Source organism: Winslowiella iniecta (assembly GCF_001267535.1).
Classification (GTDB): Bacteria; Pseudomonadota; Gammaproteobacteria; order Enterobacterales; family Enterobacteriaceae; genus Erwinia; species Erwinia iniecta.
On record NZ_JRXE01000010.1, the window covers coordinates 19,302 to 76,680 of the forward strand.

Sequence of the window (57,379 nt, forward strand, 5' to 3'; positions counted from 1 at the left end):
GCCCATCGGTGGTAATGATGTTGACCGCCGCACCCAGGCGCGACATGGCATGGCGAAATTCCTGTTTTTCCACACTGATGGGCGTCAGTGGCAGAGTATGCAGCGACATAATTAACTCCTTATCCGAGCAGGCAGGCATGGTTAAAATCAAGGCGCGGCAGGCGGGCATAAACTTTACTGCTGTCGCCATAGCCGATATTAATCAGTAAGTTACTTTTCCAGCCGTTCTCAGCAAAGAAGGCGTGATCGACGCTGGCGCGGTCAAAACCTGACATCGGCCCGGTATCGAGTCCCAGTGCGCGGCAGGCGGCGATCAGATACGCGGCCTGTAGCGAGCTGTTACGAAAGGCGGTCTCTTCCGCCAGTTCCGCACTGGAGGTAAACCATGAGCGTGCATCGCCATGCGGGAACAGGGTTGGCAGCGCATCGTAAAACCTGGGGTCCCAGGCGACGATGGCGGTCACCGGCGCGCTGAGGGTTTTTTCCAGATTGCCGCTGGAGAGCGAAGGTTTCAGCTTCTCTTTGCCTGCGGCGCTGCGCACAAAAAAGAATCGCGCCGGGCTACAGTTGGCCGAAGTCGGCCCCATACGCAGCAATTGGTAGACCTCTTGTAACTGTGCATCAGTCACCGGCTTGTCCTGCCAGCCATTGTGGGTACGCGCCGCGGTAAACAGGGTGGCGAGTGCTTCGCGAGTTAAAGGTTCTGCCATGATGGCTCCATTACAGGTGATGTCACACTGGCTGGCGGGGTGTCGTTCAGCCAGTCCAGCAGTAAGGTATTAAAGGTGGTGCTGTCCGTGACGCTCATTGCGTGTCCACCCCAGCGCATTTTTTTCAGCGTGGCGGCGGGCAGAGCGTGAGACAGCGTTTCGGAGCAAGTCCACGGCACCAGCAGATCGTCCTGACTGCATACCAGCAGCACCGGCTGGGCGATCTGTTGAGTACGCTGGGTAAAATTCGTATTCATCAGCGCGTGTAACCGGCGCAGCAGGTTTTCGGTGCCCTGGAAATGCGCCACATGCAGTGAATCTTCCGCTTCAATCCGCGCCTGATTTTCTGACAGCCAGTCGGCAGGATAGAGAAACAGCGGCTGCGCACGGACAAACGCCTCGACGCCGACATTCAGCAGCAGATCCTGACGCACCTGAAAACAGCGCCGGGTATGGGCATCCAGACTCAGCCAACCATTGACCACCACCACTCGCGAGACGCGATCCGGGTAATCCAGCGCCATTTGTAGACCGATCATCCCGCCCAGCGCATGACCGATAACAGTAAATTGCAGAATTTGATGCTGTGCCAGCGCATCCGCCAGCTCGGCCGCCATCTCCTGCATGCTGTAGCCATCAGGCAGCGAATCGGCATTGCGGCCGGTGCCGCGCTGGTCATAAACCACCACACGATACTGTTCGCGCAATGCACTCAGCTGCGGCAACCAGAAGCTGCCAAGGCCGCCAAGGCCGGCTGACAGCACCAAAACAGGAGCCTGCGGATGTTGCAGACCTGAAAGTTCAAGATACACAGGCTGACTCCTTTACTGAGCGAGATGCGCGATGCTGGCGATTTCAATCAGCGCGTCCGGCTTGACCAGCCCGCACTGAATGCAGTAGCGCGCCGGTTTATCGCCGGGGAAGTATTCGGCGTACACCTGATTCACCGCCGCGTAATTGCTCCAGTCGGTGATGAAAATAGAATTAAACGTCACGTCATCCAGCGTGCCACCGGCGGTTTCAATCACGCTTTTAATGGTCTCCAGCACATGCCGGGTTTGTGCCGCCGCATCGCCGATATGAACCACATTGTTCTGCTTATCAAACGGCAAGGTGCCGGAGACATAGACAATACCGTCGGCCAGCGTACCGGGCGAGAAGGGTGCCAGCGGAATACCGCTGCCCGGCGGGGTGATGACTGTTTTTGGCATGACAACTGCTCCTGAACCGGGTTAGGCCGAACGCTTCAGCGGCGTGGCGGCGGATTGCAACGTATGGCAGAAGCTTTCCACATCGGAAACCCAGCCGAAAAAGGTTTCGATATTGAAAATCGCCGCCTGCTGGGCGAAGGCTGGCCCGGCCTGGTAAGTGGCGTCTTCCAGCACCACGCCGAAATATTCAAGGAAAAAGCCGTCGCGCAGGGTGGATTCGACACAGACATTGGTGGCGATACCGGTAAAAATCAGATGGCGGATGCCACGGCTGCGCAACATGCTGTCGAGGGGCGTATTGAAAAAGCCACTGTAGCGCGGTTTCGGCAGCACGATATCGCCTGGCTGCGGTTGCAGTTCATCGACCAGGTCGTAGTCCCAGCCGCCTTTTGCCAGCAGCTTGCCCTGTAACTCAGGGCGCTGACGCATGGTTTTCAGCGCATTCGATTTGTGAAAGTTAGGTGAGCCCGCGCCACCGGCCTCGACGTAGCGATCGTCCCAGCCGTTCTGAAACCAGATTATCTGGATCCCCGCCGCGCGGGCTGCGCTGACCGCAAGGTGAATATTTTCAATCACCGGTTTGGTGGCAGAAACATCAAACCCGGCGAGATCGAGGTAGCCACCTTCAGTGGCATAGGCATTCTGCATATCCACCACGATTAATGCTGTTTGCTGCGGCGGAAAACAGATGGCTTCCGGGCGCGCAGGCAGGGTTAGGGCGTGTTCAGTCGCTGCGCCAGCGCAAACGACGGTATCTCGGTTATTCATCAGGCCACCTCTTGTGCAGCGTCAATCAGATCGATACGGCTTTGCATCAGCGGCTGGATGCGCTCGCCAAAGGCTTCAATACCTTGCAGGAAATCATCAAAGGTCAGCAGCACGCCCTGCGTGCCGTCCACGGTGGCAACCTCATCCAGCATCCTCGCCACATTGCTGTAAGAGCCAACCAGCGTGCCCATATTGATATTGACGGCAGAGGTGGGATCGGCCATCTGGCGCACATTGGTGTCGCTGCCGGAGCGTTTATCCTGCTGACTTTGCGTGGTCAGCCAGGCCAGGGCTTCTTCATCGGCTCCGGCTTTGTAATGCTCCCATTTGGCGCGTGCGGCTTCGTCTGTTTCATCGGCGATAATCATAAACAACACATAGGAGCCGACATCCCGACCGGTGGTTGCCGCTGCCGCTTTCATGCGTGAGGCAGTTGGCGCAAAAGCGGTGGGGGTGTTGACGCCTTTGCCGAAACAGAAGTTGTAATCAGCGTGTTGCGCCGAAAAGGCCATACCGGCGTCACTCTGACCGGCGCAGATCACTTTGATCGGTTGCTGTGGCTGCGGGCTGAGGCGACAATCATTCATGGTAAAGAAGTCGCCTTTTAAATCGGATTTGCCGTTGCCCCACAGGTCGCGCAGCACCTGCACATACTCAGTCAGGTAGTCATAACGGCGTGAAAAATAGTCATCGCCAGGCCAGATCCCCATCTGCTCGTATTCCGGCTTTTGCCAGCCGGTCACCAGATTAACGCCGAAGCGGCCGTTAGAAATCGAATCGATCGTCGACGCCATGCGTGCCACAATAGCCGGCGGCAAGGTCAGCGTGGCGGCGGTAGCGTAGATTTGAATACGTGAGGTGACGGCAGCGAGACCGGCCATCAGGGTAAAAGATTCGAGGTTATGATCCCAAAACTCGGTTTTACCACCAAAGCCGCGCAGCTTGATCATCGAGAGCGCAAAATCAAAATGATAGTGCTCGGCTTTTTGTACAATGGCTTTGTTCAGCTCAAAGGTTGGCAGATATTGTGGCGCGTTGGTGGAGATCAGCCAGCCGTTGTTACCGATAGGGATAAAGACACCAATTTTCATGTGAAACCCTCTGTTTAGCGATGGATGTGGTTCACGCGCTGCGGTGCATCCTGCAATTCCCTTGAGGCGGCGCTCACAATGTAATTTGCAAAGGCTGTGCCAGAAAATTAAAGATGTTGATAAACATAAGGTTATGTAAAATACCTGTGCGCAATGTTGAGCGAATGGTCTGAAACAGACCATCTGGTAAAAATACGTGCACAAAAAGCAGGCAGCGATGTGCCATCAGGGTGCATCCCCCGAAGGAGGTATCTCCCGGAGCCTGGCTGGTGTGTGCCGCAATCACTGGAGAAGGAATAACCGTGAAGTCTGCAGAAAAAGCCCCGACACGCCGCGCGCGCGCGGTTGCCGCGAAACGTGAGGCGATCCTGACTGCCGCCCTGGAATTCTTTTCACAATTCGGTATTCATGGCACCAGTCTGGATAAAGTGGCGGAGCGGGCGGACGTGTCGAAAACCAACCTGCTCTACTATTTCCCGTCGAAAGAAGAGCTGTACATCGCGGTACTGAAAAATATTCTCGATGTCTGGCTGGCTCCGCTGCGTGCGCTGCGTGACGATTTACAGCCGCTGGAGGCGATAAGCGAATATATCCGCATGAAGCTGGAAGTTTCCCGCGATCATCCCCAGGCCTCACGGCTGTTTTGCCTGGAGATGTTGCAGGGCGCGCCGCTGCTGAAAGGTGAGCTGGATGGCATGCTGAAAGCGCTGGTGGAGGAGAAATCGGCGGTGATTGAAGGCTGGATCGATCAGGGCCGCTTAGCACCGGTCGAGCCACATCATCTGATTTTTATGCTGTGGGCCACTACCCAGCATTACGCCGACTTTGCCACTCAGGTGCATGCCATTACCGGGCAAACGCTCAGTGATGAGCGCTTCTTTCAGCAGACGGTGGAGAATGTGCAGCGCATGGTGATTGAAGGGATTCGCGTGCGCTAAAACGGTTTCTCTCCACGACCTGTAAAATCTTTACACTGATTAGGGCAGCATAAGCCAGGCTTAAACGAGTGTATTCATCAGGGAACAAGTATGGATTCGGTATCACAATTAGTTCTGGGTGCTTCAGTCAGCGTGGCAGCCATGGGGCGCAAAGCGCCTTTGTGGCAGGCCGCGCTGGTCGGTGCGGTTTGCGGCACGCTGCCGGATTTGGATGTGTTTGTCGATCACGGCGACGCTATCCGCAATATGACGTTACACCGCACTGAAAGCCATGCGCTGATATGGCTGACGCTGGCGTCGCCGTTGCTGGCGTGGCTGATTGCCGGGGTCGTGCGGCAGAAACATCAATGGGTGCGCTGGTGGGTGGCGGTCTGGCTGGCATTGATTACTCATCCACTGCTCGACCTGATGACGGTATACGGCACCCAATTGGGGCTGCCGCTGACCGACTTCCCTTTCGCGGTCAGCAGTATTTATATTATCGACCCGCTGTATACCTTACCGTTACTGATTTGCTTGCTGGTTGCGCTCTGCCTGCGCGATAAGCGTGGCCTGTGGTGGAATACTCTCGGCCTGACGCTCAGTACGCTGTATCTGGGCTGGAGTATGCTGGCGCAAAGCTATGCCACCGGGCAGATTAAAGCCGACATGGCCCGGCAGCATATACCGGCACAGCAGTTACTGGTGACGCCAACCGCCTTTAATACACTGGTGTGGCGGGCACTGGTGATGACGCCACAGGGCTATGCCGAAAGCTACTATTCGTTGCTGTCACCGCAGCGGCCGTTGACGTTCAGCCATTACGATCGCGGTGCGGGGTTGTATCAGCAGTATAAAGGTGACTGGTACGTGGAGCGCGTCGCCTGGTTCAGCCACGGCTTCTTTGCCATGCGCGAACAGCAGGGTCAGCTGATGATCACCGATCTACGCATGGGAGAAGAGCCGGATTACACCTTTACCTTTAATCTTGGGCCGCAGGGGGAAGGGCAACCGGCAGATTTTCGTCCGACGCGCCAGCCAATGCCGCGGCCATCCGTATCCGGTTCGTTTCGTGAGTTGTGGGAAAGATTGTAGCGGAGCGGTTATCGGCAGAGGCGGCGAGAATGCCGCCTCTGGATGCCGGGGAGCCGTTTTCGGCTCCCGTTGTGACTATTACGCCTGTTTTCTTTTCCGCATAAACCAGCCAATCGCCAGAATCAGGAACCAGATGGGGGTGACCATCAGCGCCTGACGGGTATCTTCCTGCAACGTCAGCAATACCACCACAAACGCGAAAAACGCCATACATACCCAGCACATAATTTTGCCCAACGGCATTTTATACACTGACTCGGCATGCTGGTGTGGGCGCTTTTTACGGTACGCCAGATACGAGCAGAGAATAATGGTCCAGACGAACATAAACAGAATCGCCGAAACCGTGGTGACCATAGTGAACACCGTCATCACATTCGGAATCAGGTAAATCAACGCCACGCCGCCCAGCAGGCACAGGCAGGAGAAGAACAGACCGTTAGTCGGTACCGCACGCCGTGACAGACGACCAAAAGCACGGTGCGCCACGCCCTGTTCTGCCAGGCCGTACAACATACGGCTGGTGGAGAAGATCCCGCTGTTTGCCGAGGACGCCGCAGAGGTCAGCACCACAAAGTTAACGATACTGGCCGCGGCTGGCAGGCCAATCAGCACAAACATTTCCACAAACGGGCTGCGATCCGCCACGACCTGGTTCCACGGCGTCACCGCCATAATCACCATCAGCGCCAGCACATAGAAGAAGATAATACGGATCGGGATGGCGTTAATCGCCCGCGGCAACACGGTTTTCGGATTATGCGTTTCAGCCGCAGCGGTACCGACCAGCTCGATGCCGACAAAGGCGAATACCGCAATCTGGAAGCCGGCAAAGAAGCCGCTTAGCCCTTTCGGGAACATCCCGCCATGATCCCAGATATTGGATAACGCCGCGTGGCTACCGCTGGCAGAAGGGTAGTGAATGGCAACCAGCACGATGCCGGTAACAATCAGCGCGACGATGGCGACAATTTTGATGATTGCAAACCAGAACTCCATCTCACCGAACATTTTCACCGTGGCGATATTCAGTGCGAGGAACACGGCGACGCAAAGCAGCGCACTCATCCAGACGGAGAAACCGGGGAACCACAGCTGGAAATAGGAACTGATGGCCACCACATCGGCAATTCCGGTGACAACCCAGCAGAACCAGTAGGTCCAGCCGGTAAAATAGCCTGCCCATGGGCCAAGCAGATCGGCAGCGAAATCGCTGAAAGATTTATATTCAAGATTGGAGAGCAACAGCTCACCCATAGCGCGCATCACGAAAAACAGCATAAAACCGATGATCATATAGACGAAAATGATCGAAGGACCGGCGAGGCTGATGGTTTTTCCTGAGCCCATAAACAAGCCGGTACCGATGGCACCACCGATGGCGATTAGCTGGATATGACGATTGTGAAGGTTACGCTGGAGTTTGTCCGGCGCATCAGTTGCCGGCACTGTCTCTTTTGATTGATCAACCATAACGGTTCTGTTCCTGTCTGTGATGGTGTGTCAGCTCTGTTGGCTGTTATTTAATCTGAGGTCTCCCCAGGTAAGTTGGCATAAGATAGTGTAATTGGACCGTTAGCGGGTAATTGTTTTTTAACATACGTGAGGGATATCGTGATAATCACTGGCGGAAGGGGATTACACCGTTAATAGCGTCGCAGAAATGTGCTTTTTAGCAGCAACAGTCAGGTAAAGTTCGGTATAAAGAGTCGCCATTTCTCTCCGACAGGCCTGACTGAGACTACTGTTACAGATATGCTTAACATAAAACTGACGACAGTTGTGCGTAAGGAAATAGTCATCCGTGAAATTTCTGTTAACGGTCATCGTTATTATTCTGGCGGCATGGCTGGCGATGCCATGGATTAAACAACATCTGCCTGCTGAATATAATCCCTTCACGCCGCTGTCAGTCACCGATCCCGCCAGTTTTATTACCCGCTATAAACTGCGTCAGCTGGACGGTGATCCACAGGCCTGTCTGGCGGTGATGGAGCGTGCGCGTGCAGCCGGGCTGGTAACCTTTAGCCGTCCAGGGAAAATGGCGGGGAATTGTCCGCTGGACAATCCGTTGCGGCTACAACGTTTTGGTGCGGTGACACTGAGCAGCAGTTTTCTCGCCAGTTGCCCGATGGCGGTAAGCAGCGTAATGTTTGTACAGCGCGTCAAAAACGGCAGCGGCGTGCCGGGCATGACGTCGCCACTGGCGCGTATCGATCATCTGGGAAGCTATGCCTGTCGTAATATTTATCATCGCGCCGAGGGGCGTTTAAGCGAACATGCGACCGCCGATGCCTGGGATATTGCCGGTTTTCAGCTGAAAAATGGGCAGAGAATAAGTGTGTTACGCCACTGGCAGCAGCCGGAAGAGAAGGCGGCCTGGCTGCATCAGGCTTTTCAGCAAAGCTGCGACTATTTTGGCAACTCGCTGGGGCCGGATTATAACGCCGCTCACGCCAACCATTTTCACCTGGGGATGCGCGGATTTGGCTTGTGCCGCTAATGTTGATATGCCCAAAAAGCAGGTGTTAATAATAAAAAAGAATAAGTTAAACAGGGCTTCGTCAGGCATACCCGCCTTATAAAATGGCTGATTTCGGTTAAGTGATGGCAAAAACGGGCGGGGTAATCAGCCCTTCAGACAGGCAGTGAATTGGTTATCGTTATGTTATTTAAGATTTTTTTAAATAAGTGCACGAATAAATTTAACTTAAGTGCTGTGCGGTGAAATCACGGGCCAGTCTTGAGATCAAAAATATTGAATAATGTTCGGAAAAATCCTATTCTAAAAAGATGCAGATTAAAGGAAACAATTGCCCGCCACTCGTTGTGGCGCAATAGCAACAACAGCTGCACTCTTTTTTTCTGATGTCCGACCAGACGCTCTAATTAGTGACACAACGTGCATTGATAATGGTTGTTTACCATTGCGGCATAGAGTTGCACGGCGCGTGCAATAAATGAAATTGCCGGAATACCTTTATTTTCTCTATTGCATTTGCAATCACAATTATAAACGCGGCGCGAATTAAGATCGCATCGGATGAGGCTTTAATGATATCTGAAAACTATTTCAGCTGGCGCAAAGAGCTGTTTGCTCTTTTCCAGTCTGCCACTGAAACAGGCCAGCTAATCAACTTTGCTCAGCAGCAGATCGAGTGCCTGGGCTATGACTACTTCACGCTGCTGATTCGACATCCGGTGCCCTTTACCCGGCCTAAAATCTATTTTTTCACCACCTATCCGGCGTTCTGGCTACAGCACTATCAAAAAGAAAATTATTTTGATATTGACCCAATTGTCGCCATGCGCCAGTCACCGGGACAAATTTTGCAATGGCGTGATGAGCTGTTTACCGGCAGTGAAAAACTGTGGAGTGATGCGCAGGATTCCGGCCTGGTATCCGGTTATTCCTGTTCGGTAATGGGGGCTAAACGGGTGACCGGCATCCTGTCGTTGTCATCGCGCAGTGGGATAAAAAACCTGGAAGCCAGCCTGGTGTTTGAAATGAAACTGCAATATCTGGCTGAAGTATATCTGGCGACGCTGCAACGACTTAACGATCCCTCCGTCTCGGTGATCGATATTGGTTTCAGCCAGCGCGAGCTGGAAATAGTGAAATGGACCGCGGAAGGAAAAACGGCGGCGGAGATATCGCTGATTTTATCTATCTCAGAACATACGGTTAATTTTCACCAGAAAAATATGCAAAAACGATTTAACACGGCGAACAAAACGCAAATTGCATGCTACGCCGCGGCAGTCGGCTTATTGTGAAATTAATGCAACTACCAGAATTGGTAGTTCCATCTCATTAATCGGTTGTCTACCCTGCGCCCAGGGTAACAAACCTGCTCAGACCGCGATGGCGCGGTGATTAACAGGGAATGCGACAGGTGACAATGATGAAGATTATTCAGACCCAACTTAGAGATATGCCATCCTCATTGTTGGCGGAATTGGGCAGTTACCGTTACAACGTATTTGCCCGGGGTGAAGGCTGGTCGATTCCTTCGCGGCTGACCACGCCGGGCCAGGAGTACGACCGTTTTGACCGTTCAGATGTAACCTGGCTGATTGCCTGGAGCGCAAAGCATGGAATTTGTGGCTGCGCGCGCCTGATGAAGTGGCCAGAAACTCAACATTCGCCGGGTGTTGCGATGCCGGTTGACCGCCATACTATTTGGGAAATGTCGCGATTTTCTGCCCGTCTGGACATTGACAGCGAGCTGCCGCTGAAGATTCTCTGGCATGCATTGCAGATTGCGGCAGAGGCTGGCATTCAGTATGTGGCAAGTGCTGCAACGCCGATGATGGAGAAAATGTTTGAACACCACCAGATCGTTTTTGAACCGTTAATGCCCGGACTGATCCATTCGGAAGACAATCTGTTCGCGGTAAAGCTGGCGGTGAAGCAACCGGTGCTGGCGGATAAGTATCAGGGATCGCGCCATTACAGCCCGGAAGAGGTGTTACCTTCGCTGGCGATCTCAGTTAGCTGGGATGGCCGCTAATCACGCCTGTTTGATCCACCTTATTATCAGCAGCCTGTCGTGCTTTGATAACTAAGCCCATTGTTTCGTACTGTTGGCCCTAAAATGTTACGTCGGGCTAATTCAGGCGGAAATCAATGGGCTTGCAGCTAAATACGTTTACTGACGGTAAGCGAACTTAATCTGTTTGATGGTATTGCTGAACACGTCCGCCTGCGGTTGATCTTCCAGCTGTGCGATAAACCGCTCCATATTGATAATCACTTTACCGGCGTCTGCCTGGCCCATGCCTTTCAGCATCAGCGTGACCATCGCTTTAAGACAGGCCACTTCATTGGCCAGCGCCTGCGTTTCTTCAGAGGTAGTAAAGTCAATCTGACTCATTGTTGTCTCCTAAAATAAGATCAATTCTGCACATACCGCTTGCGCTATGTGAATAAAAAGTGCCAGAAGTATATCACAACTCATCAGGTCGCTAATGGCTGCGCGATGAACCGTAGCGGCGAACGTGCCAGCCAGATCCCTAAAAGATCATCATGTAGCAGGAAATCCACTGCTGAAGAGTAAATTGTATAGCAGACAAAGTATTATTCCCGAGGTAATCAGTGGTAACTCTGTTTACTAATTTAAGATATTGATTTTCAATGTTTTGTCATTTTATTCAGGCCATTTACCAGTAAATAAAATTAGCCTTATGCATAATTGAACGCGCGTAGCCTTAAAAAAATATAACTATTTGATGTCAATTATTTCTCTATGTAACGGGCATCACGCCGCCGCCGCCGCCATATGATTTATGTTCATTCCTGAACGAAAAAAGAGTAACATTAGCGGCTAAATTTGCCTGTTTACTTTATTCCACCTTCGACTTTTCTGGAGAGATCTCTTTTGATCAGCGTTCTTCTTGTAGATGACCACGAACTGGTACGCGCAGGGATTCGTCGCATACTGGAAGATATCAAAGGCATTCTGGTTGCCGGGGAAGCAAACTGCGGCGAGGATGCGGTCAAGTGGTGTCGTGCAAACAACGTTGATGTCGTGTTAATGGATATGAACATGCCGGGTATCGGCGGGCTGGAAGCCACGCGTAAAATCGTGCGTTTTAATCCTGATATTAAAATTATCATGCTCACCATCCACACGGAAAATCCGTTGCCGGCTAAAGTGATGCAGGCGGGCGCCGCTGGCTATCTCAGCAAAGGCGCGGCGCCGCAGGAAGTGATCAGTGCGATTCGTTCGGTTAACTCGGGCCAGCGCTACATCGCTTCCGATATCGCGCAGCAAATGGCGCTCAGCCAGATTGAACCGCAAAAAGCAGAATCACCGTTCAGCTGTTTGTCGGAGCGCGAATTACAGATTATGCTGATGATTACCAAAGGGCAGAAGGTGACCGAAATTTCGGAGCAACTCAGCCTCAGCCCGAAGACGGTTAACAGCTATCGTTATCGCATGTTCAGTAAGCTGAATATCAGCGGCGACGTAGAGTTAACGCATTTAGCCATTCGTCACGGCATGTTTAATGCGGAGTCGTTGATTAGCAGTGAGTAGTGAAGCGTTTGATGCACCCTCTTTCCTGAAAACCGTAACCAGCCAGCCGGGCGTCTACCGGATGTACGATGCTGGTGGTACGGTTATCTATGTGGGTAAAGCGAAAGATCTGAAAAAGCGTTTATCCAGCTATTTCCGTAGTAATGTCGGCAGCCGCAAAACCGAAGTGCTGGTCAGTAATATCCAGCATATCGATGTCACCGTCACCCATACTGAAACCGAAGCGTTACTGCTGGAACATAACTACATCAAGCTGTATCAGCCGCGCTATAACGTGCTGCTGCGTGATGATAAATCCTATCCCTATATTTTCCTCAGCTCAGATACTCATCCGCGTCTGGCGTCACACCGTGGGGCGAAACACGCCAAAGGGGAGTATTTTGGTCCTTTCCCGAATGGCTATGCGGTCCGTGAGACGCTGGCGCTGCTGCAAAAAGTCTTTCCTGTACGGCAGTGTGAAAATAGCGTCTATCGCAACCGCTCGCGTCCCTGCCTGCAATACCAGATTGGCCGCTGTCTGGGGCCGTGCGTCGCCGGGCTGGTCAGCGAAGAAGAGTATGCGCAACAGATTGATTATGTGCGGCTGTTTCTCGCCGGTAAAGATGACCAGGTCCTCAATCAGCTGGTCAGCCGCATGGAACAGGCCAGCGTTGCGCTGAAGTTTGAAGAAGCGGCGCGTCTGCGCGATCAGATTCAGGCGGTGCGTCGTGTCACTGAGAAGCAGTTTGTTTCGAATCAGGGTGACGATCTGGATGTTATTGGTGTCTCTTTTGATTCCGGTATGGCCTGCCTGCATGTGCTGTTTATCCGCCAGGGCAAAGTACTGGGCAGCCGCAGCTATTTCCCGAAAGTGCCGGGCGGTACAGCGCTGGCGGAAGTGGTACAAACCTTTGTCGGACAGTTTTATCTGCAGGGCAGTGAAGCACGCAGCCTGCCATCGGAGATTTTACTCGACTTCGCGTTACCTGAACGCCAGCTGCTGGCGGACTCGTTAACCGAACTGGCGGGGCGTCGCGTCAATATTCAGAGTAAACCCCGTGGCGACCGCGCGCGTTACCTGAAACTGGCACGCACCAATGCCGCGACGGCGCTGGTAACGAAACTGGCGCAGCACTCTACTATCCATCAGCGTCTGTCGGCACTGGCTGAGCTGCTGAAACTGCCGGAAATCAAACGCATGGAGTGTTTTGATATCAGTCACACCATGGGTGAGCAGACTATCGCTTCCTGCGTCGTTTTTGACAGCAACGGTCCACTGCGTGCGGAATATCGACGCTATAACATCAGCGGCATCACTCCTGGCGATGACTATGCGGCGATGAACCAGGTACTGCGCCGTCGTTATGGTAAGGCGCTGGAAGAGAACAAAATCCCGGATGTGATATTAATCGACGGCGGCAAAGGCCAGTTATCGCAGGCGAAAAGCGTGTTTGCCGAGCTGGATGTGCCGTGGGATAAAAACCGTCCAATCCTGTTAGGCGTCGCGAAAGGGACCGATCGTAAGGCGGGGCTGGAAACGCTGTTTTTTGAACCAGAAGGCGAAGGTTTTTCTCTGCCACCGGACTCGCCGGCGTTACATGTGATTCAACATATTCGTGACGACTCTCACAATCATGCAATTACAGGCCATCGTAATAAACGGGCCAAAGTAAAGAACACCAGCGCGCTGGAATTAATTGAAGGAATCGGGCCGAAGCGGCGCCAGCAGCTACTTAAGTACATGGGAGGGCTGCAACCTCTGATGGCCGCAACCGTGGAAGAAATCGCCAAAGTACCGGGCATTTCACATGCTCTCGCAGAAAAAATATTCTATTCGCTGAAACACTAGCATTGAATACCGGGGTGCAATGTAGGAACATACGGTAAATCCTACTCCGGCCAGACAGTTACCGTAGCATATGCAATTTAATATTCCGACGTGGCTCACCCTGTTTCGTGTCATTCTTATCCCGTTCTTTGTGCTGGCATTTTATCTGCCATTTCAATGGGCTCCCCTGGCTTGTGCGCTGATTTTCATCGTCGCCGCGGTAACCGACTGGTTTGACGGTTTCCTCGCCCGACGCTGGAAGCAGACCACGCGATTTGGTGCCTTCCTCGATCCTGTTGCTGATAAAGTGATGGTGGCGATGGCATTGGTGCTGGTTGCCGAACATTTCCACTCCTGGTGGATCACATTACCGGCAGCAACCATGATTGCTCGCGAAATCATTATCTCGGCACTACGCGAGTGGATGGCGGAAATCGGTAAACGCAGTAGCGTGGCGGTATCCTGGATTGGCAAAGTCAAAACGACTGCCCAGATGCTGGCACTCTTCGCGCTGCTATGGCGTCCGGACAGCATGGTTGAAGGGGTAGGGGTCGCTGCGCTGTACATTGCGGCGGTGCTGACATTCTGGTCAATGTTCCAGTATTTAAGCGCAGCACGCGGCGATTTGTTTGAACGTTGATCGATACGATTTAAAAAGCAGCAAACAGACACGAAGTGAGGATAATTTTATTGACTCATTTCTACAGGTCAGTAGAATGCAACGCATCGAACGGCAGCTAAGGCGCCAGAAGATAAAGTAAATCAGCAAGTTCGGTTAGGCGCTGATGATTGCGGGAATAGCTCAGTTGGTAGAGCACGACCTTGCCAAGGTCGGGGTCGCGAGTTCGAGTCTCGTTTCCCGCTCCAAATTTACGTTATCAGACCTTATCTGGTAACAGCCTGCAAAGGCTAAGCAAGAATTAAGGCGCGTTGGCAGAGTGGCCATGCAGCGGATTGCAAATCCGCCTACCTCGGTTCGACTCCGGGACGCGCCTCCAATTTACACCTTGCCCGGGTGGTGAAATCGGTAGACACAAGGGATTTAAAATCCCTCGGCTTATGGCTGTGCGGGTTCAAGTCCCGCCCCGGGCACCATTGCTTCAGAAAAAAGTCACCTCCGGGTGACTTTTTTTTCGTCCGTATCCCGCAGTATAGCCCCGTAACCGCCTGTCTTTCCTGTAAATATTCCTTTGTAAGCCGCCAGTCAACAAAACTCAATGAGTGCGTATTGTGACGGATTATACCGTAGACAGCCGTGCCATTTGGGGGCCAAACTGGGGGCCTATGCCAGTTCGATTTTTTGTGAGGCCCCCAAATGCCTTTAACCGATCGCACTATCTTAATGCAAAGCCTGGTATCAAAGCCCGGAAGTTAAGTGACGCACATGGTTTTTACCTGCTGATAAATCCGCACGGGTCAAAATTGTGGTACTTAAAATATCGTTATAAAGGGAAAGAGAAAAAGCTTTCATTCGGTGCTTATCCTTTCATCACACTGGCTGATGCCAGGAGACTACGGGATGAGGCCCGGAGCGTGCTCACTGCCGGTACGGTCCGGGTGAGAAGCGTAAAGAAGAGAAACGTGGCGGTATGCCGGTAGATACTTACGCCTCAGTGGCACTCCAGTGGCTTGCCACTAACCGAACCTGGACGGAAGAGCATACTAAAAGAGTCGCGCTATTTTGAATTATACCTTTCCCGCCCATCGGTGAGCGCGATATCAGAAGCCTGACGGTGCCCGACCTCATTGGGCCAATTAAAGCGGTCGAAAATGCAGGTAAAATTGATGTCGCACGACGGCTTCAGCCGCGCACGGCGGCAATCCTGCGCTATGCCGTACAGAATGGCATAATTACCTGTAACCCTGCTTCGGATCTTAAAGGCGTAGTCGCTCCTGCTAAAACCAAACCATGACCTGCAGCGCGCTGGTAGAGTCTGGTCTGTGGTCCAGGGATGCCATTGAGCGTCAGATGAGCCATCAGGAGCGAAAAAAGTGCTTGCCGCGTATAATATCAATCTTCAGGTGACTGGCAGTATGTAGGATTTGAACTTGGGTTTTATACAGATGAAGCCCGCTGAATAATGGTTTAAGTTAGGGGCAAATACACAAACATTTCACCCGCTCATTGAGTGGGTGAAATGTTTGATGTTGTTAAGCTAAGTGAGGTTATTTTAAATCAGAAGTTCGCACATCATTAACCCCAGACGGTACACCGGTGCTTTCTACTCCCGCATTTTAAACAATCATTCAGCATAGCAATGTTCAGCAGATGGAAAAGTTTCCGCTTTAACTGCCGCAACATAGCTCTGTATTGCACTCTGAATACTGTCCTTACCCGACATAAAGTTACGGACGAATTTAGGTGCGCGGCCTGTGATGCTCAGCCCCAGCATGTCATGCAGAACCAGTACCTGTCCGTCAGTATCTACGCCAGCACCAATACCGATTACCGGGACGGAAACCGCCTCGCTCAACGCTTTGCCCACTGAGGAAGGAACGGCTTCAACCAGAATCATTGCCGCACCGGCGGCTTCCAGCTTTATTGCTGCATCGATAAGCCTTTTGGCCTGTTCTGGTCCACGACCCTGAACTTTAAACCCGCCAAACACATTGACCGATTGCGGCGTCAAACCAATATGCGCGCAGACAGGAATGCCATTGCGGGTTAACTGACGCACGGATTCACACAACCATTCTCCCCCCTCAAGTTTCACCATCTGAGCGCCCGCCTGCATCAGACGGCCTGAACTTTGCAAAGCCTGATCTGGTGTGGCGTAGGTCATAAAGGAAAGGTCGGCGATGATAAAGCTGCCGGTGTTACCGCGCTTTACGCTGGCAGTGTGATAAACCATGTCCTCAATGGTGACCGGAAGGGTACTGTCGTGGCCCTGCAGAATCATACCGAGCGTATCGCCGATAAGCAGCATATCGACGCCAGCCTGGCTGGACTCGTGGGCAAAAGTCGCATCGTAGCAGGTCAACATGGCAATTTTTTCGCCGTTTTTCTTCATCTTCTGCAGGTGGGTCAGCGTGATCTCTGGCATCTCAATGTCTCATCTAAAGGATTCTGTCAGTAATAGCGCTGCGATGATGATCATCAGAGCGCCGGAAATTTGGCTGACGCGGCGTGCAGCCGTTGGCCGGGTTTGTAAAACTGCTTTCGATCCGAATCCTACTATCAGATAAACCACTGCACAGCTTACAACATGCACCATACCCAATGCCGCCATTTGAAAGGCGAGCGGCCATGTACCATGCGGATCGGTGAATTGTGGCAACAACGCCAAAAACAGCAGAAATACCTTCGGATTAAGCCCACTAATGCAAAGCCCTTTTACAGCCCAACGCAATGCATTACCTTCGACCTGTCTTTCACCGGCAGTGGGAATGGCAGGGTGACGCAACATGCCTATTCCCAGCCAGATTAAATAGCAGGCGCCGGCTACGGTTAATCCTTTCATGAGCGTAGGCAGGTCCGCGACCACGGCTCCTACACCTGCGGCAACAATTAACGTTGCAATCAAGTGGCCAGAGAGCAATCCGAAGACTGCGGGAATGACCCGGCCCCCGCGAATTCCTGCGGAGATGGCATAGGCCCAGTCTGCCCCAGGGGTAATGACAAACAGCACTGAAACGGACCAAAAAGCAGCAAAAAAACTCAGCGCCATAGTGATACCCCACTCGATGTATAAGGCATGCTGAGCACAGCGTCTTCGGGATGACTTAAAGGAATTATATTACACACGATTTTCTACCTGATTAACGAAATAAACAGAATCTATCTCCAGATGCTGGGCGGAATCGCACAGCATTACCAGGTAGAAAGAATATCCTCAGCTGGTTAGAATGTGCTTTTAATATCTATGCGAAGTGTCGCTGATAAGGGAATAATCTTGCCAATGGACCGCATTGACCGCAATATTCTTGCTGAACTGCAAGCTGATGGCCGTTTATCCGTCACTGAGCTGGCGGAGCGGGTTGGATTAAGCCTGTCACCTTGCCACCGCAGGGTAAAAGCACTGGAGCTGAGTGGCGTCATTCAGGGGTATCGTGCTCAACTGAATCCGGCCTTCCTGGGGTATAACTTCTCGGCGATTGTATTCGTGACGTTGCGTGATGGCGACCGTAAGGCCGTCAATGCGTTTGAAGAGGCGGTGAAAGAACTTCCGCAAATTACGCTGGCACAACGCTTATTTGGCGATCCTGATTATCTTCTGCATATCACAACGCGTGATTTGCCCGCTTTTCAGCAGTTATATGATGAGAAGCTTTCCGCTATGCCCGGCGTACAAAGGCTAACGTCGACCCTGGTGATGAAAACCGTCATTCAGGATCGTCCGTTACCGCTGTAGCTGGTTGGTTATCCGTTGTTTTAAGCATGCCCAATGCTATTTTTTTGCAACGGGATGCAGCTTTAGCGGATCCATTCGCCTGCTCAAAATCACTTCGGACGAAGGCAGGTCGGTAATGACCCTGTCCATATCGGTCAGTGAGAACATCTTATACAGCGCGTTGCTGCCGTAATTGTTGTTATCTGCCAGCATGATACATTTTCGCGATGCGTTGATGATTGCACCATAGTAAGCCGCTCTGTATTCATCATGATGGAAGATGCCTTTATCACTCCATGATTCCGGTGCAATAAACGCCTTTTCAAAATTGAGACTTTGCAAGGCCTCAAGCGCAACGCGTTGATGAAAAGTATTGTCATGACGGCTGAGTTTGCCACCGATAAAAAACAGTGCAGCGGTGGAGTGAGTCATAACATGCTGCGCAATGGCAAAATCATTGGTGACAATGGTCATTTCATCGCGGTAAGGAAAAAACGTGGCCAGCTCAAACGTCAACTTTCCGCCATCAAGATAAACCACTTTGCTATCACCCAAATAACGTAGCGCAGCAGGGATTAGAGAATGAGCCCCGGGGCGCTCAACGGGCAAACGTAGCGGGGTTTCACGTGATTTCACGCCACCACGCGTGGACATAATTACTCCCCGCGCGCTAAGCTGTTCAATATCCCGCCGTATAGTCATCACCGTGACATCCAGCATATCTGACAGCTCCCGCAGGCTGACAAAATGTTTGATGGATACCACCTCGAGTATCCGTTGATGACGCTCAGCGGGAATCATATCGCTCCTCATCAGACAGGAATAATGCCAAGAACGACAGCGGCCAACAGAGCACAGACACTCATGATCCAGATTTTCACCATGGAGTGACGAATATGCTCACCAACCTGAAGATTAAGTAGCCCTAATCCCAGATGCGTTGCCGGTATAACCGGACTGAGCAGCAAGCCTATTTGTTCGGTAATGAGCATAGCGATGGTGACGTGCAGTGGGGAAACGTCAAAGCTTTGCCCAAGGCCTACGGCGAGAGGAAGAAGTGCAAAATAGAAGGCATCGGAACCAATCAAAATAACAATCGGTACACTGAAGGCAGCCAGAATAATATAAAGGTAAGGTCCTAAACTGGAAGGAAGAACCGCAGCGAGTTCATTCACTAATACTTCAATAATGCCAGTATTTTGCAATATGCCAACAAATACGCCAATGGTTAAGAAGATCACGATGACAGGGAAGATGGTTAACGCATAATCTTTAATTTTCTGTTGTGCTTTTTTGGCGTCCGGATAATTGATTATGACTGCCAGCGAGAATGCGATCATAAACAGGAAGTTACCCGCGACTAATCCAGAAACCAGAATAACAATGGTTGCAATCACCAGCACAAAGTTGACGCGTAACAGCCATGGATTATGGTCACCTCTGCTGGTAAGCATCTCTTCACGCATCACCAGGAAAGCTTCTTTACTAATGCCAGAACCCTTTTTATTTTCTACTCTGGCCATGTACCAGCAGAGAATAACGCCGAGTACAAACAGCACAACCTGCAAAGGAATGAGTTTGTAATAGACGTCAAGAATATCGAGATGTGTCACCGCAATGGCTCGGTTGAGTGAACCTCCCCATGGGGTAATACCCGTTACGCCGACTCCAACGGTAACCAGCATCAGCAACGTTTTACGGCTGATGTTCATCTTTTCATAAAGGGGTAACAATGCCGGGACGGTTACCAGCAGGGTTGCATACGCATTGCCATCGAGGCTACAGACTGAGGCTATGACCAATGTCGCAAGCAGAACAGAAAAAGTCGATTGTGTGACGAAACGCAGGATGAAACGCACAATAACGTCAAACACACCGGCTTCTTTCATCAGGGTAAAGAACATGGCGCTGAACGCGACCAGCGTAGCGGTGCCAACTACCGATTTCAGGCCTGAAGCGACATATTCGCCCAGCTCTTTAAAGCCAAATCCACAGACTAAAGCGGCTACCGTAGGTAAGATAATAAACAGCACACTGGGAGGAAACTTATTTTTCAATAAGCACCATGTCAGAATAACAAACATGACAATCCCGGTGATAAGCATCAAAGACATGACTTATCCTTATAATTTTCAGAATAGAAGATGTAAGAAAACGCTGCGCAGATAAATCTGCACAGCTGTACCATGGCAATATTTATTTCATATTGAAAAGCGTATTGAGCTCATCGATATTTTCATTAGTTAATGTTTTCATGCCATAGGGTTTGAGTACGAAATAAAGTTTTGCGGTTTCCTCTAACTCTTCTGCGTTAAAGACCGCTTCACGGATATTTTTACCCGAAATTATTGGACCATGGTTGGCAAGAAGAATTGAGTTATGTTCCTTAGACAGCCTTTCAACATGCACAGCAATTTCAGGCGAGCCCGGGCGAATATAAGGCACCACCGGCAGTTTACCCACTCGCATCACGTAGTAAGGCGTTATGGCCGGCAGTGCATTTTCATAATCAAGATCGGGCAAGCAGGATAATGCTGTCAGCCAGGGGGAGTGCAAATGTACGATGCCACCACAAGCAGGACGCTGACGATACATTGCCAGATGCATCAGCACCTCTTTAGACGCCTTGTGACCCGAAACCAGCTCACCGGTCATCGTGACTTTACTCAATTCATCAGCATCCAGGTCGCCAAAACTGGAGTTCGTCGGCGTGGCGAGGATATGACCATCAGGCAGTTTCAGGCTGATATTTCCAGCACCACCGCTGCTGTAACCACGTTCGAACAGGGAGCGTGCGTAGCGCACTAAATCCTGACGATATTGGACTTCGCTCATTTCACACTCTCCTGCGCTTTTAAGAAGAATTCCCTGTTACCAAAGTTGCCTGACTTGAGGATTACCCACTTTTCTTCATCCAATACCTGTGTCCACGGCACACCAGGCGCGACAGCATCGCCGATCACCATGCCTTTAATATTGAGCCCCTGTGATACCGCACCCGACGTTTCACCGCCAGCCACGATAAATTTGTTGAAACCTTCCTTACTTAAATTGTGGGCAAGCGTGGCGAAGAAGCTTTCGATCTTCTCACTGACAAATTCCGCACCGTAATTCTTCTGAATAATTTCGATAATCTGAGGCGGTTGCGTGGCATAGACCATGGGAGCCAACGCGTCATTCGTATGGGTAACCACCCAGCCCGTCACCGTCTGCAGGTACGTTGGTTCGTGAAGGATTTTTTCCACATCCAGTGCCAGTGAGGAGGCGCGCTGCTGATAAAAGTTCACCTGCTGATTAGTCATGGAAGAGCAACTACCTGACAGGACAATGCTTGCACCTTCTTTGCTGATAGCAAACGCAGGCTTATCAGCGGATTTATGCATCGTATCCAGTGCCGCAATGGCATAACCAATACCTGCGGCGCCGGTGATGAGGGCATAATCTGCGGTTTCACGCGCAACGGTTAACAGATCATTGTTATCCAGTACGTCACAGATAACATATTTGATCTTTTCCTCTGCCAGTTTGGCTAAGGCATCAGGAATGTCTTCTACATGATTTTTAATGGTGTCGAGATCGATGACTTCGCAGCGGCCGGTGGATTGCGCCTCCATCAATTTTTTCAGTGAAGACTCTTTCATCGGCGTGACTGGATGATGCTCCATCCCGCTTTGATTCAGTAACTGGCCTTTTACAAACAGATGACCCTGCAAAATGGTACGTCCATTGTCGGGCACTGCCGGGCAAATCAAAGTGACAGGCGCACCCAGATTCTCCATCAGGGCATCGGTAACCGGACCAATATTGCCCTCCTTCGTTGAGTCAAAGGTTGAGCAATATTTGAATAGCTGACGCTTACAGCCCTGTGACTTGAGCCAGTTTGATGCAGACAATGACTGTTCCACCGCCGCCTTGGTCAGAATCGAACGGCTTTTAAGGGCGATAACCACCGCATCGATGCCTTCCTGATCAAAAGCCTCAGCAGGAACGCCATTGAACAGCACCACTTTCCAGCCAGCATTCACCATGAAACTTGCAATGTCGGTGGCACCCGTAAAGTCATCCGCGATGACGCCCAACTTAATCATATGTGTTCCTCTAAAGCGGTAACAAATTGAGCTTATATTGCTTTTATGTAAATACAAGTGCAATCATGCCTGGTGTTAATTTGTGTTTCAGATCACAAAATAAGGGGTTGTGGTTAACAAATGGGTGTTAGCGAAATCATTGAAGAGCCTGTTACAGCGGGTAATAATCCTTAAGCTCGCAGGGCTTCGCCATAACTTACTGAAAAGATGGAGGAATGTTGTAATGTGTTTTTTTTGTATCAGAAATGTGATCTCAATCACCTTGCCTTCGGTGCATTTATTGGTATAAAAATGCAATCGAAAACTGACCAACCATCTGGAGTATTTATGCGTATTTTGGTTCTGCCTTGTGACGGTATCGGCCCTGAGATCACTTCTGCTGCGGTAACTGTGCTGGAGTCACTGGATAAAGCGTATAGCCTGAACTTTGAGTTCGACTACGAAGACGTAGGTTTTAAAAGCCTGGAGTTACACGGCACTACGCTGCGCCAGGAATCACTTGACCGCGCCAAAACGTATGACGGCATTATTCTGGGTACCCAGTCCCACGCGGATTATCCAGCACCGGAAAAAGGCGGCCGTAACGTTTCTGCTGGCTTCCGTATTGGTCTGGATCTCTATGCTAACGTCCGTCCGGCGCGCACTCGTCCTTTCCTGACGTCTAATATGAAAGAAGGCAAATCCATGGATCTGGTGATCATGCGTGAAGCGACGGAAGGCTTCTATCCAGACCGCAATATGACTCGCGGCTGGGGTGAAGTGATGCCAGGCCCGGATATGGCGCTGTCTACCCGTAAAATTACCCGTCATTGCTCTGAGCGCATTGCACGCAAAGCCTTCGAGCTGGCGATGCAGCGTCGCAAAAAAGTGACCGCAATTCATAAAGCTAACAGCTTCCATATGACTGATGGCCTGTTCCTTGAAGCCGTGCGTCACGTGGCAAAAGAGTTCCCTGAAGTTGAGCTGGACGATCTGTTAGTTGATGCGTCAACCGCACACCTGGTGCGTAACCCGGAGCGTTTCGACGTGCTGGTTGCCACAAACTTCTATGGTGACATCATCAGCGACCTGGCAAGTGAATTGTCAGGCAGCCTTGGCCTGGCAGGTTCAATTATGGCCAGTGATACCCATTGCTGCGCGCAGGCTCAGCATGGATCAGCTCCGGATATTCAGAATCAGGACAAGGCGAACCCGGTGTCGATGATTCTGTCGGTTGCCATGATGCTGCAATGGTATGCAGAGAAACACAACCAGCCAAAATTCCTGAAAGCGGCGGAAGAGATCAGCCGTGCCGTTGATGAAGTGCTGGAAAACCCAGAAACCCGCACGCCGGACCTGGGTGGCAAATGTGGTACTAAAGCCTTTGCTGACAAAGTGGCTGCTTCTATTCGCGCCTGATTAAACGTCATGAGGTTGCCGCACTTAGCGGCAGCCTGCTTTCATGGAGCCGAAGATGAATCAACGTATTGTTTTAATCCACGCGACGCCACTGGCGGTTGAGCCCATAAATAAGGCTTTTGCCGATCAGTGGCCAGAAGCTGAAATCAGTAACTTGCTGGATGATGCGTTAAGTGTGGATCGCCGTAAGGTGACGGTGTTGACCGATCGTCTGTTTCAGCGGATCGACTCACTGGTGAACTATGCTGCCAACATTGATGCTGGTGCAGTGTTGTTTACCTGCTCTGCATTTGGTGAAGCGATTGACGCCAGCGCAGCGAAAAATACCATGCCGGTACTTAAGCCAAACGAAGCCATGTTTGAAGCGGCTTTAGCAAAGGGTAAAAATATCGTCATGCTGGCAACGTTTGCTCCCGCCGTCGCCGGGATGGAAGCGGAATTTAATGAACTGGTACGCGAGGGTTATCGTGAGGCCACGTTAACCAGCATGCTGGTTGAAGGAGCGCGTGATGCTCTCGAGCAAGGTGATGCCGAGCGCCACAACCAGCTCATTGTTCAGGCTGCTCGTGAACATAATGAGGCTGATGCCATCCTCCTTGCGCACTTCTCGATGGCCATTGCCTGGGAGCAGGTTCAGTCAGCAGTGAACTGTCCGGTATTGAGCAGTCCACATGCAGCCGTTTCAAAACTGAAAATAATAATGGCACATTAATTAATTCAGTCGATTTCATTAAAAAAGGCATCAACGTGGAAAGCCGAGATATTTTGGTGGATGTGAAATATAGCCATATTTCACACTCGCCTGAGATCGTATTGCCTGAAAATAGCTGTGACTGTCATCACCATATTTTTGACCGGCGTTATCCCTATGCAGCGGATGATACGCGTAATTTACCTGACGCGACCGTCAACGATTACAACCAGTTTAAAAAATGGTTGGGACACTCTCGTCATATTCTGGTGCAGCCCTCATCTTATGGAACGGATAACCGTTGTCTGACAGATGCACTACGCGCTTTTGGCACCCATGCACGTGGCGAAGCCGTGGTGAACGACGCTGTCAGTGATGCCGAACTGGATGCGCTGCAACTGGCTGGCGTTACTGGCGTTCGTTTCAATCTTGGTGCAGGGAATGCAACGACACCTGAAATGCTGCTCCCCGTAGCGCAACGCGTGGCGGAACGTGGCTGGCATGTGCAGGTCCACGCCACTGCCGATCAGTTGTGGCAGCTGCGATCAACGCTACTTCAGGTACCGGGAAATCTGGTCATCGACCACTACTTTCGTTTACCGCAGCCTGAGCCGATGGCCCATCCAGTTTGGAAGCTGGCTTGGGAGCTGATTGATAAGGGCCAATGCTGGGTAAAGCTCTCCGCGCTTTATCATCAGTCACAACGTGATGATGTGTCTGATATGGCTGCTCTGGTTACCGGTTTTCTTCGCGATGCGACTGAACGTGTTTTATGGGGAAGTGACTGGCCACATCCCAATTTAATAAGTGCCAATAAAAATATGCCAGATGATGCATTGATACTATCGAAAATATACCACTGGGCGCATAACGATCAGGTTAGACACAAATTATTTGTGGAAAACCCGGCTGAACTTTACCGATTTAATTAATCGTATGCCAGACAAGGCCGAAAATTATGATTACTCTGAACTCCACTGCTAAAAAGAACAGACCTACGCATTATCGTTATATGATTTTGCTGATGGTATTCCTCAGTATTGCATTAAATCATGGTGATAGAGCAACCTTCTCAATTGCCGGTACGGATATGGTGAAATCTGCCGGGCTGGATATTGTGGCGCTCGGTTATCTGATCTCAACCTTCACCTGGGCCTATGTTCTGGGGCAATATCCGGGGGGTTGGTTACTGGATCGCTACGGCTCCAAAAAAGTGCTGGTAACCGGGGTTTTCACCTGGTCACTGTTCGTCTTTTTGGTGGGTTTCAGCACCTCTTTCGATAATATGTGGGTGACACGCGTACTGATGTTCGGCTTCATCTTTATGATGGGGTTGATTGAAGCACCAACGCTACCGGCCAACTCTCGATTCCTTGCGGCATGGTTCCCGGCGAAAGAGCGTGGTAAAGCTTCCGGATTCACTACTGCAGCACAGTATTTTGCATTAGTGGTCTTCTTACCGTTGATGGGCTGGTTCTCCTATTCGTTTGGTTGGGAGTCGGTGTTCTGGTTTATGGGCGCAGTCGGTATTCTGGTCTCGCTGTTGATGACGCGGGTACTCACCGATACGCCTAAAGTTCACCCGCTGGTTAACGATGCTGAGCTTGAATATATCCAGTCCGGCGGCGGTCTGACCAACATGAAAGCCAGCAAAAAAGGCGAGAATGTCGGCAAAGGTTATACCCGTAAATTACTGACCAGCCGACTGGCGCTGGGCGTGTACATGGGGCAGTTCTTCTTTACCGTGCTTTCCTACTTTTTCCTGACGTGGTTCCCGGTTTATCTGGTGCATGACCGTGGTATGACCATCCTCAAGGCGGGATTTATCGCATCACTGCCGGCTTTATGTGGATGTGCCGGCGCGTTGCTGGGCGGCGTGCTATCCGATTACATGCTGGCGCGCGGTTTTAGCCTGTCAGCCGCACGTAAAACGCCGATCGTTATCGGCATGCTGTTAGCCGTGAGTATGGTTATCTGTAATTACGTCGATTCCGCATGGGTTGTGGTGGCTATCATGTCGCTGGCCTTCTTTGGCAAAGGATTTGGTGCGATGGGGTGGTGCGTAGTGTCTGACTTCTCACCGAAAGAGGCGGTCGGCCTGAGCGGCGGATTGTTCAATATGATTGGCAATATCTCGGGAATTTTTACGCCAATCATTATTGCCTACATCATAAAAGATACCGGTTCATTCAATGGCGCTTTGATTTTTGTCGGCGTCTGCGCTTTCCTCAATCTGTGCTGTTATCTGTTTGTGGCCGGAAAAATTCAACGTCTGAATTTTGAAACGCCGAAACAGGATCACGATGATGATTTTTCTGGAGAGCCGCATGTCAGCCACCGATAACGCAATCCCACTACGCTTTGCTATCAATTTAGGTAACGCCGTATTGGCCAAAACGCTGCCCGATGGGCAGCCCGGCGGTATTACTGTCGAGATCGCCCAAAAAATTGCGGCTGAACAGGGAAGAGTCGCGCAATTTATTACGTATCCCACAGCAGGAAAAGTGGTGGATGATGCCACTCACGATCGCTGGGATGTCGCCTTTTTGGCGATAGACCCGAAGCGTGAAGAGGTGCTGCGGTTTACCCAGTCTTATATCACCATCGAAGGCACCGTGATGGTTCGAGAGGGCAGCAACTGGCAAAGCGTGGCCGAGATGGATAAATCGGACGTGGTCATCAATGTCGGCAAAGGAGCAGCCTACGATCTGTTTCTCAGCCGCGAATTAAAACAGGCCGAACTGAATCGACTCACATCATCACAGGCCGCGATTGATGCGTTTCTCGATGGAGAAGGCGATATGGTGGCTGGGATCCGTCAACCTTTAGAACGTGCAGCCAGCAGCAATAGCGGTTTTCGCGTTCTGCCCGATAATTTCGGTCAGATTTTTCAGGCCATTTGTCTGCCGCATAAACATGACAAACTCTATAGTGAAATCAGCCACTATTTGAATAAGTGGCAGGAAAATGGCGCTATAAGCGAGATAATTAACCGAAATCTTGCAGAGGCTTAAACTCAATTAAGCGTTCTCATTTGGAGAACGCTGAATTAGTGAATGTTCAATTTTCATTCATTTGATGGCATGAGACGTTATCCAACGACGAACATAATTAGATTGCCGTAACGGAAGGTTTTTATGACATCGCCCTTAACGCTGGAACGCTCATCGCTGGTTATTAATGACCGCCTGTATCATTTTATTGATCTCACCAACATCGTACCGCTGGTGCAGCTACAGGCATTGCCTTACAGCATCCGCATTCTGCTGGAGAACGTTGCGCGTTGCTCACCGCAAACGCTGCCTGAATTTCTCAACTATCTGTCTGCGAATTCCTCCCCTGGTGAAGTTGAGTTTTATCCTGACCGCCTCATGTTCCATGACACCACTTGTTTACCGGCATTAGCTGACTTTGCTGCCATGCGCGATCTTACTGCTGAGTTAGGCGGCGATCCGCGCGCTATCAATCCACACATTCCTGCCGTGCTAACCATCGATCATTCGGTCATCGTTGAAAGTTATGCCAATGCTGATGCGCTGGAAGATAACCTCAAGTTTGATTTTCGCCGTAACGCTGAACGCTATCGCTTTATTCGCTGGGCAGAAAAAAGCCTGGATAACTTTCGCGTCATTCCCCCCGGCACCGGCATTATTCATTTAATGAACCTCGAAACGATTGCTGAAGTGGTCACGGTGGATGAACGTGAAGCCATACCGTTGTTGCATGCCGATTGCATGATTGCAACCGACAGCCATACGCCGATGATTAATGCACTTGGCGTATTGGGTTGGGGCGTGGGCGGCCTGGAAGGGCAGGCCGCGCTGGTTGGAGAACCGGTCACGCTGCGCTTCCCGGACGTGGTGGGGATTTGCGTTTCCGGTGAGCTGCCGCCAGATGTTAGCGACAGCGATCTGGCTCTGCACATCACGCGCCTGTTGCGTGAAAGCGGCGTGGTCGGCAAATTTGTTGAGTTTACCGGTCCAGCACTCCACAGCATGCCGCTCGAATCGCGTGCCACCATTGCCAATATGGCCCCGGAATACGGTGCCACGGTGGTGTTTTTCCCGTTTGACCAGCGGAGCGCAGAGTACGTCAACATGACGGGCCGCAGTGAAGAGAAACAGGAAATTATTCGCAGTTATATGCAACATCAGCACCTCTGGCGTCATCCGGAGGATCGTCAGCCAGACTTCACACAACGCATTGAGCTGGATTTAGGCAGCATCGAACCCAGCGTGGCGGGGCCTTATAATCCTCATCAACAAATTCCGCTTAGTGATTCACCGAAAAGTTTTATGGAGACGTTGAAAGTCAGCGAGCGCGCTTTGCAATGGCAGCATGATGATTACCCGCAACCAATTCAACAAGGTGCCGTTGCTATCGCAGCCATCACCAGTTGCACCACAACCGCCAATCCCTGCCTGGTGATTCAGGCGGCATTATTTGCCAGGAATGCGGCAAAGTACGGACTGCAACCGAAGCCGTGGGTTAAAACCTCCTTTTCACCCGGCTCTCGGGCGGTTACCGATTATCTTGGCGAATCTGGCCTGCTTAGCGAGTTAGAAAAGGTGGGGTTCGATGTGGCGGGTTATGGCTGTATGACCTGCATTGGCAGTTCGGGCGCATTACAACCGGCAATGGAAAATCTGGTGAGTGATGGCCTTCAGGCGGTGTGTGTGCTTTCGGGGAACCGTAACTTTCCCCGGCGCGTTAATCCCAGCCTCGGCCATGGTTATCTCACCTCGCCAGCATTGGTGATTGCCTGGGCTATCGCCGGAAATATGCAGCATGACATGTTGAACGACCCGCTTGGCTACGATGAGCATCATCAGCCGGTTTTAATGCGCGATTTAATGCCCGCGCGTGAAGAAGTTGAACGGTGGGTAACAAGGGTGATGAAGCGTGAACATTACCTCCAGCGTCGCAATCTTATCTGGCAGGGAACCCCGCACTGGCAGCAAATTGAAGCACCGGGTAGCGTACATTATCCATGGGAGTCGACCTCAACCTATCTGCGTCGGCCGGGCTATCTGGAACGTTTACCTCGTGACCCTGACGAACCGCTTTCGCTTAACAATGCTCGCGCGTTCCTCTGGTTTGGCGATGACGTCACCACCGATCATATTTCGCCTGCAGGTGCGATTTCCGCAGGCAGCCTTGCCGGTCAATGGTTGCTGGAACATCATGAAGATCCGCAGGACCTGAATCTTTACTCTACGCGACGCAGTAATCATGAGGTGATGGTACGCGGTGCTTTTACCAATAAAGCGCTATCTAACCGTTTGTTACCGGCAGATAAACGCGGAGGCGGCGGTTATGCCTGGGATGCGTCTCATCAGCAAATTCTTCCGGCTTTTGAGGCTGCGCAAACATGGCATGCGACAGACACGCCGCTGGTAGTGCTGGCGGGCGAGCGCTATGGCGCGGGATCGAGCCGTGACTGGGCTGCTAAAGCGCAGGCATTGATGGGGGTTAAAGCCGTCATTGCCAATAGTTTCGAACGTATCCACCGCACGAATTTGATCGGAATGGGCATTCTTCCGCTGCATTTCATTGCCGATGAAGCGGACAAATTACCTGAGATGGATGGAACAGAGGTCCTGGATATTACTGGCCTGGAAATGATCGCGCCGGGAGCGACGCCGCTGGTGCTCTACATCCGCCGTGGGGGCCGGCAGATTGCTGCACTGAATCTTGAGGCAGTGATAGACTCCCAGCAAGAACTGCGCTATCTGCGCTATGGCGGTATTTTGCCCTTTGTTATTCAGCAAACACTTACAGAGTAGGGAAGTTCATGCGCTACGATCTGGTCTCACTTTCGCTGTTTGTCGCTGTTGCTGAGGAGCAGAATCTTACGCGTGCCGCACGCCGTAAGCATCTGGCCGTCTCAGCCGTGAGTAAACGCATAACAGAACTTGAACAGCAAATTGGCACGCCACTGATGCTACGCCTGCCGCGCGGCATCGAGTTGACGCCTGCGGGTCACTCGCTGCTGTTTCACGCGCGCCAGGTGTTCCGCAATCTCGACCAAATGGAAGAGGAACTCAGTGATTACGTGGCTGGCGTACGCGGCCACATTCGCATTTTTACCATCTCTGCGGCGTTGATGCATTATCTGCCGCGTGCCATCAGTCAGTTCCTTGCCCATTACCCGCAGACAGATATCGATATTGAAGAACATACGGGCATTGGCGTCGTGCAGGGCTTGCTACAGGGGGACGCAGATGTCGGTTTCTTTTCCAGTTGGACACCCGCTTCCGGAATTGAAGTCTGGCCATGGCAGCAAGACCAGTTGTCCGTTCTGGTGTGGCAGGGGCATCCTTTGGCGGAGCGCGCGACCTTGCAATTAATGGATTGTGTCGATGAGAAAATGATTGGGCCACATCGGGAAAGCGCAGTGAGCCATATTCTGGAGCGTGAAGCGAGAAAGCTGGGTAAAACGCTGCAGACAGGATTACGGGTCAGCAGTTTTGTCTCCATGACCGAACTGGTGGCTCAACAGTTGGGAATAGCCATCTTGCCAGTTAATGAAATCGCTCAGGTGGCTAATCATGATGCAGTGCGCTGTATTCCACTCGTCGAGCCATGGGCGAAACGTGAGTTATACGTTGGCGTAAAGCGTTATGCCTTATCTTCACCCTCGGTGAAAGCGTTTATCGAAAATGTCACGCCGATGAAACGTGCAATGGGTGCCGAAGAGGGGCCGTTGCTTGAGGCCAGTCTCATCAATGCTGGCCTCAAGCGCTGAGTTACCCGGAAAACACAATGCAGGTTGGGCTGGCAGTAATTACCTCTTTACCCGTGTCTTTAAGCATGCCTGAGTCCTGATTAATGCTGAAAATGCGAATAGCGTCAGAGTCCTCATTAGCGCTGTAAAAATACAATCCATCTGCAGAGATCGTTGTAAAACGCGGGGTCTTACCACCACAAAAGACCCATCCAACAGGCGTTAAGCAGCCATCAAGGGGATTTATGCGCAATACCGCAATACTGTTATGACCACGATTGGCGGCATATAAGAAACGCCCGGACGGATGCACTTCGATTTCACTGGCATCGTTACGTGCTTCAAATCCTTCCGGTAGGCTGCTCAACGTCTGCTTGAGCGCAATGTTTCCCGTCTCTTGTTCAAAATCGTAAACGGTGATCGTACTTCCGAGCTCACTCAGGCCATAAAGCCACTTCCCCTGAGGATGGAAGTCGACATGACGCGGCCAGCTTCCGGCTGGCAACAGCACTTCATCATTAAGTAATGACTGTCCATCACGCCAGTGATAAATACGCACCATATCAATGCCGTTCCCGGCCTGTCGGCCCTGGATGGGCAGAGCGTAGTAATCGCTACCGGGAGCAAAAATAATTTCATGCGGACGTGACAAGCTGGCCGCAGCGTTATCCTCATTAGCGTGGCCTTCCACCATTGCCAAATGGTGGGGAGGCAGTAGCGCGTCATCGTCAGCGAACGCTAATGCTGCCACGTTGCCGCTTTCATGATTAGCAATCAGCAGATGGCGCCCATCGGGTGAGAGTGCGGCATGCACCGGATTATTGCGTCGCAGTGGATCAAGATCGGGATGTGGATTCTGTGGGCCAGTGGTTTGTTCAGATAACAGAGTCAGCATGCCAGAGATAGGATCGCGCGCAAAAATGGCCACCTGAGTGCCATCTCCGTGCAGCACATACAGCCGGTTTCGTTTTTCATCCAGAGTGAGCCAGGAAGGATTCTCCTGAACAGAGGTTACACGTTGGACGTGATGCCAGTTACCTGACTCATCAATGCGGAAGACTTCAATTCCCTTTCCACGTGCTCCACGCCACTCAGACGTACGGCAACCCACATAGGCAAACTTATTCATTTACAACCCCTGATAAATCTATATGCATTTATTTAATCATAAGTGCATAAACTGACTTGTGATTGATGTCACGATTTTGTGGTTTTTAAACGTTGATTATAACTATGGCGGGGGTTTTATGGCTGACAATACGTGATCTCAGGCTGTTTAAAATTGCACTGCCAATATGAATCATTGCATTTGAATGATTTTAAATGCAGAAAATTGACGATCGTGGTCACAATTTCAACGGCTCGCGATTGCTAAAAAAAACCGCAGATAGCTTACTGTTAACAAGTCGTGAAAACTGTTACATAAATGCATCTGGGAGAAGGGTTATGACCCAACGTATTGCGTATGTTACATCCGGGATGGGAAGCCTCGGAACCGCTATTTGCCGTCGACTGGCAAAGGATGGTTTTAAAGTGATTGCAGGATGCGGCCCCAATTCTCAACGTAAAACCGCCTGGCTTGATGACAATAAAAAGATGGGATTTGATTTTATCGCATCAGAAGGAAACGTGGCTGATTGGGAATCAACGGTTAAAGCGTTTGCCAAAATAAAAGCTGAAATCGGTGAGATAGACGTGCTGGTTAATAATGCGGGTACGGCACGGAATGTATTATTTCGTGATATGCAGCCACAGGAGTGGCAGGCCGTTATTAACACCAATATGAACTCATTATTCAACGTCACTAAACAAGTTGTTGATGGCATGATGTCGCGTGGATGGGGACGTATTATCAATATTTCTTCAGTCAACGCGCAAATTGGTCAAACAGGTCAGGTTAACTACTCTACGGCAAAATCTGCCGTGCGGGGTTTTACTCGCGCCCTGGCACGCGAAGTTTCGGCACGCGGAGTAACAGTAAACACGGTATCGCCGGGCTATCTGGCTACGTCAAAACTGAAAACAGTCACGCCGGTGCAGGTTATTGATAAGATTGTTCAGGAAATTCCAGTGCGTCGCCTGGGCTCTCCGCAGGAAATAGCCTCTATATGCTCATGGCTGGCATCTGACGAATCAGGATTTGCCACGGGTGCTGATTTCTCTGTTAACGGCGGCCTGCATATGGGCTAATAAATTAACAGAACGTCCTGCTCAAAATTTCCGTCAAATTAATTATCGCGCATATTAGCAATAATATGCGTTGGAGGCTCTTATGCTCTCGCTTCTGGGATATGGCATGATTGTGGTCTTTATGATCCTAATCATGACCAAAAAACTTTCTGCACTCGTCGCACTGATCATTATTCCAATAATATTTGCTCTGATTGCCGGATTCGGCGGAGAGATGGGCGAGATGATGATTGAGGGGCTTAAAAAAGTCGCTCCAACTGCCATCATGGTTATTTTTGCCATTCTCTACTTCAGTACCATGTTTGATACCGGTTTATTTGATCCGATTATTCGCTTTTTTTTACGGATTATTAATGGTGATCCGGTTAAAGCGGTTATGTGCAGCGCGATTCTGGCGGCGATGGTGTCACTTGATGGTGACGGTTCAACGACCTATATGATCTGCGTAACGGCGATGCTGCCGTTGTTCAAACGTATTCGTCTGGACCCGCTGGCGCTGACCTGCGTGGTCTTCCTGTCCGGGAGTATTACCAACTTGCTGCCATGGGGCGGTCCACTGGCTCGCGTTGCGGCATCCCTGAAAGTCGAATCCAGCGATCTGTTTATTCCGTTGATTCCAACTATGGTTTGTGGTTTTGTCGGAGTACTGGTGCTGTCATGGTATATCGGTATTCGTGAACGCCGTCGTTTAGGCAAGCTGAGTATTAATACCAATGGCTACGGGTTCGTCACTGAAGATGATGCAGAAAGCTATCTTCCGGCCATCAATGAAGTTAATGAAGAGCTGCGTCGTCCAAAACTGTTCTGGCTTAACGCGGGTCTGACATTGCTGCTCATGGGATCGCTGGTGATGGAGTTGCTGCCACTGTCGGTGCTGTTCATGGTGGCATTTGCACTGGCGTTGCTGATCAACTATCCGCATATTGATGCCCAGCGTCAGCGTATCGCAGCACATGCCCCTGCCGCGCTGAACCAGACATCAATCTTCCTGGCTGCGGGTATTTTTGCCGGTATCCTCTCGGGTACTGGAATGGTCACCGCAATGTCGGCATCTCTGCTGGATGTGTTACCCGATTCATGGGGCCCTTATCTGGCACCAATTACGGCACTGATCAGCTTGCCCGGCACCTTCTTTATGTCGAATGATGCCTTCTATTACGGTGTATTGCCGGTACTGGCAGAAGCAGCGAAAGTGTATGGCATTGACCCGGCCGAAATTGGCCGTGCATCGTTGGTTGGGCAGCCAATCCACTTACTGAGTCCGTTAGTAGCTTCAACCTATCTGTTGGTGGGATTGGCCGGAGTGGAATTCAGTGACCATCAGAAATACACTTTCAAATGGGCTTTCCTGCTCTGCATGATTTTCCTGGCATCGGGTTTGCTATTAGGTCTTTATCCACTTTACTCGCCTGGCGGTTAAAGGCGCAGATGAAAAAATGGCCCATTTGGGCCATTTTTTTATACTCCGATACTACGTTGTTTTTTGTTATCTAGCGCGACAGCGAGATGCTGCTTCATCATATAAGACGCTTCGATCAGTTGCCCGGCCTCAATTAAGGACAGCAAGTGCATATGATCTTTAACTTCAGCGTAGTAGCGGCTGCGGTCATCCATAATGCGGTAATCCATTAAACGACGCATGCGGTTGACGTTGCGCAGGGATATCTCAAAAAACGGGTTGTTTGAAAAACTGATGACAGTCTCATGAAAGCGGTAACCGGCTAACTGGAGCTGAGTTGGCGATAAACGCTGAATGCCACTCTCTAAAAGCATCTCCAGCTCGCGCTTAATCTCATCGATTTTGCTCTGCGGGGCTTTGAAGGTGGATTCCAAAATTGCCATTGGTTCAATAACCATGCGGAAGCTGAAGATATGCTCAAGCGCGGCTTTGGTCTTGGCAACCGGCAGAAATCGCCAGCCATAACCCTGCTTGCGTTCAACCCATCCCTCACTGATACCGCGTGCGAGAATGGTCGTGAGCTGTGTTTTAGAAAGGTTGTAACGCTTAAGCAGATAAAGTTCGTTTACTTCAGATTCGATTTTATCCTGTAGCCAGTCTTCCGCTAATTGATAGTATTCAGGAATATCGTTATCCACTTCGCTTTTATTGGTACTCGGTAGTTGAGGAGCGTAATCCTGCTTAATAAAAAAACCACGGTTATGCTGCTGCTCAAGGATGCCTTTGTGTTCAAGGTAAACCAGGGCCTCACGCACGGGTGAACGCGAAACGTCAAAGGTTTCTGCAAGTTTCGGGACGCTGAGATGCGCGCCAGGCACAAGCACTCCACTGTCGATCATCGTGATTATTTTTTGAGAAAGCCTTTCCGTAAGAGCGCTTATTTTCATGAAGAAAGCCCCAAAATTTTGCAGGAAGAAGTAGAAAATTAAACAACATTATTGCATTTAGATTGTATGAAATGCAATTATAAAAAACCGTTTTTTATTCGAGTAACTGATTGTTTTTTTTGTTTTTTATCACCTTCTTCTTATTACGAAAAGCAATCTGATGATAACTGCATAATGGGGCCGCTTATAAAACAGAAAATATCCCTCGCTAAGACTGCTTTTTGAGCCGGCAGGGGGTAACAGGCAGCTTTAAGCGAAATATCGCCATTCATATTCTGAAAATTACTCTGTCAGGTGACTCAGGGCATGCAGACAAACTGATGACTATATTTCTTTCGAAGAATGCGGAATGCTGTCACCAACGGTGCAAAAGTGGGTCTTCCGCAACTTGGGTGGTAAAAATTAGATGAAACTTATGGGCTAACAGAGATCTAAGTTGTTTTGAGTTAAGGATAACTAACATGGCATCACTTCGGATAATTTTACCTTTTGCCGAATTACGGGCACCGTTTACCGGTTCGCGACAGCAGTCATCTCATTTTTTTGCAGGAACTTCAGCTGCAGTTGGGGTTAATCGCCGGAGGTGAAGCCGGGGCTCGGGCAGCAAAACCTATGGCATAAAGACCCGAGCCGTCACGTTGTCGATACCCTCCGTCCTCTGGTACTGCTTTCCGGTCGCCAACAGCGCACGCTTATGGTCTGGTTCAGGCAGTATCCGAAGATACAGGTTGTGTCACGTGATGGCGGTGGCATCTATGCGACAGCGGCACACGAGGGGGCTCCCCAGGCAAAGCAGGTCGACGACCGCTGGCATCTTCTGAAGAATATTGGTGATGCGCTGGAACGCATGATGTTCAGGCAAATGCCGCTGATACGGCAGGTTGCGACTGAACTCTCGCCAAAAAATCACGCCCAGGAAGTTCAACCCGACGGAGCGGCTATTCCCGCTGGTCACTGGACGTCAGTGGAAAGGCGCAGCATTCGGTGGCATTAATGGCCGCAGTCAGCTGCCGGGAAGGGTTGAAGAGGCTATGAAGGGTGATATTGAGCTGAAGCCATGGGGAACTCACACAATGCCACTTGATGACATCAATGATGTATTTGACCTGATGCACGAATAACTGAACTGGCGTTGACGCCATATGATTGCCTGGTGCCTTGCCGGTTTGCAGTAACCGGCTTTTTTATGCCTGAAAGTCATGCGGAATGGATAGCCGTAATTCCGAGGTGGTGCGTTATCTCCCGGATAAACACGAATCCTGCAAGAACCTCTAGCGCCTCATCCGACAAGGAGAGTGGATGACAGGAAATATTATCTGCCAGTTTATTGAAAGCCTCTTCAATGTGCTCAGGCGTGGCTAACGATGCACCTGCAAGGTAGTTATCCACTACGCTCTTCAACAAGGGATCTCGGCTCATTGCCTCACCGTGGATCGGTCTGATTGTCGAATCGGCTTCAATAATCTCCTCGGTGCGATAAATCATCATTTCCAGATGCCACGCGGTTAGGGATGTCTCCGCGTTTATTCCTGACAGAATGTAATCCAGTCCTTTCGCTATATCGATTCTCTTTCCCGACTCTGTCCAGACAAATTGTGTGCTTTCACGCAATAGGGAAAATTCAATGTTTATCATTTTTACACTCTCATTTTTTAAAGGAGACATTAAGCGTCTGCTTGACGTTGTACGCGTTACCAATAGATGACATCATAAATATCACTAATTGGCTCATCTACAACAGGATGTTTATAATGGATCGTCTTACCAGTATGACGGTTTTCACGCGCTCCGTGGAGCTGGGCTCATTTACCGCCGCCGCTGAAGCTCTGGATATGTCTCCACAGCTGGTTGGAAAAAACGTTTCCTTTCTCGAACAACATCTGGGCGTTCGCCTGATAAACCGTACCACTCGTCAACATAGCGTGACTGAAGCCGGCCGAGACTTCTATGAGCGGGCAAAAATTATTCTTGCAGAGCTCGAAGCAGCTGAATCCTTTGCTGCTGAGACGCGGGCGACACCACGTGGCCGCATCCGTATTAATGCCCCGGTTACATTCGGCGTACATGCGCTGGCACCGTTATTGCCGGTTTACCTGAAGCAGAACCCTGACGTTACCGTTGAACTGATGCTGGCAAACAGGATGGTTGATCTGATTGATGAAGGATTTGACATCGTTTTTCGGGTTGGACATTTACCTGACAGTGGTTTGGTCGCCCGGGCGTTACACCCTTATCAGCTGGTTGCTTGTGCTTCACAAGCTTACCTGAATGAGGCGCCGCCATTGGTTCATCCCAGCAATCTCAGCCAGCACGAGTGCCTGATTTTCAGCCATACCTCATTGAGAACACACTGGGAGTTTGAAAGCACCGAGGGGAGGTTACGAGTCGCCGTTGAGGGCCGTTTAATGCTGGACAGCGGAGAAGCACTCATTAATGCAGCGCGCGCCGGACAGGGCGTCGCGCTACAACCTGCTGAACTGGTCATGCCATTGATTGAGGAAGGCAGTTTGGTTCAGGTATTGGGCGATTTTAAAATTCCTACGCGTCCCTTGCATATTCTCCATGCACCCGATCGTCGCCTGACGCCTAAAGTACGCAGCTTCCTTGATTTTGCATCTGACCACTTTGGTTCCGGGCGACTCTGAATATCCGCCGCCCGTATGCGCTGACTCAGATAGCGATGTCATCATTGAGATTAACCTGGGATCTTACGGCCATCTCTCTTCGCCATGCATTGACTCGTGACGGCCAATGAACCCCTTTAACGATGGATAACGAGCGCAGCAGTGGGAAAAGTCGGATATCCGTTAGCGAGAAATGCCCGGTATCTCGCTCTTGCTGCGAGAACAACAACTCAAGAACCGCGAGTTTTTCATTTATCTCAGTAACCATGATTTCGGTGTGTTCCAGCAAGCACGAAAATGAGCCAAAAACGGCTTCTTTCTTGTTAACGAAATATTGTCTCGCCACATCCTGACGGAACTCTTCAAAGTCCGAGCTTGCCCAGCGTGGGATCGCCAGCGGATAAATCAGTTTTATCGCTTCTTCCATCCAGGCTTCGATGGCTGAATTGTCAGGCACTGTGAGGACAGACGCACCGTAGGCCTCATCAATGTATATGACGATATCCATACTCTCACCAATCGCTTCATTGCTTTCAGTGACCAGGACAGGAAGCATTTTTTTGCCGATTAGGCGCGTTGGCGTTTCTTCATCATTATTTGGCAGAGTAATGATTTCACACGCAACATCTTTCAAACCAAAGATCATGCGTGAACGTACGCAGAACGGGCAGTGATCGTAAACATAAAGTTTCATAATAGCGTCATTCGTAGTCTGTAAGCCAAAAATCAACGTGTAAATCCATCAAAAGGTTTCATATACACGGCACCAAACGGATCTAATCGCTTGCGAATTTCATCATCAGGTTCGCCGTAAACCGTCAGGCCGGTGATGGTGACTAAAGAGAGAAACGTTTCGGCGAAAGGTGCGAATGTGTGATCAACATGGCTCACCAAATCTTCCTGACGATAACGCTCAACGATATGTGCCGTTTTCTGATCGTCGCTGACACTATAGATATAGCTCAGCGTGCCAGCTTCTTTACTCGTGGCTTCTACCACGCGTGCAACTAATTCTTTAAACGCAGGGAATTGTCCGTCACTGACGGCCAGGTTAAACACACAGGTGATTTCATTTTTCATCGTATTCTCCAGAAGTGTGGGAGCAGGCGAACGTGCAAAGAAGAGAGGGGGGAGATTTCCCGAAAGTGGAATATGCCGTTATGCGTGGAGGCATAACGGCGGGTATGACTAAAGTCGCTGAATGTCAGCTCGACTTTTTCAGCGTCTCAGCAAAAATCTCACCTGAAATTGCCCAGTTGTCGGTGGTTACATCGTTGAAAATGACATAGACATACTGTGGAGCAACGTTGGCATGAGTTGCGATAGCTTCAGTCACCGCTTTAGCGATAGCAGGTTTAGCATCATCACGACCGTCGAACATCTGGATATTAACTACTGGCACGGTAGAACCCCTTCATAAGTTGATAAATTGTCAGGTAACCTGACGTTGAAGAAATCCTACGCGGGGAACTTAAGTAGATAAACAGGCTAAAAGAGGACAGAGTGTAGAACTGATGTCTACAATCATTCGAATGCTTTTTGTGCGGCTAACTCAATCAACTCATCAATGATGAAACGTACGCCTGGCAGCAAATGACGAGCGCGGGGCCATATCACATTGAGCTCGGTGGGCGCAGGATTGCAGCCAGCAAGCAGCGGCACTAATTTGCCGCTCTGTATATGTGGCCGCAATAACGCTGCGGGAAACTGAATTAAACCGGCTCCGGCAATACAGGCATCGATCATCACATCACCATCACTGATTTGATGAAAAGGCGCGAGTTTAAGTCTGATGTCTTTCCCGTTCTCGTCACGGATAAGCCAGCTAAGCGGTGCTCCGCCGCGCCAGGCCATAAGACAATGGTGATGCGCAAGATCGGCCAACGTTTCAGGTGTGCCGTAAGCGGTAAGATAGTCGGGAGACGCGCAGATAATCAGATGCTGATCGTTCAGCTTGCGCGCGATGAGATCGGTTGTGTCTTTCACCGGACCAAAGCGGATGGCGAGATCGAAACCAATATCCAGCGGGTCAATGATGCGGTCGTTAAAGGTGATGGTCAGCTTCAGATGCGGATAGCGTTTTGTCATGTCCATCAGCACCGGCATCATCACCGAGCGGCCAAAAGCCGCTGGCAGGTCAATTCTCACGGTGCCAGTGGGTTCCGTAAGCTTTGAACGCAGCGCCATCTCTGCCATTTGTAGCGTTTCCAGCGCACTCTGGCAGCTTGCCAGATACGCTTCGCCTTCGGTGGTCAGGCTGATTTTACGCGTGGTGCGATGAAAGAGTGGGATGCCGAGATTATGCTCAAGTCGCTGAATACTTTTGCCTATTGCCGATTTCGACACGCCCAGCAGTTCAGCGGCTTCGGTAAAGCTACTTGAATTTGCGGCCGTCACAAAATGGACGATGCTGCTGAAAGATTCGGTAGAAATCACGGTTGGCATCGTGGGCGCCTGGATAAAAATCAGAGGGTTACTTTAGCGCAAAGTCGAAGTGCAAAACAACGCACACGCAGGATCAAATCAGACGGGAGGGAAACTGGCGTGATGCGAGGATGATAAAGGTTGAATGGCGAACAACTTGTTCACCCTTTCATGAAGCTTATTTTGTTACTGGCTTAGGTTTGAAGGCAAACTTACCGTCGCCTGTCAGTACCCTAACGATCAAACCAATCATCCAGAAAGCAGGGGATTTCCAGCCACTATTCGGATCCGTGAAAAGGAAGCCCTCAGGTTCAACAGTCACTTCCCATTAAAAACAAATCATATATAAAGCATGTTTGAATTTGTCATTTATTTCGTTTTGTTCCGAATCTAAGGTGTCACTTATTAACGCGGCAATCCAGGATGATTGGGCTGTCTTCATGAATATTGAGGTTAATACTATGGAAGAGAATAAGCGAACGGGCCTTAACCGCTGGTTGTCGGATTTTCTGACGCCGGTCAGTGCGCCGCAATGGCCAGAAGAAGTTCCACACGAAATCGACTCACCTGGCGGAAAGCTTCGTGGCAGCCAGCACGAAGGCGTGTCTATTTATCGCGGCATTCCTTATGCGCAACCTCCTACAGGAGCGCGTCGTTTTGCTCCTCCGGCCAGAATGAAACCCTGGGAAGGCGTCAGGGATGCGACTCAGTTTGGGCCAATGAGCCATCAAGGCGGCGATGGTAACTTCTCCGAAGACTGCCTTTATCTGAATATCTGGAGTCCTGAAGCCCGCAGCACAGCGGCATTGCCAGTTTACGTCTTCATTCATGGTGGCGGCTATATGTCAGGAAGTGGCTCCCAGCCGCTTTACGAAGGAAAACACCTGGCGCAACAGGGGATTGTTGTTGTCACCCTGAACTATCGTCTGGGGACGTTGGGCTTTTTGCCCTCATCAGCTGCGTACCAGCAGCATGGCACCACGGGAAACTGGGGGCTTCTGGATATTATTGAGGCACTCAAATGGGTCCAGGAAAACATTCGGGCATTTGGTGGTGACCCTTCCCGCGTCACGGTCGGCGGAGAGTCCGCGGGCTCCTGTGCGGTGAGCACGCTGATCATGTCGCCCCTTGCGAAAGGCTTATTTGAACAGGCTATTATGCAAAGTGGTAGCCTGCCTAATGCCACCGCGGTCGCACCTGAAAATGTGCTTTCACTCGACCAGGCTAAAATCGCAGCATCGCGTTTTTTTGCTCAGCTGAATCTGGAAGATAACGCGTCAGGACTGGCCGCATTGAGAGTGATGCCCGTTGACAGATTATTGGCCGTCACCTCTGAAGTCACGCTGCAGCCGCCGCAGATAGCGGGTTTCTGGCCAGTGCCAGATGGGCATGTTTATCATCCAGACCCTGTCGATACGCTTAAAAAAGGTGAGATTAACCCAGTCAGATTGCTGGCGGGATTTAATACGGATGAAGGCAGCCTTTTCGTCCCGTCAGATGCAACTGAACAGCACTACGTCTCATTAATTAAAAGTGCCTTCGGTTCTACTGCCGATGAGATTTTGCAGCGTTTTCCGGTTAACAAGGATTACAGCGCAGCCGAACGCATGAATCAGCTCATCACCCTGGGATTATTGCGCAGCGGTCTTTATCTGTATGCCAGGGCGTTAGCACGTCATCGCGATGTCTATATTTATCATTTTGACTATATCGACCCGGATATCGCCCCGACGGGACTGGGCGTGATTCATGGCTCTGAGCTGAAGTTTATTTTCAATAATCTTATCGATTCTGAAGCATGGAATGATGAAGCAAAAAAAGTTGCCAGCGAGATGCAGGCAGCGTGGATTAACTTCATTAAATATGGCAATCCTAATCCAGAATATATACCGCCTGAACACCTGTTGTGGCAAAAATATGATCCCGCGTTGCCACAAGAGATGCATATCTCTGGAGAAAGTAAAATGCAGCCGGTTATTGACTGGGATGATGTGGTGTTTATTAATCAACGATTGCAACGTCAACAATAAAATAATCAGCAGTTTAATTAATCGGCGCCCATAATGAGTCGAGTTGTTACTGCTGGCTCTCTGTCGATACCTGCAAATCTCTGAACCATGCAATGGTTCCTGACTCAATCCAGATGCCCACGCCGCCCTGTGCTGTGCTGCCAAGTTTGAGATCGTTAACCATGAAGGCCGGCGTTGGGTTGTTATTCAAATACAGCGTTGCACGTTGATCAGCTACCACGATTTTAACGTGAGTCCATTCATCAAGCTTAACCTCAGCATAGGTTTCATAGCGCTCGGGAGCCTCTTTACGAAGTCTGTCGAAACGAAAGTCCGGATAAGAGAAATACTGAACGCTATGATTACGCCGTACCTGGTCGTGTGACTGGCTGTTGGTTGGGCGAAGATAAATATTTTCAAAGCTACCCTCTGACTGAATGCGAAATGAGATGCCCGCAAAACCCCTTGCGTAGCCCGGCGCACCTGTCGCCAGCGTACTGGCGATATCGACCTCAATAATGCCGTTATGGAAGTTGACCGGTAACCAGGCCATGTAATTACGATCAGTCAGCGTCTCCTTGTCAGGATCTTGCCATTGTCTGGCGGGCATCGATACCCTGAATCCTTTCCTTTCTTTAAAGTTCCCTTCCTCCAGTATGACGCCTGACAGTATAAAGCCCTTAGCGGGTATCAGCTGCGTTGAGATGGCATCCGAACTGAATGCAAGCATACAGCCAACCGTTAACATTCCACTTTTTTTCAACACAGGTGACCGCCTTCGAATCTCAGTTGTTTTTAAGTTCAGCAACGATAAAGGCGATTATGAAAAAAATAAATAAGGCGGGGGAATCAACACAATAAATAGGCCGTTTAGAATGCTAAAAATCAGATACATAAATGCCAAAGTAGTGAGTAGGTGTGGATATGAGCGTCCGCTTCCGCAACAGGGCTGTAGTAGTCTCCCTGCCGAGTGCAGACTTCAATTGACTCAGATATTTCAGTCCTTAATGCCGCTGGTAACGAACGGCGCTTGCAAATCCCTTATGGAGCGGCAGGAGCGGTATCACGCGCAGATTGGTCGTATTCGTGTTTATCAACCGCGTAAAGAAACCTTTTCGCCGTTTGCCGACGCGTTTTTATCGCTGGGGACATCTGCGTAGGTGCACGCTTGATAATTGGGCTGGAGACTGTTCCGGTGGAAACGGTTTTTTCCCTACGACTCTCAAAAGTGATCATAGGCTCTCCTTGTTCAGGAGAGCAGATTACCCCTGAATCAGTTTTCAACCGTTAGGGTGGATCACTTTCGCACCGTCGGTGACAGAAAGCGCTGGAAGTTGTCCGGTTGATGTTCTCCGAAGGGATGGATCCAGCCGTTGTGAGGGGGCTAACATGGAGCAAAACCATGACCTGACGAACGTACTTTTCCCGCATCAGAATATTAAAAATTACCTGAAGATTAGGATCGACAGCTCGCCGGTTCATAACATCAGTTCAGCCGGAAAATTCGCGCCAGCTAAATCAGACGGCAAACTTAGCAACGTCCACTTTTAGCCCTATAAAGGGATAACTGACATCGTGGTGTGTTAATCAATGGGGAAGCTACTCGTTGCCCCATTGATTCAGGAACGTCGCTATCTCATCAATACGCAGCTCGTCGATACCGGCTTCTCTGGCGATCTCTTTCTGCGCGTCCTCACTGATTTCTTCGTTATACATCAGTCGGGTGATCAGCAGCTGGAAATAGTGCGCCAGGGAGTCACGTTGTGACTCACTCACCGGTACTGCGGCTTCCGTCGAATACTCATCCACGATGTCATAATATTTAAGCGGTATTTCATTGTTCATAAATAGTCCCGAGGGTTAAGGTCTGTAGTCAGTTGGCATTTTACCAGATCATCCGTGGGAAAATTACCGGAACCTTCTCAACACAACCGGAAAGGGTTAGATGAGTCAGATATCGGCTTTGTCCCTCCACAGGTGACCAGTCACCAAAACTCAGTCAGGGCTATGGACAGCCGTGTCTTTCAGCAGTCAACTCCAGAGAGTCTAACTTAAGGTCAGAATATACGACTTCCCGGAAGTATTCGAATGAATCAAAACTCATCAGTGACAATCTGATGCAGCGCACGAAGGGTGAAGATTGATCAAATGTTCTCACGTAGATATTATTTTGTTTTAATATCGTAACCAGTCTTTCCTTTTCCGATATTGATGGAAATTCGATCAGTAAAAAATTCCCTTTTCCATTATAAATTTTGAGCTGGTGGTTATAGACAGTTGATAACAGATCCAGGGTTTTCTCTCGTATGCTATTAACTTCAGTGACGTAGTTAAGCATATACCCTACATCTTTTAAGGCTGCGATAGCGGATACTTGTGCGAACATCGAAACGCTTTTCGTGTTGCGGACGAGTGATAACGACTCATTTAAGTCCGGGTGGCATATGCTATAACCGAATCGAATTGATGCCAGTCCAAATGCTTTAGAAAGTGTGCGGCAAACAATCAGGTTATCGTAGTGATTAACATGTTCTGAAATGGTAAGTTCTGGACAGAATTCTACGTATGCCTCATCAACCACAAATAAAGTATCAGGACTTTCTGAAATGAGCTGCAGTAAGTGCTGAGATGGAATAAATTCCCCGGTTGGATTATTTGGGTTGCATATATAAGCTAATTTAGAGTTGCTTAGCGATGGGGCTTTCCCACTAATTCCGAACATATCTTTAAAGTCGATTTTCTTGATTTTTGCCCCAGACACTTCACTGATAAGTCTGAAGTTGTCATAAGTTGGCCCAAAAATCGAGACGGTGTCGCCTTTCTCAACAAAAGCTCGAATAATACATTCATGCAAAGCATCCGAACCGGAAAAGTAGTTAAGTGTGTCTGGCGAACACTGAGTGTAATCTGCTAATAGTTGTATCAGTTCTTCATTGCGAACATTCGGATAGTAACGTAAACGATCCGACTGAATAAATTCCATTAATGCTTTTTGAACCATTGGCGAAGGTTCTCGCGAAGATTCATTCCAGTCTAATTTTAAGCTTGCAACCTCATTGGGGGTAGACCATATTTCTTGGCTGGCAGGCAGATATGGTTTGATGCAGTTTAATTGTTGCAAGGTAAACTTGGACATAAGTTAGTTCTCCAGACTGCCTTTATTAGTCAACGAATTATTTAAAATAGATTGAACAGCAACGACCGAGATACACGCTAAAGATAAAATGAGAAAAAATTCCTTTCCGAAAGACTCTAATAGAATGCCGCCAACTAAGGGGCCGGTATATATTCCCAGGACGACCATAGAAGCGACACCCAGAAAAGTACCTCTGTTCTCCTTTGACGAGAGTTTATCCAGCTGAATACTGACATTTGGCATCAAGATGGCTTCAGATATACTATACAAAATAGCAATCAACACCCAGCTTACTGTCGAATCTGAATTAACAGCGTACATCATTGCGTAAGCCAGGCAAAATAACGATGCACCAAGGGATATTTTAAACGATGTCGAGAACCGTTCAAGATAGTGAACTGCGAAGGGTTGTACCGCAATCACGACAATCGCATTTGTTGAAAATAAAATAGTAATGAGCTTAATAGCGGTTTCTGAATTTGTCAGGTGTAAATATTGCGGTAGTGTCGTTTCAATTTGTGAAAATAACAAAAAGGCTAAAAATCCCGCAAGCAGGGAAATAAGAAATGGTGTGTTAGTTATCACTAATTTCAATCTTTGATTGATTCCGATGTTAATTTTTCTACATAAACTAATATGAACCTCTGTTTTGAGGTGTTTCACTGCATATATCGCAAATGGGATATAGGATATCGCGGTGACGTAGAAGGTGAATTTTTGAGCATTTAATCCAGCCATTAAGCCAATCAGGGGTCCAGAAACGGCAGCAATATTGACAAAAAAGTACCTGGCCTGGAGGGAAAACTCCCGTAAATCTGTCCCTTCTAACAGATCGCTACCAATCGCTTTGCTGGGTGCATCAATAAATGAATAGGAAATACCAACAAGAACTAACCCTAGCGAAAAAGTTACAGGGTCAGAAGCAAAACCTAATGTTGCATAGGCAGAAACAGCAATCAAACAGCCGATCACAATAACTATTCGGCGCTCATAAATATCCGATAACACCCCGCCATATACACCTACCATGAATGAGATGTAGGCGCTCGCAGTCATCATTAACCCAACTTCAACGGGTGACAGATTGTACTCGGATGAAAGAATTATAGCGATAAATGGCCAAACCATAAAATACGTCATTCGTGTTAAGAGTATAAAAAATAAAATACCCTTAACGGCATTTGGCAGTGATCTAAACTTATCAATTATAATAAGCATTATTAAGCCGTTTGCTCATAATTCTTGTTATTAATAATGGATTTTATTTTGTCCATATCATCTTTAATATGGCCACTGGTTAAACTACGGCTTAACAAGCAGAAACCTGGACGATCGGTGGAACATTTGATTTCATGACTATATTCGGTATGCTCATAATGGAAACGAAGCACCCGAGCAAACTCTTCAAGCCGGGGTATTAAAGCAGACGGGTCTGTTTCACTATACAGTGAGATATAGGCTAATGAGTGCTCAGGCTGATAATCTTCCAATCTCATCTCTTTGTCGAAGTAACTATGAATCGTTTTTTCGATTAAATTCACGCCCGTGGACTTGAAAACCATTTCCCATATGAAATCACCGCCGCCCCGGTTATTGACTTCAATTAACCTGACCTTATCGCCATCCACCTTGAATTCGATATGCATTGGTCCATGGGTATGATCTAAAACATTGAGCAGCTGCACTGTGGCTTTGTCGACCCGTTCTTTTGTACGCTCGTCAACAGGAGCGGGAAAAATATGGGAATCTTCAATAACGGTGTTTGGTATAAGGAATTTTTCTGTAATGCCAAGAACATAGTGGCAGCCATTGAGAGAAAGTGTCTCTACACTGAATTCCTTACCTCCACAATAGACCTCTAAAAGTGCACGATCAAAGTGATCAAGCAGTTTCTGTGTCGCTGTTTTTAACTGCTCCCTATTGTTGCATACCGTCACATTAGCACTCCCGGCACCCATGGTCTCTTTTACAACTACCGGGTAGCCAAATCTGGTGGCAAATTCTTCTGCCTGAGCAACAGAGTGACAATCTAAATATGGGACGTGAAAATCGGTTAACTCCAGGTGTTTTCTTAAATTCGGTTTGATACGACACAGCATTGAAATTCTTTTGTCCATGCCCGGTATTTCAAGTTTTTCCGCAACTTCAACGGTGGGCAGGATAGTAAATTCTGCAAATCCAAACATGGCTGAGACAGGATGTTCCTGCATTGCCAGCAAGGTGGCGCGCTCAATTTCTTCGACGGTGAAATCCAAAACAGGAATCACCCGTGCGCATTTGTTAGTGACACTCGGTCCTATTTTGTGCTGTAACTGAATTGAAACGACATTAAATCCTTCTAAATCTATATCCTCAAATATTTCATCCTGTCCACCAACAATAATTATGTTTTTCATAATAAGGCTCTCAGGTTCTTCATTATTTTCACCGTATAGTCATCTTTTACAACTGTCAACCGTGTAACAAACAGATAACATAAAACTTCAATGAAAACATAGGCAAAACCGCCAAACTGCGAGCAATGTTAAAAAAATAAAATAAATTGTTGCGATCATGTTACTTTTGTGTTTTATTTTTACCCTCTCGAATAATAACAATAAAACGGTCCTGGTATTTCTATTAATGCCACTGGATTTTGCTGTCTATCAGAAATCTCAGCATTCAAGGAGTAGTCACTTGAAAGAATTAACTGAAGTGCATGGTAAAGAGTATCTGCAAGGACTGACATCGATTACAAACTGTGAAAGACGAAAAAGTTTGAAGCAAGTTTTACAATCAAAACAGTGTATTCGAATAATCGAATCACACAGCCCTATATCGGCAATGATTGTTGAGAAAACACGCGTGGCCGTTGATGATGATTATCTGGAATTCGATGGATTCTGGTCAAGTTCGCTCACTGATTCTTTGCTTCAGGCAAAGCCCGATATCGAGAAGTTAGATGCAAACTTTAGGTTAAAGAACATCCATAATATTTTCGATGTGACAACCAAACCTATGATCTATGACGCCGATACAGGCGGCAAGATTGAACATCTTATTTATGATGTTAAAGCGCTGGAGCGTGCCGGCGTGTCAATGATCGTTATTGAAGATAAAACTGGCCTTAAGAAGAACTCATTACTGGGTAATGACGTTGAACAAACTCAGGATGATATCGAATCCTTCTGTCACAAAATTAAAATGGCCAAAAAAAGTCAAATCACCCAAGAGTTTATGATCGCCGCCAGAATAGAAAGCCTCATATTAGACAAAGGCCTGGAAGATGCTCTGATGCGTGCCGATGCCTATGTAGAGGCTGGCGCGGACGCTGTGCTGATTCACAGTCGTAAGAGTAGCGGCAACGAAATAAGAGAGTTTGCTTTAAGGTTTCGAGCCATGCATGCGAATGTTCCTTTAGTCTGCGTTCCGACGAGCTATTCCCACCTTCACTACCAGGAACTGAAGGAAATGGGATTTAATATCATTATTTACGCCAATCACATGATGCGTTCAGCGATTAGCTCAATGGAAAATGTGGCTAAAACTATCTTAAGCGAAGGTTGTTCCAGCCCTATTGAACAAGACTGTATCTCGGTGAAAGAGGCCTTAGCCTTTATTCCTGGAACCATTTAAGAGTGAAATAATAATGTTAAACAAAAAAATTACAGATTTAGCAGAATATGCATCAAAGTCAATTTCAAAAAAAGCGAAGGAAATCGGTGATGTTTGCGCCATGAGTTTTGGTGAACCCTATTTCGGACCGCCAGAATCTGCTAAGTCTGAAATCGAAAAAAACCTTAACTATGATTCATACATTGAAACCCTAAAGCGTTATGAAGACCCTCGTGGATCACTGGAACTTCGTCAAGAAATTAGTCGTTGGTACTCGGATAATTACGGCATAACAGTTTGCCCTGACACTGAGGTTTTAGTGACTCATGGCGGAGTTGAGGCCATAACCTTGAGTGTTTTATGTACGACTTCGGCAAATGATAAGGTTCTGGTGAGTGATCCATCATATATGCTGTATTCGCGCAACATCACCGTGTTGGAACGCGTTGTTCAGCCTTTAAGTCGTGTACCAGGTTCCCATGAATACCAGGGTGCTTTAAAAAATCATCCAGACCAATACTCTGATGTGAACTTAATGATTGTTAACTCCCCTGAGAACCCGAGTGGTTATGTACTGAGTGAGCAGGACTGGAAGGCGGTGGCTGAGTTTGCGGAAAAGAATCAAACGTGGGTACTTCATGACGAAGTCTATGATTCGATGGCATTCGAACGTAAGCACCTGCCTGCGATTGCAAACAGCAAGCTCAAAGATAAGACCATCTTAATCAATAGCTTCTCAAAGAAATTTGGTTTGCCGGGTCTGCGAATTGGCTGGATGGTTGCCCCGGCAGAGTTGATTGATCAGGCGGCTAAACTCCATGATTACATGTATCTTGGTGTGGGTATCCTAAACGAAAAAACGGCTATCGCGGTGCTTAAATCTGACAGCCGCCAATGGTTACAAGACAACTGCCAGGAGATAAGTGACCGCGCTAATATTGCCCTGACGACATTAACAGAAGAATCAGGATTTGACTGGCGTCGTTCTCCATTAGGTGCAATGTTCTTATTCCCAGAAATATCAAAGCTTTACAAACGAATCCCGCAAAAATATAAAGAGCAGTTTGAATCAAAAGGCGAAGCTGTAGCAAATTACTTACTACTGGAGAAAGGGGTCGCAACCGTACCAGGAAATGTCTATGGTGAAGATTCGGCTAACTATATTCGACTGGTTCTATGCACACCAAGGGATGAATTTGACCTCGCAATGCAAAGGTTGGCGACATGTTAACATCTGAATCCCAGGCAATCGCACATAAGAGCATTCAGGAACGCGGATTTTGTATCTTACCTCAGGCGATGAACCATAAAACCTGGCAAATATTGTCAGATAGCTACGCATTGCTTATGAAAGAATCACTCGAGATTCTGTCTCGAGTATCTCAATCAGATCAATCTTTATCTGAATATTATAAAGCGGGTGGCGAAAAGTTAATTGTTGTGCCTGAAAACGGTGACAGCGACAAGATTTGTCGGTTTGAATACATTTCGAATCATTCCGAAGAGATAAGAGATTCCGTGATCCCTTACTTTCAGGAGATCCTGTCAGAAATAACAGGTAGCAGATTTAAACTGTTTAAAGACAAGTGTAATGTTAAGAGACCGGGTGGAGGTGCATTTGGCTGCCATCAGGATTACCCAGCCTATAGCGACTTTATCCCTGACTATCACTTAACTATTGCAATTTTTTTGGACCAACCTTCAATAAGTAATGGTTGTCTGGAAATGGCAAAAAACTGGAAGTCAATCAGTGATAACCTGGGTGCATTAGACAGTGACTATCTGGGAAAATCGATTTTTAAGAGAAATCCCGATTCAGGTGACGTCCTGCCCGAAATTGCTGATAAATTTGAATGGGAAAGAATACTTCCCGCTGTCAATGACATCGTTCTGTTTGATTCGTTTGTGCCGCACCGCTCGAGTGTGAATGCAAGTGATGGATCCCGCAGAGCCTATTTTTTCACTTTCGCACCAGAAAGTTCAGGAGATCACTACGCGCATTATTATCGTGTCAAAAGGAACGCCTTTGACAATCCAAAGTTCCACCTGTCAACACCAACGGATCGAGGTGTATAAGAAAGATGCCACTTGAAACTGTTGATAATCAATTGTTGTTCACACCTGGCCCATTAAATACCAGTGCCACAGTGAAAGCGGCAGCAATGAGAGATATAGGCTCAAGAACGTTCGCTATGCGTGAAGTCACGAATGAGATCATTGACTTATTACATTCTATTTCGGAACTTTCCTCAGACTATTCCACGGTGTTAATGCAGGGAAGTGGAACATTTTCTGTCGAGGCCATGCTTTCGTCTTTAATTAGTGAAAATGATCATGTTTTAATCCTTATCTCCGGTGATTATTCTACACGGATGGCAGATATATGTAGCATTTATGGCATTCCACACCATCTGGAAGAGTTTGATGAGAGCGAAGGCATTTGCCCGGAGAAACTAAAAGAATTTCTTGGTAACACGTCCGAACCGTTTTCTCACTTACTCTTTGTTCATTATGAAACCGCATTAGGTGTGGTTAATCCTTATGATGCGATCATGGAAGTTGCCTTTGAATTCAATCTCAAGGTACTGGTCGATTGCGTCAGCTCTTTTGGGCTACTGCCGGTGTGTACCACCTTTCCCAATTTAGTGGCAATTGCTTCCTCTGCCAATAAGTGCATTCAAGGCTTAACAGGCGTTTCTTTTGTGTTAGTAAAACATAATGAGCTTATGATTGAACGCAAAAAGAGAACGCTTTCGTTCGACCTTAAAGCTCAGTCAAAAGCTTTTATGGCAAATGGTGAATGGAGGTTTTCACCACCTGTACAAATTCTTTTAGGCCTGAGACAAGCCTTGCAAGAATATGTTCAGGAGGGAGGGCGTGAATATCGCTATCAGAGATACCAGAATTTACGTGAGTACCTGGAGCTGAAGTTAAAGAAGCATGATATTTTTCCTGTAATAAAAGCCAGGCTCAGGGCTCCGATAATAAATACTTATTCACTGCCGCCGGGTGTAGACTATATTAGTCTTTCAACCGCCTTAGCAAAACGCAATATTGTGGTATACGCGTCTAAGCAGAAAGGCTGTTTTCGCATTGGTACGGCAGGTGATATCAATCAATCAGATGTCGATACATTATTGCATGAAATTGAATGTGTGATTAAGGGATGTTGATGTTTCATTCTGACATGATTAACAGCCGTATTACAGGTCCCACGCCACTGCCTCCATCATCATTGGAGTACATCCATCAGCAAATGATGAGCCACAGAAGCGAAAGTTTTAAAAAAACATTTGCCAATGTTCAGTGTGGACTGCAAGAGCTTCTGGAAACAAACTCACTGCCTTTGTTGTTCACCAGTTCTGGTACTGCGGCAATGGAGTCAGCAGTTAATAATTTGCTTGCGCCAAATGACCGGGCGCTAACATTGTCCTGCGGTTTTTATGGCGACCTCTTTCATCAAATGGTTGAGAGAAAGCTGAATAAGAACGCAGTGCTGCTCAGATCGCCTGATGGCTGTGGAATCGATATCCAATATCTGGTCGATATACTAAAGCAGCATACGTTCAAAGCGATTTTTTTAACCCATAGTGAGAGTTCAACAGGCGTTGTAAATCCTTTATCTGAGATTATTTCTGCCATAAAATCTTACAGTGATGCCTACATTGTTGTTGATAGTATCAGCAGTATGGGCTGCGTTAATCTGCCTTTTGATAGCCTTGGAATGGATATACTGATCGGTGTCACTCAAAAAGGGTTGATGTCACCTCCTGGGATGTCGATTATTCTTGCCAGTGAGAGAGCCATTGAAGAATCGAAAGTAATGAGTAACTATGGCAGCGTGGCATTTAATTACGCAAAAGCACAATCCTTAGCTGGCGATTTTCAAACACTAACCACGCCTTCTTTACATGCATTTTGGGGACTGGAAAATGCATTGGGATTAATGAGGCAACAGGGTTTTGAGAATGTCTTTTATCATCATAACAACATTGCTAATCACTCACGTCTGCTCGCTGAGTTAAATGGTTTTAAGCTGTTTGCGAAAGAAGGCTATCGATCCAATACTATTACTGCGATAGAACTCAACAATAAGTTTCGGGCGACAGAGTTAGCACAGCAGTTGCTGAACAACTTCTCAATCACGGTAGGTATCGGAAACGGTAATCTGACTGAATCGATTATCCGTATTGCCCATATGGGGTATGTTAATCAGAATGAAATTACAGATGTGTATACAGCTTTAGCGAAGTGTAAATCCCTTTATGTCTGAGCGATTGAAATTTCGAGTCCGAGTTAACTCTCAGGAACGACCTGATTGTGAAAACCCGGCGGGTCATCTGGTTTGTCACAAACCAGATTGAGAATTCCCTATTTTGTTCAAGCATGATGCGTTGAAAAATCCTTCTTCATTTTAAATCAAGGACAACTAATTAATGTCAAATAATTCAGAAAACATTGAAATGAATCTTTTTCGGGATACCTTGAATAAAAAATTTATCGCGTTTTCTGGAGGAGAAGAACGCGCGCCATTTATGAATCCCCTCGATGTTCTGCCGTTCAGTGAAACACTGGACAGAAATTTCGCATTGATTCAGTCTGAAATTATCGAACTTTTACAACGTAGGAAATTGACTCGTTATGAAGATATCGATAAAAAAAGAGCGGCTGAGGTGTCAAAAGACTGGAAGTTATTCTATGTTAAGTTGCTTAATGAATACAATGAACTTGGCAAGAGTCTGTGTCCCAATATCTATAACTTGACTAAAGATCAAGACAACATTCTTTCCATTTCAATTGCGGTATTAGAACCTGGTGTATGCCTGGCAGCACATGAAGGCCCCTATGCCGGAATATTAAGATACCATTTAGGAATTGAAGTTCCTGAGGTTAACCCACCTTATATTCGCGTAAAAGACCAATACCATACCTGGCAAACCGGTAAGAGCATTGTCCTGGATGACGTTTTTGACCACGAAGTCTACAATAATGCCTCCGAACGCAGAGTGATCTTAATTGTTGACTTTAAACGACCAATGCCAAAGTTCTACAACTTCCTTAACAACATGTACCTGAAGCATATGCAAAAACGCTCTAAAAGCTTGATTAATAACTCCAATTGAATGACTGAGGAAAGAACTTTGAAAACATTATTGCTCGCCGCAGGCGTTGGCAGCCGGTTAGGAACCTTGACGAATAACGTACACAAGTCATTACTGAAAATTAATGATGAGCATACAATACTGGACTATCAGTTACGCACCCTGGAGCGCGCAGGGCTAAATGATATTAATATTGTTGTCGGGCATTGTGCTGAGTCAGTAGCAGATAAATGTCAACAATACGCTGACTCGCATAATATCCGGTTAATCCACAATGACTCCTATCGGTCTAAAAACATCGACTGGAGCGTTTACCTTGGCCTGAACGCTATTGAAGATGATATCATCTATATCGAAGGCGATATGGTCTTACATTCTGAAATACTCTCGAAGCTGAAAACCTCAACGGCAGATATCTGCTTGATTATCGATAAAAGGCCCAAGAGTCAATGTGTTGATACTGTTGTCCGCATTGACCCGGAAACAAAAGCATTATCAATCGATGTTAAGGAACATGGCTTTCATACTGATTCCTCAATTGAAAATTCAATTGGTGAATTTGTCTGTGCGATAAAAATAAGCAATACGGCGCGTAAGTTACTTTTAAAGAGACTGCAAGATTTCAGCTTTGATGGAATTATTAAGTTTTATAACGCGATAAATGATATTTTACCTGAAGTGACTTTCAGTTATCACGAAACCTTTGATTTTGAGTGGGTAGAGGTGGATAATTTACAGGACCTTGAAAGAGCTAAGCACCTGTCCACGCAGACTAACTTTGGTTTAAGCAAAGGCTGAAATGAATGAGCGTTGAATATAATCAGGTCAAAGCGCCCCTGTTGACTCCGAACCAAATTACTTTGTTACGTTTCGTACTAACGATAATACTCTTCGTGATTTGGCAAAGTTTTTCATTATCTTTCCTCCAGAAAACAATAATATGTGTCATCTTTGCCGCGATCTTTATACTGGATAACATTGATGGCATTGTTGCCAGAAAGTATTCTTTGATGTCTCTGTCAGGGCACTACTTTGATGCGGCCGTCGATGTAATAACTTATTTTCTCCTTGCTTTTATTTTACAAAGTGAAGGGATTCTCCCTGGCTTTTTTATCGCCTTAATGTTGATTAGGGAAGTTTTCGTTGTATATATTAAAGCTTACCTGGCAGAGACTGGAATGCATGTGTCGACATCATCCATTGCTGTTGTAAAGTGTGAATTGATAGGCATTCCTATGGCATTTCTTTACATCATATTTACGGGTGAAAGTGCAAGTCAGTATTTATTTATCTCTCTGATATTTATATACTTTTTGACATTAAAGCTGTGGTATGAAATAACGAATAAACAGCATATGATTTTGATTCTGACAGCATTGTTACCCGTGCTGATCTACCCAGCAGTAGATGAGTCTGTTTCTGTTGGCAACTGGTATCTTTACAGCTATATGCTAATAGCTATAGTGTTTTCTTATTTTTCAGCATTTGGCTATTTTAGACTGTTCCTCTTAAAAAATAACACTCATCAGGATAATTATGAACAATAAAGTATTATTAGTGACAGGCTCTGGTCGGGGTATTGGAGCGGCTACTGCGTTACTGGCGGCAAAGCAAGGTTATTCGGTATGTATAAATTATTTAAACGATGAGAAATCTGCATTTAGCGTCCGTGATGAGATTTTGAAACAGGGTGGAAAATGTATCGCCTTGCAGGCGGATGTATCAAATGAGCAACAGGTTAAACAGGTCTTTGATGATATCGATACCCAGCTGGGCGTCATTACCCACCTGGTCAATAATGTTGGGATCTTAAAGCAGAAAATGCCCATGATTGAGATGGATGGAGAACGATTCCAACAGGTACTGTTGACGAATGTCATGAGCCATTTTTATTGCTCACGTGAAGCGATAAAACGTATGTCGCTTTCCAGAGGAGGCGCTGGCGGTTCAATTGTTAATGTTTCATCCGGCGCATCGAGAAGCGGCTCTCCTTTTGAATATATTGATTATGCAGCCTCGAAAGGCGCTGTTGACACCTTTACCACAGGACTGTCTAAAGAGGTCGCTGCTGACGGTATCCGGGTCAACTGCGTCCGTCCGGGAGGCATTTACACCGATATCCATGCTGATGGAGGCGAAGCTTTAAGAGTTGACCGCATTGCAAAGAACTTCCCGATGAAAAGAGGGGGGAGACCTGAAGAGGTTGCAAATGCAATTCTTTGGCTACTCAGTGACGAAGCGTCATTCGTTACTGGAAGTTTTACAGACTTGTGCGGTGGTGTGTAAATTGGAAACTCACCTGGCGACCATCCTGGATGAAATATCCAGAAGATATCGTTTTTGCCTGGATGTGATTGAACAATTGGCTGGCTATCAAAAGCAGCAAGCGGTTTATCCGATGGAAATAGTCTTAAAAGCGGATTCAAGCCCGGTATCGATAATCGATATTAATACTGAACGCCAATTTCGCACGCTATTGCAGCGCGATTTTGCGACCGATAGCGTTCAAGGCGAAGAGTTAGGTGCTACTGAATTATCGGATTTTAACTGGGTTATCGATCCCATTGATGGCACCAGGAAATTTATCAGGGGCATTCCCACCTGGGGAATTTCAATTGCTTTAGAGTACCAGTCTAAAGTCGTCGTTGCTGCAATAGCCGTCCCATCCACCGGTGATGTCTGGTCCGCTATCTATCAGGGAGGGGCATTTAAAAATGGAGAAAGGATAAAAGTAAGCACAATATCAGACATCAAAGAGTCTTATATTACTACGTCAGCCAGAAAATATTTTCTGGAGATAGACCAACAGATGTGTTACGACAATATCCATGCTCATTCATTACATGATCCTGGATTTTTGGATGTTTATAGTTTCGCTATGTTATGTGATGGAAGAATTGATGGGATCGTCTCCTGTCAGGATAATTGGTGGGATATCGCTGCCGCAACACTTATCCTGACGGAGGCGGGGGGCAGCTATAGCTTTTCTTCACATCATGATCGACCAAATGACGGCGTTAACTATTTTACTAATGGCAAGATACATCGAAAAGTCGCTTCAATTATTAAGGATATCACA

The 57,379-nt window shown here is 48.3% G+C and carries 57 protein-coding genes, 3 tRNA genes and 4 pseudogenes (1 of these 64 running past the window's edge); 38 read left to right on the plus strand and 26 right to left on the minus strand.

Going from position 1 to position 57,379, the window contains the following annotated elements; genetic code table 11:
* The 6 genes and pseudogenes from NG42_RS23850 to rutA form a co-directional block, all read right to left on the minus strand.
* Window positions 1–109 (minus strand): annotated as a pseudogene (locus NG42_RS23850) (FMN reductase); the annotation flags it as partial.
* 10 nt (window positions 110–119) lie between these two features.
* Entirely contained in the window at window positions 120–710 is a 591-nt protein-coding gene (locus NG42_RS08495) for a malonic semialdehyde reductase (protein ID WP_052898889.1), read from the minus strand.
* Window positions 695–1,522 carry a pyrimidine utilization protein D gene (gene rutD, locus NG42_RS08500; protein ID WP_052898890.1) on the minus strand — a complete coding sequence of 276 codons (828 nt, stop codon included), beginning with the start codon at window positions 1,520–1,522 and terminating at the stop codon, window positions 695–697. The genes NG42_RS08495 and rutD overlap by 16 nt, the downstream gene beginning before the upstream one ends.
* Before the next feature lie 12 nt (window positions 1,523–1,534).
* A complete protein-coding gene (gene rutC, locus NG42_RS08505) occupies window positions 1,535–1,921 on the minus strand; it encodes a pyrimidine utilization protein C (RefSeq protein ID WP_052898891.1) in 387 nt (128 codons plus the stop codon).
* 21 nt (window positions 1,922–1,942) lie between these two features.
* Entirely contained in the window at window positions 1,943–2,689 is a 747-nt protein-coding gene (gene rutB, locus NG42_RS08510) for a pyrimidine utilization protein B (protein WP_053115969.1), read from the minus strand.
* Window positions 2,689–3,780, minus strand: coding sequence for a pyrimidine utilization protein A (gene rutA / locus NG42_RS08515; protein WP_052898892.1), 1,092 nt, complete (start codon window positions 3,778–3,780; stop codon window positions 2,689–2,691). Before rutA ends, rutB begins: the two co-directional genes overlap by 1 nt.
* A 302-nt stretch (window positions 3,781–4,082) precedes the next feature.
* Here rutA and rutR point away from each other — a divergent pair, with 302 nt between their 5' ends.
* Together rutR and NG42_RS08525 are read left to right on the plus strand one after the other, a co-directional pair.
* A complete protein-coding gene (gene rutR / locus NG42_RS08520; protein ID WP_052898893.1) occupies window positions 4,083–4,718 on the plus strand; it encodes an HTH-type transcriptional regulator RutR in 636 nt (211 codons plus the stop codon).
* A gap of 90 nt (window positions 4,719–4,808) precedes the next feature.
* Window positions 4,809–5,792 carry a metal-dependent hydrolase gene (locus NG42_RS08525; RefSeq protein ID WP_052898894.1) on the plus strand — a complete coding sequence of 328 codons (984 nt, stop codon included), beginning with the start codon at window positions 4,809–4,811 and terminating at the stop codon, window positions 5,790–5,792.
* Between the two features lie 78 nt (window positions 5,793–5,870).
* Here the strand turns inward: NG42_RS08525 and cycA are convergent, their stop codons facing one another.
* Window positions 5,871–7,265, minus strand: coding sequence for a D-serine/D-alanine/glycine transporter (gene cycA / locus NG42_RS08530; protein WP_052898895.1), 1,395 nt, complete (start codon window positions 7,263–7,265; stop codon window positions 5,871–5,873).
* A 331-nt stretch (window positions 7,266–7,596) separates the two neighbouring features.
* On the opposite strand from cycA, the gene NG42_RS08535 reads away from it, so the two are divergent.
* The 3 genes from NG42_RS08535 to NG42_RS08545 all read left to right on the plus strand — a co-directional run bounded on the left by NG42_RS08535 (window position 7,597) and on the right by NG42_RS08545 (window position 10,306).
* Entirely contained in the window at window positions 7,597–8,295 is a 699-nt protein-coding gene (locus tag NG42_RS08535; protein ID WP_052898896.1) for an extensin-like domain-containing protein, read from the plus strand.
* Between the two features lie 551 nt (window positions 8,296–8,846).
* Window positions 8,847–9,569 carry an autoinducer binding domain-containing protein gene (gene sdiA / locus NG42_RS08540; protein WP_052898897.1) on the plus strand — a complete coding sequence of 241 codons (723 nt, stop codon included), beginning with the start codon at window positions 8,847–8,849 and terminating at the stop codon, window positions 9,567–9,569.
* Between the two features lie 128 nt (window positions 9,570–9,697).
* Window positions 9,698–10,306, plus strand: coding sequence for an acyl-homoserine-lactone synthase (locus tag NG42_RS08545; RefSeq protein WP_052898898.1), 609 nt, complete (start codon window positions 9,698–9,700; stop codon window positions 10,304–10,306).
* Between the two features lie 138 nt (window positions 10,307–10,444).
* Here NG42_RS08545 and NG42_RS08550 read toward each other — a convergent pair whose 3' ends face one another.
* Entirely contained in the window at window positions 10,445–10,669 is a 225-nt protein-coding gene (locus NG42_RS08550; RefSeq protein ID WP_052898899.1) for a DUF2594 family protein, read from the minus strand.
* A 504-nt stretch (window positions 10,670–11,173) separates the two neighbouring features.
* Here NG42_RS08550 and uvrY point away from each other — a divergent pair.
* The 9 genes and pseudogenes from uvrY to NG42_RS23865 all read left to right on the plus strand — a co-directional run.
* Complete coding sequence (gene uvrY, locus NG42_RS08555) at window positions 11,174–11,833, plus strand: UvrY/SirA/GacA family response regulator transcription factor (RefSeq protein ID WP_052898900.1); 660 nt, start codon at window positions 11,174–11,176, stop codon at window positions 11,831–11,833.
* A complete protein-coding gene (gene uvrC / locus NG42_RS08560) occupies window positions 11,826–13,661 on the plus strand; it encodes an excinuclease ABC subunit UvrC (RefSeq protein ID WP_052898901.1) in 1,836 nt (611 codons plus the stop codon). The genes uvrY and uvrC overlap by 8 nt, the downstream gene beginning before the upstream one ends.
* A gap of 70 nt (window positions 13,662–13,731) precedes the next feature.
* The gene (pgsA, locus tag NG42_RS08565) at window positions 13,732–14,280 is read left to right on the plus strand and encodes a CDP-diacylglycerol--glycerol-3-phosphate 3-phosphatidyltransferase (protein WP_052898902.1); all 549 of its coding nucleotides are present in this window, start codon (window positions 13,732–13,734) and stop codon (window positions 14,278–14,280) included.
* 151 nt (window positions 14,281–14,431) lie between these two features.
* Window positions 14,432–14,507, plus strand: a tRNA-Gly gene (locus NG42_RS08570).
* A 57-nt stretch (window positions 14,508–14,564) separates the two neighbouring features.
* A tRNA-Cys gene (locus NG42_RS08575) sits at window positions 14,565–14,638 on the plus strand.
* An 11-nt stretch (window positions 14,639–14,649) separates the two neighbouring features.
* Window positions 14,650–14,735 (plus strand) — tRNA-Leu (locus NG42_RS08580).
* A 189-nt stretch (window positions 14,736–14,924) separates the two neighbouring features.
* On the plus strand, window positions 14,925–15,239 hold the full coding sequence (locus tag NG42_RS23855; protein ID WP_053115799.1) for an Arm DNA-binding domain-containing protein: 315 nt from the start codon (window positions 14,925–14,927) through the stop codon (window positions 15,237–15,239).
* Between the two features lie 134 nt (window positions 15,240–15,373).
* On the plus strand, window positions 15,374–15,553 hold the full coding sequence (locus NG42_RS23860; protein ID WP_053115798.1) for a phage integrase central domain-containing protein: 180 nt from the start codon (window positions 15,374–15,376) through the stop codon (window positions 15,551–15,553).
* Window positions 15,544–15,627: pseudogene (locus tag NG42_RS23865) on the plus strand (tyrosine-type recombinase/integrase); the annotation flags it as partial. The gene NG42_RS23860 and the pseudogene NG42_RS23865, both read left to right, overlap by 10 nt.
* A 256-nt stretch (window positions 15,628–15,883) precedes the next feature.
* Here NG42_RS23865 and panB read toward each other — a convergent pair.
* A complete protein-coding gene (gene panB, locus NG42_RS08595) occupies window positions 15,884–16,684 on the minus strand; it encodes a 3-methyl-2-oxobutanoate hydroxymethyltransferase (RefSeq protein ID WP_052898903.1) in 801 nt (266 codons plus the stop codon).
* 9 nt (window positions 16,685–16,693) lie between these two features.
* Window positions 16,694–17,308, minus strand: a complete 615-nt coding sequence (locus tag NG42_RS08600) for a LysE family translocator (protein WP_052898904.1) — start codon at window positions 17,306–17,308, stop codon at window positions 16,694–16,696.
* Between the two features lie 231 nt (window positions 17,309–17,539).
* Between NG42_RS08600 and NG42_RS08605 the strand changes: the two genes are divergently transcribed.
* Window positions 17,540–17,992 carry an Lrp/AsnC family transcriptional regulator gene (locus NG42_RS08605; RefSeq protein ID WP_052898905.1) on the plus strand — a complete coding sequence of 151 codons (453 nt, stop codon included), beginning with the start codon at window positions 17,540–17,542 and terminating at the stop codon, window positions 17,990–17,992.
* 36 nt (window positions 17,993–18,028) lie between these two features.
* Here the strand turns inward: NG42_RS08605 and NG42_RS08610 are convergent, their stop codons facing one another.
* From NG42_RS08610 to otnK, 4 genes are all read right to left on the minus strand, one after another.
* A complete protein-coding gene (locus NG42_RS08610; RefSeq protein WP_052898906.1) occupies window positions 18,029–18,772 on the minus strand; it encodes a DeoR/GlpR family DNA-binding transcription regulator in 744 nt (247 codons plus the stop codon).
* An 11-nt stretch (window positions 18,773–18,783) separates the two neighbouring features.
* Window positions 18,784–20,085 carry an SLC13 family permease gene (locus NG42_RS08615; protein WP_052898907.1) on the minus strand — a complete coding sequence of 434 codons (1,302 nt, stop codon included), beginning with the start codon at window positions 20,083–20,085 and terminating at the stop codon, window positions 18,784–18,786.
* A gap of 82 nt (window positions 20,086–20,167) precedes the next feature.
* Window positions 20,168–20,806: a 3-oxo-tetronate 4-phosphate decarboxylase gene (gene otnC / locus NG42_RS08620; RefSeq protein ID WP_052898908.1), complete on the minus strand. Its 639-nt coding sequence runs from the start codon at window positions 20,804–20,806 to the stop codon at window positions 20,168–20,170.
* Complete coding sequence (gene otnK, locus NG42_RS08625) at window positions 20,803–22,059, minus strand: 3-oxo-tetronate kinase (RefSeq protein ID WP_052898909.1); 1,257 nt, start codon at window positions 22,057–22,059, stop codon at window positions 20,803–20,805. Before otnK ends, otnC begins: the two co-directional genes overlap by 4 nt.
* 327 nt (window positions 22,060–22,386) lie before the next feature.
* On the opposite strand from otnK, the gene NG42_RS08630 reads away from it, so the two are divergent.
* From NG42_RS08630 to NG42_RS08660, 7 genes are all read left to right on the plus strand, one after another.
* A complete protein-coding gene (locus tag NG42_RS08630) occupies window positions 22,387–23,457 on the plus strand; it encodes an isocitrate/isopropylmalate dehydrogenase family protein (protein ID WP_052898910.1) in 1,071 nt (356 codons plus the stop codon).
* Between the two features lie 55 nt (window positions 23,458–23,512).
* A complete protein-coding gene (locus NG42_RS08635) occupies window positions 23,513–24,169 on the plus strand; it encodes an aspartate/glutamate racemase family protein (protein ID WP_052898911.1) in 657 nt (218 codons plus the stop codon).
* Window positions 24,170–24,204: 35 nt separating this feature from the next.
* Window positions 24,205–25,080, plus strand: a complete 876-nt coding sequence (locus NG42_RS08640; protein ID WP_052898912.1) for an amidohydrolase family protein — start codon at window positions 24,205–24,207, stop codon at window positions 25,078–25,080.
* A 26-nt stretch (window positions 25,081–25,106) separates the two neighbouring features.
* Window positions 25,107–26,492, plus strand: a complete 1,386-nt coding sequence (locus NG42_RS08645) for an MFS transporter (RefSeq protein ID WP_052898913.1) — start codon at window positions 25,107–25,109, stop codon at window positions 26,490–26,492.
* Window positions 26,452–27,162: a transporter substrate-binding domain-containing protein gene (locus NG42_RS08650; RefSeq protein ID WP_052898914.1), complete on the plus strand. Its 711-nt coding sequence runs from the start codon at window positions 26,452–26,454 to the stop codon at window positions 27,160–27,162. The genes NG42_RS08645 and NG42_RS08650 overlap by 41 nt, the downstream gene beginning before the upstream one ends.
* A gap of 123 nt (window positions 27,163–27,285) precedes the next feature.
* Entirely contained in the window at window positions 27,286–29,934 is a 2,649-nt protein-coding gene (acnA, locus tag NG42_RS08655) for an aconitate hydratase (protein WP_052898915.1), read from the plus strand.
* An 8-nt stretch (window positions 29,935–29,942) separates the two neighbouring features.
* Window positions 29,943–30,896: a LysR family transcriptional regulator gene (locus NG42_RS08660; protein ID WP_052898916.1), complete on the plus strand. Its 954-nt coding sequence runs from the start codon at window positions 29,943–29,945 to the stop codon at window positions 30,894–30,896.
* Window position 30,897: 1 nt separating this feature from the next.
* Here the strand turns inward: NG42_RS08660 and NG42_RS08665 are convergent, their stop codons facing one another.
* Window positions 30,898–32,004: a lactonase family protein gene (locus NG42_RS08665; protein ID WP_052898917.1), complete on the minus strand. Its 1,107-nt coding sequence runs from the start codon at window positions 32,002–32,004 to the stop codon at window positions 30,898–30,900.
* Window positions 32,005–32,321: 317 nt separating this feature from the next.
* Here NG42_RS08665 and phbB point away from each other — a divergent pair, with 317 nt between their 5' ends.
* Window positions 32,322–33,065: an acetoacetyl-CoA reductase gene (gene phbB, locus NG42_RS08670; RefSeq protein WP_007886565.1), complete on the plus strand. Its 744-nt coding sequence runs from the start codon at window positions 32,322–32,324 to the stop codon at window positions 33,063–33,065.
* A gap of 82 nt (window positions 33,066–33,147) precedes the next feature.
* Complete coding sequence (locus tag NG42_RS08675; protein WP_052898918.1) at window positions 33,148–34,485, plus strand: CitMHS family transporter; 1,338 nt, start codon at window positions 33,148–33,150, stop codon at window positions 34,483–34,485.
* A 38-nt stretch (window positions 34,486–34,523) separates the two neighbouring features.
* Here NG42_RS08675 and NG42_RS08680 read toward each other — a convergent pair whose 3' ends face one another.
* The gene (locus NG42_RS08680) at window positions 34,524–35,411 is read right to left on the minus strand and encodes a GntR family transcriptional regulator (protein ID WP_052898919.1); all 888 of its coding nucleotides are present in this window, start codon (window positions 35,409–35,411) and stop codon (window positions 34,524–34,526) included.
* A gap of 488 nt (window positions 35,412–35,899) precedes the next feature.
* Here NG42_RS08680 and NG42_RS08685 point away from each other — a divergent pair.
* Window positions 35,900–36,384, plus strand: a pseudogene (locus NG42_RS08685) (transposase); the annotation flags it as partial.
* Window positions 36,347–36,532 (plus strand): annotated as a pseudogene (locus tag NG42_RS21925) (S-(hydroxymethyl)glutathione dehydrogenase); the annotation flags it as partial. The pseudogenes NG42_RS08685 and NG42_RS21925, both read left to right, overlap by 38 nt.
* Window positions 36,533–36,608: 76 nt before the next feature.
* On the opposite strand, the gene NG42_RS08690 reads toward NG42_RS21925, so the two are convergent.
* Entirely contained in the window at window positions 36,609–37,076 is a 468-nt protein-coding gene (locus NG42_RS08690) for a hypothetical protein (RefSeq protein WP_052898920.1), read from the minus strand.
* Window positions 37,077–37,087: 11 nt separating this feature from the next.
* Between NG42_RS08690 and NG42_RS08695 the strand changes: the two genes are divergently transcribed.
* The gene (locus NG42_RS08695) at window positions 37,088–38,056 is read left to right on the plus strand and encodes a LysR family transcriptional regulator (protein WP_241488330.1); all 969 of its coding nucleotides are present in this window, start codon (window positions 37,088–37,090) and stop codon (window positions 38,054–38,056) included.
* A gap of 25 nt (window positions 38,057–38,081) precedes the next feature.
* On the opposite strand, the gene grxB is transcribed toward NG42_RS08695, so the two are convergent.
* From grxB to NG42_RS08715, 4 genes are all read right to left on the minus strand, one after another.
* Window positions 38,082–38,729: a glutaredoxin 2 gene (grxB, locus tag NG42_RS08700; protein WP_052898984.1), complete on the minus strand. Its 648-nt coding sequence runs from the start codon at window positions 38,727–38,729 to the stop codon at window positions 38,082–38,084.
* A gap of 32 nt (window positions 38,730–38,761) precedes the next feature.
* Window positions 38,762–39,115, minus strand: coding sequence for a putative quinol monooxygenase (locus NG42_RS08705; RefSeq protein ID WP_052898922.1), 354 nt, complete (start codon window positions 39,113–39,115; stop codon window positions 38,762–38,764).
* Between the two features lie 124 nt (window positions 39,116–39,239).
* Window positions 39,240–39,437 carry a tautomerase family protein gene (locus NG42_RS08710; protein ID WP_052898923.1) on the minus strand — a complete coding sequence of 66 codons (198 nt, stop codon included), beginning with the start codon at window positions 39,435–39,437 and terminating at the stop codon, window positions 39,240–39,242.
* A gap of 122 nt (window positions 39,438–39,559) precedes the next feature.
* Window positions 39,560–40,480 carry a LysR family transcriptional regulator gene (locus NG42_RS08715; protein WP_052898924.1) on the minus strand — a complete coding sequence of 307 codons (921 nt, stop codon included), beginning with the start codon at window positions 40,478–40,480 and terminating at the stop codon, window positions 39,560–39,562.
* Window positions 40,481–40,920: 440 nt separating this feature from the next.
* Between NG42_RS08715 and NG42_RS08720 the strand changes: the two genes are divergently transcribed.
* Entirely contained in the window at window positions 40,921–42,489 is a 1,569-nt protein-coding gene (locus tag NG42_RS08720) for a carboxylesterase/lipase family protein (RefSeq protein ID WP_052898985.1), read from the plus strand.
* Window positions 42,490–42,535: 46 nt separating this feature from the next.
* Here the strand turns inward: NG42_RS08720 and NG42_RS08725 are convergent, their stop codons facing one another.
* The 5 genes from NG42_RS08725 to NG42_RS08745 form a co-directional block, all read right to left on the minus strand.
* Entirely contained in the window at window positions 42,536–43,234 is a 699-nt protein-coding gene (locus tag NG42_RS08725; RefSeq protein WP_082203852.1) for a 3-keto-alpha-glucoside-1,2-lyase-like domain-containing protein, read from the minus strand.
* A gap of 833 nt (window positions 43,235–44,067) precedes the next feature.
* The gene (locus NG42_RS08730; protein ID WP_052898925.1) at window positions 44,068–44,313 is read right to left on the minus strand and encodes a YmjA family protein; all 246 of its coding nucleotides are present in this window, start codon (window positions 44,311–44,313) and stop codon (window positions 44,068–44,070) included.
* Between the two features lie 160 nt (window positions 44,314–44,473).
* Window positions 44,474–45,604: a pyridoxal phosphate-dependent aminotransferase gene (locus tag NG42_RS08735; RefSeq protein WP_053115797.1), complete on the minus strand. Its 1,131-nt coding sequence runs from the start codon at window positions 45,602–45,604 to the stop codon at window positions 44,474–44,476.
* A 3-nt stretch (window positions 45,605–45,607) separates the two neighbouring features.
* Window positions 45,608–46,822 (minus strand): MFS transporter, encoded by a 1,215-nt coding sequence (locus NG42_RS08740; RefSeq protein ID WP_052898926.1) that lies wholly within the window; start codon window positions 46,820–46,822, stop codon window positions 45,608–45,610.
* A 2-nt stretch (window positions 46,823–46,824) separates the two neighbouring features.
* Window positions 46,825–48,000: an ATP-grasp domain-containing protein gene (locus NG42_RS08745; protein ID WP_053115796.1), complete on the minus strand. Its 1,176-nt coding sequence runs from the start codon at window positions 47,998–48,000 to the stop codon at window positions 46,825–46,827.
* A 280-nt stretch (window positions 48,001–48,280) separates the two neighbouring features.
* Between NG42_RS08745 and aepX the strand changes: the two genes are divergently transcribed.
* The 10 genes from aepX to NG42_RS08795 form a co-directional block, all read left to right on the plus strand.
* Entirely contained in the window at window positions 48,281–49,219 is a 939-nt protein-coding gene (gene aepX, locus NG42_RS08750; RefSeq protein ID WP_241488331.1) for a phosphoenolpyruvate mutase, read from the plus strand.
* Window positions 49,220–49,232: 13 nt separating this feature from the next.
* On the plus strand, window positions 49,233–50,429 hold the full coding sequence (locus tag NG42_RS08755) for a pyridoxal phosphate-dependent aminotransferase (RefSeq protein ID WP_053116360.1): 1,197 nt from the start codon (window positions 49,233–49,235) through the stop codon (window positions 50,427–50,429).
* Window positions 50,423–51,274, plus strand: coding sequence for a phytanoyl-CoA dioxygenase family protein (locus NG42_RS08760; RefSeq protein ID WP_053115794.1), 852 nt, complete (start codon window positions 50,423–50,425; stop codon window positions 51,272–51,274). The genes NG42_RS08755 and NG42_RS08760 overlap by 7 nt, the downstream gene beginning before the upstream one ends.
* A gap of 5 nt (window positions 51,275–51,279) precedes the next feature.
* Window positions 51,280–52,371, plus strand: a complete 1,092-nt coding sequence (locus tag NG42_RS08765) for an aminotransferase class V-fold PLP-dependent enzyme (RefSeq protein ID WP_053115793.1) — start codon at window positions 51,280–51,282, stop codon at window positions 52,369–52,371.
* Complete coding sequence (locus tag NG42_RS08770; RefSeq protein WP_052898927.1) at window positions 52,371–53,471, plus strand: pyridoxal-phosphate-dependent aminotransferase family protein; 1,101 nt, start codon at window positions 52,371–52,373, stop codon at window positions 53,469–53,471. The genes NG42_RS08765 and NG42_RS08770 overlap by 1 nt, the downstream gene beginning before the upstream one ends.
* A gap of 163 nt (window positions 53,472–53,634) precedes the next feature.
* Entirely contained in the window at window positions 53,635–54,321 is a 687-nt protein-coding gene (locus NG42_RS08775) for an aspartyl/asparaginyl beta-hydroxylase domain-containing protein (RefSeq protein ID WP_082203854.1), read from the plus strand.
* Window positions 54,322–54,339: 18 nt separating this feature from the next.
* Window positions 54,340–55,098, plus strand: coding sequence for a phosphocholine cytidylyltransferase family protein (locus NG42_RS08780; RefSeq protein WP_052898928.1), 759 nt, complete (start codon window positions 54,340–54,342; stop codon window positions 55,096–55,098).
* 5 nt (window positions 55,099–55,103) lie between these two features.
* On the plus strand, window positions 55,104–55,847 hold the full coding sequence (locus tag NG42_RS08785) for a CDP-alcohol phosphatidyltransferase family protein (protein WP_052898929.1): 744 nt from the start codon (window positions 55,104–55,106) through the stop codon (window positions 55,845–55,847).
* Complete coding sequence (locus NG42_RS08790; protein WP_052898930.1) at window positions 55,837–56,586, plus strand: SDR family oxidoreductase; 750 nt, start codon at window positions 55,837–55,839, stop codon at window positions 56,584–56,586. Before NG42_RS08785 ends, NG42_RS08790 begins: the two co-directional genes overlap by 11 nt.
* A 1-nt stretch (window position 56,587) precedes the next feature.
* Window positions 56,588–57,379, plus strand: partial view of an inositol monophosphatase family protein gene (locus tag NG42_RS08795; RefSeq protein ID WP_052898931.1) — the 5' portion only. The gene runs 6 nt beyond the window's last position; 792 of the gene's 798 nt are visible here — the first part of the coding sequence; its start codon is at window positions 56,588–56,590; its stop codon lies beyond the right edge, outside the window.

Bases quoted from the DNA above. Each gene is read 5' to 3' on its own strand.
- NG42_RS08735 (WP_053115797.1), bottom strand. From the start codon at position 45,604: ATGTCCAAGTTTACCTTGCAACAATTAAACTGCATCAAACCATATCTG.
- otnC (WP_052898908.1), bottom strand. From the start codon at position 20,806: ATGAGCGAAGTCCAATATCGTCAGGATTTAGTGCGCTACGCACGCTCC.
- rutB (WP_053115969.1), bottom strand. From the start codon at position 2,689: ATGAATAACCGAGATACCGTCGTTTGCGCTGGCGCAGCGACTGAACAC.
- NG42_RS08690 (WP_052898920.1), bottom strand. From the start codon at position 37,076: ATGTCTCCTTTAAAAAATGAGAGTGTAAAAATGATAAACATTGAATTT.
- NG42_RS08660 (WP_052898916.1), top strand. From the start codon at position 29,943: ATGCGCTACGATCTGGTCTCACTTTCGCTGTTTGTCGCTGTTGCTGAG.
- NG42_RS08630 (WP_052898910.1), top strand. From the start codon at position 22,387: ATGCGTATTTTGGTTCTGCCTTGTGACGGTATCGGCCCTGAGATCACT.
- otnK (WP_052898909.1), bottom strand. From the start codon at position 22,059: ATGATTAAGTTGGGCGTCATCGCGGATGACTTTACGGGTGCCACCGAC.
- NG42_RS08495 (WP_052898889.1), bottom strand. From the start codon at position 710: ATGGCAGAACCTTTAACTCGCGAAGCACTCGCCACCCTGTTTACCGCG.
- rutA (WP_052898892.1), bottom strand. From the start codon at position 3,780: ATGAAAATTGGTGTCTTTATCCCTATCGGTAACAACGGCTGGCTGATC.
- NG42_RS08615 (WP_052898907.1), bottom strand. From the start codon at position 20,085: ATGTCTTTGATGCTTATCACCGGGATTGTCATGTTTGTTATTCTGACA.
- rutC (WP_052898891.1), bottom strand. From the start codon at position 1,921: ATGCCAAAAACAGTCATCACCCCGCCGGGCAGCGGTATTCCGCTGGCA.
- NG42_RS08525 (WP_052898894.1), top strand. From the start codon at position 4,809: ATGGATTCGGTATCACAATTAGTTCTGGGTGCTTCAGTCAGCGTGGCA.
- NG42_RS08755 (WP_053116360.1), top strand. From the start codon at position 49,233: ATGTTAAACAAAAAAATTACAGATTTAGCAGAATATGCATCAAAGTCA.
- NG42_RS08675 (WP_052898918.1), top strand. From the start codon at position 33,148: ATGCTCTCGCTTCTGGGATATGGCATGATTGTGGTCTTTATGATCCTA.
- NG42_RS08650 (WP_052898914.1), top strand. From the start codon at position 26,452: ATGATGATTTTTCTGGAGAGCCGCATGTCAGCCACCGATAACGCAATC.
- NG42_RS08635 (WP_052898911.1), top strand. From the start codon at position 23,513: ATGAATCAACGTATTGTTTTAATCCACGCGACGCCACTGGCGGTTGAG.
- NG42_RS08605 (WP_052898905.1), top strand. From the start codon at position 17,540: ATGGACCGCATTGACCGCAATATTCTTGCTGAACTGCAAGCTGATGGC.
- NG42_RS08740 (WP_052898926.1), bottom strand. From the start codon at position 46,822: ATGCTTATTATAATTGATAAGTTTAGATCACTGCCAAATGCCGTTAAG.
- NG42_RS08775 (WP_082203854.1), top strand. From the start codon at position 53,635: ATGTCAAATAATTCAGAAAACATTGAAATGAATCTTTTTCGGGATACC.
- sdiA (WP_052898897.1), top strand. From the start codon at position 8,847: ATGATATCTGAAAACTATTTCAGCTGGCGCAAAGAGCTGTTTGCTCTT.
- NG42_RS08600 (WP_052898904.1), bottom strand. From the start codon at position 17,308: ATGGCGCTGAGTTTTTTTGCTGCTTTTTGGTCCGTTTCAGTGCTGTTT.
- NG42_RS08545 (WP_052898898.1), top strand. From the start codon at position 9,698: ATGAAGATTATTCAGACCCAACTTAGAGATATGCCATCCTCATTGTTG.
- NG42_RS08760 (WP_053115794.1), top strand. From the start codon at position 50,423: ATGTTAACATCTGAATCCCAGGCAATCGCACATAAGAGCATTCAGGAA.
- grxB (WP_052898984.1), bottom strand. From the start codon at position 38,729: ATGAAACTTTATGTTTACGATCACTGCCCGTTCTGCGTACGTTCACGC.
- pgsA (WP_052898902.1), top strand. From the start codon at position 13,732: ATGCAATTTAATATTCCGACGTGGCTCACCCTGTTTCGTGTCATTCTT.
- NG42_RS08645 (WP_052898913.1), top strand. From the start codon at position 25,107: ATGATTACTCTGAACTCCACTGCTAAAAAGAACAGACCTACGCATTAT.
- NG42_RS08665 (WP_052898917.1), bottom strand. From the start codon at position 32,004: ATGAATAAGTTTGCCTATGTGGGTTGCCGTACGTCTGAGTGGCGTGGA.
- NG42_RS08610 (WP_052898906.1), bottom strand. From the start codon at position 18,772: ATGATTCCCGCTGAGCGTCATCAACGGATACTCGAGGTGGTATCCATC.
- acnA (WP_052898915.1), top strand. From the start codon at position 27,286: ATGACATCGCCCTTAACGCTGGAACGCTCATCGCTGGTTATTAATGAC.
- NG42_RS23855 (WP_053115799.1), top strand. From the start codon at position 14,925: ATGCCAGTTCGATTTTTTGTGAGGCCCCCAAATGCCTTTAACCGATCG.
- NG42_RS08770 (WP_052898927.1), top strand. From the start codon at position 52,371: ATGTTTCATTCTGACATGATTAACAGCCGTATTACAGGTCCCACGCCA.
- NG42_RS08730 (WP_052898925.1), bottom strand. From the start codon at position 44,313: ATGAACAATGAAATACCGCTTAAATATTATGACATCGTGGATGAGTAT.
- NG42_RS08785 (WP_052898929.1), top strand. From the start codon at position 55,104: ATGAGCGTTGAATATAATCAGGTCAAAGCGCCCCTGTTGACTCCGAAC.
- NG42_RS08715 (WP_052898924.1), bottom strand. From the start codon at position 40,480: ATGCCAACCGTGATTTCTACCGAATCTTTCAGCAGCATCGTCCATTTT.
- NG42_RS08680 (WP_052898919.1), bottom strand. From the start codon at position 35,411: ATGAAAATAAGCGCTCTTACGGAAAGGCTTTCTCAAAAAATAATCACG.
- cycA (WP_052898895.1), bottom strand. From the start codon at position 7,265: ATGGTTGATCAATCAAAAGAGACAGTGCCGGCAACTGATGCGCCGGAC.
- NG42_RS08705 (WP_052898922.1), bottom strand. From the start codon at position 39,115: ATGAAAAATGAAATCACCTGTGTGTTTAACCTGGCCGTCAGTGACGGA.
- NG42_RS08745 (WP_053115796.1), bottom strand. From the start codon at position 48,000: ATGAAAAACATAATTATTGTTGGTGGACAGGATGAAATATTTGAGGAT.
- NG42_RS08765 (WP_053115793.1), top strand. From the start codon at position 51,280: ATGCCACTTGAAACTGTTGATAATCAATTGTTGTTCACACCTGGCCCA.
- NG42_RS08790 (WP_052898930.1), top strand. From the start codon at position 55,837: ATGAACAATAAAGTATTATTAGTGACAGGCTCTGGTCGGGGTATTGGA.
- NG42_RS08720 (WP_052898985.1), top strand. From the start codon at position 40,921: ATGGAAGAGAATAAGCGAACGGGCCTTAACCGCTGGTTGTCGGATTTT.
- panB (WP_052898903.1), bottom strand. From the start codon at position 16,684: ATGCCAGAGATCACGCTGACCCACCTGCAGAAGATGAAGAAAAACGGC.
- NG42_RS08550 (WP_052898899.1), bottom strand. From the start codon at position 10,669: ATGAGTCAGATTGACTTTACTACCTCTGAAGAAACGCAGGCGCTGGCC.
- phbB (WP_007886565.1), top strand. From the start codon at position 32,322: ATGACCCAACGTATTGCGTATGTTACATCCGGGATGGGAAGCCTCGGA.